Annotated in this window: 50 protein-coding genes and 1 pseudogene (1 of these 51 cut by a window edge); 23 read left to right on the top strand and 28 right to left on the bottom strand. The window is 60.6% G+C overall.

Going from position 1 to position 52,367, the window contains the following annotated elements:
* Positions 1-86 precede the first annotated feature (86 nt).
* Together KJF94_RS30005 and aptA are read right to left on the bottom strand one after the other, a co-directional pair.
* Positions 87-1,580 (bottom strand): CoA-acylating methylmalonate-semialdehyde dehydrogenase, encoded by a 1,494-nt coding sequence (locus KJF94_RS30005; protein WP_214380523.1) that lies wholly within the window; start codon positions 1,578-1,580, stop codon positions 87-89.
* Positions 1,581-1,644: 64 nt separating this feature from the next.
* Positions 1,645-2,994 (bottom strand): omega-aminotransferase AptA, encoded by a 1,350-nt coding sequence (gene aptA, locus KJF94_RS30000; protein ID WP_214380522.1) that lies wholly within the window; start codon positions 2,992-2,994, stop codon positions 1,645-1,647.
* Between the two features lie 139 nt (positions 2,995-3,133).
* Here aptA and KJF94_RS29995 point away from each other — a divergent pair, with 139 nt between their 5' ends.
* From KJF94_RS29995 to KJF94_RS29985, 3 genes are all read left to right on the top strand, one after another.
* The gene (locus tag KJF94_RS29995; RefSeq protein ID WP_214380521.1) at positions 3,134-4,054 is read left to right on the top strand and encodes a LysR family transcriptional regulator; all 921 of its coding nucleotides are present in this window, start codon (positions 3,134-3,136) and stop codon (positions 4,052-4,054) included.
* A gap of 207 nt (positions 4,055-4,261) precedes the next feature.
* Positions 4,262-4,912 carry a TetR/AcrR family transcriptional regulator gene (locus KJF94_RS29990; protein ID WP_214380520.1) on the top strand — a complete coding sequence of 217 codons (651 nt, stop codon included), beginning with the start codon at positions 4,262-4,264 and terminating at the stop codon, positions 4,910-4,912.
* Positions 4,913-4,919: 7 nt separating this feature from the next.
* Complete coding sequence (locus tag KJF94_RS29985) at positions 4,920-5,501, top strand: IMPACT family protein (protein WP_214380519.1); 582 nt, start codon at positions 4,920-4,922, stop codon at positions 5,499-5,501.
* A 459-nt stretch (positions 5,502-5,960) separates the two neighbouring features.
* On the opposite strand, the gene KJF94_RS29980 is transcribed toward KJF94_RS29985, so the two are convergent.
* Positions 5,961-6,386 (bottom strand): hypothetical protein, encoded by a 426-nt coding sequence (locus KJF94_RS29980; RefSeq protein ID WP_214380518.1) that lies wholly within the window; start codon positions 6,384-6,386, stop codon positions 5,961-5,963.
* A gap of 83 nt (positions 6,387-6,469) precedes the next feature.
* On the opposite strand from KJF94_RS29980, the gene KJF94_RS29975 reads away from it, so the two are divergent.
* The 3 genes from KJF94_RS29975 to KJF94_RS29965 all read left to right on the top strand — a co-directional run bounded on the left by KJF94_RS29975 (position 6,470) and on the right by KJF94_RS29965 (position 9,158).
* Complete coding sequence (locus tag KJF94_RS29975; RefSeq protein WP_214380517.1) at positions 6,470-6,820, top strand: MerR family transcriptional regulator; 351 nt, start codon at positions 6,470-6,472, stop codon at positions 6,818-6,820.
* A 25-nt stretch (positions 6,821-6,845) separates the two neighbouring features.
* Entirely contained in the window at positions 6,846-7,532 is a 687-nt protein-coding gene (locus KJF94_RS29970) for an SDR family oxidoreductase (RefSeq protein WP_214380516.1), read from the top strand.
* Positions 7,533-7,799: 267 nt separating this feature from the next.
* The gene (locus tag KJF94_RS29965; protein ID WP_214380515.1) at positions 7,800-9,158 is read left to right on the top strand and encodes an 8-oxoguanine deaminase; all 1,359 of its coding nucleotides are present in this window, start codon (positions 7,800-7,802) and stop codon (positions 9,156-9,158) included.
* Between the two features lie 79 nt (positions 9,159-9,237).
* Here the strand turns inward: KJF94_RS29965 and KJF94_RS29960 are convergent, their stop codons facing one another.
* Positions 9,238-10,326: a calcium:cation antiporter gene (locus KJF94_RS29960; protein ID WP_214380514.1), complete on the bottom strand. Its 1,089-nt coding sequence runs from the start codon at positions 10,324-10,326 to the stop codon at positions 9,238-9,240.
* 191 nt (positions 10,327-10,517) lie between these two features.
* Between KJF94_RS29960 and KJF94_RS29955 the strand changes: the two genes are divergently transcribed.
* Positions 10,518-11,471 carry an adenosine deaminase gene (locus KJF94_RS29955; protein WP_214380513.1) on the top strand — a complete coding sequence of 318 codons (954 nt, stop codon included), beginning with the start codon at positions 10,518-10,520 and terminating at the stop codon, positions 11,469-11,471.
* 110 nt (positions 11,472-11,581) lie between these two features.
* On the opposite strand, the gene KJF94_RS29950 is transcribed toward KJF94_RS29955, so the two are convergent.
* The 3 genes from KJF94_RS29950 to KJF94_RS29940 form a co-directional block, all read right to left on the bottom strand.
* Complete coding sequence (locus KJF94_RS29950) at positions 11,582-12,958, bottom strand: MFS transporter (RefSeq protein ID WP_214380512.1); 1,377 nt, start codon at positions 12,956-12,958, stop codon at positions 11,582-11,584.
* Between the two features lie 125 nt (positions 12,959-13,083).
* The gene (locus tag KJF94_RS29945; RefSeq protein ID WP_214380511.1) at positions 13,084-13,818 is read right to left on the bottom strand and encodes an ArsR/SmtB family transcription factor; all 735 of its coding nucleotides are present in this window, start codon (positions 13,816-13,818) and stop codon (positions 13,084-13,086) included.
* Between the two features lie 315 nt (positions 13,819-14,133).
* On the bottom strand, positions 14,134-15,063 hold the full coding sequence (locus KJF94_RS29940; RefSeq protein ID WP_214380510.1) for a LysR family transcriptional regulator: 930 nt from the start codon (positions 15,061-15,063) through the stop codon (positions 14,134-14,136).
* Positions 15,064-15,182: 119 nt separating this feature from the next.
* Here KJF94_RS29940 and KJF94_RS29935 point away from each other — a divergent pair, with 119 nt between their 5' ends.
* The 3 genes from KJF94_RS29935 to KJF94_RS29925 all read left to right on the top strand — a co-directional run bounded on the left by KJF94_RS29935 (position 15,183) and on the right by KJF94_RS29925 (position 16,827).
* Complete coding sequence (locus KJF94_RS29935) at positions 15,183-15,476, top strand: putative quinol monooxygenase (protein ID WP_214380509.1); 294 nt, start codon at positions 15,183-15,185, stop codon at positions 15,474-15,476.
* Positions 15,477-15,508: 32 nt separating this feature from the next.
* Positions 15,509-16,522, top strand: a complete 1,014-nt coding sequence (locus KJF94_RS29930) for a zinc-binding alcohol dehydrogenase family protein (RefSeq protein ID WP_214380508.1) — start codon at positions 15,509-15,511, stop codon at positions 16,520-16,522.
* 134 nt (positions 16,523-16,656) lie between these two features.
* Positions 16,657-16,827 (top strand): hypothetical protein, encoded by a 171-nt coding sequence (locus tag KJF94_RS29925; RefSeq protein WP_214380507.1) that lies wholly within the window; start codon positions 16,657-16,659, stop codon positions 16,825-16,827.
* 8 nt (positions 16,828-16,835) lie between these two features.
* On the opposite strand, the gene KJF94_RS29920 is transcribed toward KJF94_RS29925, so the two are convergent.
* Positions 16,836-18,032 (bottom strand): multidrug effflux MFS transporter, encoded by a 1,197-nt coding sequence (locus KJF94_RS29920; RefSeq protein ID WP_214380506.1) that lies wholly within the window; start codon positions 18,030-18,032, stop codon positions 16,836-16,838.
* Positions 18,033-18,247: 215 nt separating this feature from the next.
* Positions 18,248-18,445: a heavy-metal-associated domain-containing protein gene (locus tag KJF94_RS29915; RefSeq protein ID WP_214380505.1), complete on the bottom strand. Its 198-nt coding sequence runs from the start codon at positions 18,443-18,445 to the stop codon at positions 18,248-18,250.
* 147 nt (positions 18,446-18,592) lie between these two features.
* On the opposite strand from KJF94_RS29915, the gene KJF94_RS29910 reads away from it, so the two are divergent.
* The 3 genes from KJF94_RS29910 (at position 18,593) to cueR (ending at position 21,979) form a co-directional block, all read left to right on the top strand.
* Positions 18,593-18,976, top strand: coding sequence for a hypothetical protein (locus tag KJF94_RS29910; protein WP_214380504.1), 384 nt, complete (start codon positions 18,593-18,595; stop codon positions 18,974-18,976).
* Positions 18,977-19,175: 199 nt separating this feature from the next.
* A complete protein-coding gene (locus tag KJF94_RS29905) occupies positions 19,176-21,569 on the top strand; it encodes a heavy metal translocating P-type ATPase (RefSeq protein WP_214380503.1) in 2,394 nt (797 codons plus the stop codon).
* Positions 21,566-21,979, top strand: a complete 414-nt coding sequence (gene cueR, locus KJF94_RS29900) for a Cu(I)-responsive transcriptional regulator (protein WP_214380502.1) — start codon at positions 21,566-21,568, stop codon at positions 21,977-21,979. Before KJF94_RS29905 ends, cueR begins: the two co-directional genes overlap by 4 nt.
* On the opposite strand, the gene KJF94_RS29895 is transcribed toward cueR, so the two are convergent.
* Both KJF94_RS29895 and KJF94_RS29890 read right to left on the bottom strand, forming a co-directional pair.
* Positions 21,933-23,150, bottom strand: a complete 1,218-nt coding sequence (locus KJF94_RS29895; protein WP_214380501.1) for an MFS transporter — start codon at positions 23,148-23,150, stop codon at positions 21,933-21,935. The two genes, cueR and KJF94_RS29895, sit on opposite strands and share 47 nt — an antisense overlap.
* Before the next feature lie 219 nt (positions 23,151-23,369).
* On the bottom strand, positions 23,370-24,263 hold the full coding sequence (locus KJF94_RS29890) for a PA4780 family RIO1-like protein kinase (protein WP_084319144.1): 894 nt from the start codon (positions 24,261-24,263) through the stop codon (positions 23,370-23,372).
* Positions 24,264-24,708: 445 nt separating this feature from the next.
* Between KJF94_RS29890 and KJF94_RS30755 the strand changes: the two are divergent.
* Positions 24,709-25,797, top strand: a pseudogene (locus KJF94_RS30755) (cache domain-containing protein); the annotation flags it as partial.
* A 90-nt stretch (positions 25,798-25,887) separates the two neighbouring features.
* A complete protein-coding gene (locus KJF94_RS30750) occupies positions 25,888-26,655 on the top strand; it encodes a methyl-accepting chemotaxis protein (RefSeq protein WP_390959830.1) in 768 nt (255 codons plus the stop codon).
* Between the two features lie 149 nt (positions 26,656-26,804).
* Here the strand turns inward: KJF94_RS30750 and KJF94_RS29880 are convergent, their stop codons facing one another.
* Complete coding sequence (locus tag KJF94_RS29880; RefSeq protein WP_214380499.1) at positions 26,805-27,596, bottom strand: AraC family transcriptional regulator; 792 nt, start codon at positions 27,594-27,596, stop codon at positions 26,805-26,807.
* Between the two features lie 194 nt (positions 27,597-27,790).
* Entirely contained in the window at positions 27,791-29,068 is a 1,278-nt protein-coding gene (locus KJF94_RS29875; protein ID WP_214380498.1) for an acetyl-CoA C-acetyltransferase, read from the bottom strand.
* 251 nt (positions 29,069-29,319) lie between these two features.
* On the opposite strand from KJF94_RS29875, the gene KJF94_RS29870 reads away from it, so the two are divergent.
* The 4 genes from KJF94_RS29870 (at position 29,320) to KJF94_RS29855 (ending at position 34,179) form a co-directional block, all read left to right on the top strand.
* The gene (locus KJF94_RS29870) at positions 29,320-30,672 is read left to right on the top strand and encodes a 3-oxoacyl-ACP reductase (RefSeq protein WP_214380497.1); all 1,353 of its coding nucleotides are present in this window, start codon (positions 29,320-29,322) and stop codon (positions 30,670-30,672) included.
* A 2-nt stretch (positions 30,673-30,674) separates the two neighbouring features.
* Positions 30,675-31,529, top strand: coding sequence for a MaoC family dehydratase (locus KJF94_RS29865; RefSeq protein WP_214380496.1), 855 nt, complete (start codon positions 30,675-30,677; stop codon positions 31,527-31,529).
* A gap of 146 nt (positions 31,530-31,675) precedes the next feature.
* The gene (locus KJF94_RS30745) at positions 31,676-31,813 is read left to right on the top strand and encodes a hypothetical protein (protein WP_214384985.1); all 138 of its coding nucleotides are present in this window, start codon (positions 31,676-31,678) and stop codon (positions 31,811-31,813) included.
* The gene (locus tag KJF94_RS29855; RefSeq protein ID WP_214380495.1) at positions 31,810-34,179 is read left to right on the top strand and encodes a PAS domain-containing sensor histidine kinase; all 2,370 of its coding nucleotides are present in this window, start codon (positions 31,810-31,812) and stop codon (positions 34,177-34,179) included. Before KJF94_RS30745 ends, KJF94_RS29855 begins: the two co-directional genes overlap by 4 nt.
* A gap of 196 nt (positions 34,180-34,375) precedes the next feature.
* On the opposite strand, the gene KJF94_RS29850 is transcribed toward KJF94_RS29855, so the two are convergent.
* The 4 genes from KJF94_RS29850 to KJF94_RS29835 are packed head-to-tail and all read right to left on the bottom strand — an operon-like array spanning position 34,376 to position 36,666.
* On the bottom strand, positions 34,376-34,933 hold the full coding sequence (locus KJF94_RS29850) for a DUF4136 domain-containing protein (RefSeq protein WP_214380494.1): 558 nt from the start codon (positions 34,931-34,933) through the stop codon (positions 34,376-34,378).
* 54 nt (positions 34,934-34,987) lie between these two features.
* Positions 34,988-35,602 carry a DUF4136 domain-containing protein gene (locus KJF94_RS29845; protein WP_214380493.1) on the bottom strand — a complete coding sequence of 205 codons (615 nt, stop codon included), beginning with the start codon at positions 35,600-35,602 and terminating at the stop codon, positions 34,988-34,990.
* 12 nt (positions 35,603-35,614) lie between these two features.
* Complete coding sequence (locus tag KJF94_RS29840; RefSeq protein ID WP_214380492.1) at positions 35,615-36,364, bottom strand: methyltransferase domain-containing protein; 750 nt, start codon at positions 36,362-36,364, stop codon at positions 35,615-35,617.
* Positions 36,364-36,666 carry a MazG-like family protein gene (locus KJF94_RS29835; protein ID WP_017336358.1) on the bottom strand — a complete coding sequence of 101 codons (303 nt, stop codon included), beginning with the start codon at positions 36,664-36,666 and terminating at the stop codon, positions 36,364-36,366. The genes KJF94_RS29840 and KJF94_RS29835 overlap by 1 nt, the downstream gene beginning before the upstream one ends.
* Positions 36,667-36,936: 270 nt before the next feature.
* Between KJF94_RS29835 and KJF94_RS29830 the strand changes: the two genes are divergently transcribed.
* Positions 36,937-37,230, top strand: a complete 294-nt coding sequence (locus tag KJF94_RS29830; protein WP_214380491.1) for a hypothetical protein — start codon at positions 36,937-36,939, stop codon at positions 37,228-37,230.
* Positions 37,231-37,436: 206 nt separating this feature from the next.
* Positions 37,437-38,786: an MATE family efflux transporter gene (locus KJF94_RS29825; RefSeq protein ID WP_214380490.1), complete on the top strand. Its 1,350-nt coding sequence runs from the start codon at positions 37,437-37,439 to the stop codon at positions 38,784-38,786.
* Here KJF94_RS29825 and KJF94_RS29820 read toward each other — a convergent pair.
* The 11 genes from KJF94_RS29820 to KJF94_RS29770 all read right to left on the bottom strand — a co-directional run bounded on the left by KJF94_RS29820 (position 38,780) and on the right by KJF94_RS29770 (position 49,391).
* Positions 38,780-39,655 (bottom strand): alpha/beta hydrolase, encoded by an 876-nt coding sequence (locus KJF94_RS29820; RefSeq protein WP_214380489.1) that lies wholly within the window; start codon positions 39,653-39,655, stop codon positions 38,780-38,782. The genes KJF94_RS29825 and KJF94_RS29820 overlap by 7 nt on opposite strands.
* 17 nt (positions 39,656-39,672) lie before the next feature.
* Positions 39,673-40,455: a DUF4123 domain-containing protein gene (locus KJF94_RS29815; protein WP_214380488.1), complete on the bottom strand. Its 783-nt coding sequence runs from the start codon at positions 40,453-40,455 to the stop codon at positions 39,673-39,675.
* Positions 40,452-41,768, bottom strand: coding sequence for a type VI secretion system Vgr family protein (locus KJF94_RS29810; RefSeq protein WP_214380487.1), 1,317 nt, complete (start codon positions 41,766-41,768; stop codon positions 40,452-40,454). The genes KJF94_RS29815 and KJF94_RS29810 overlap by 4 nt, the downstream gene beginning before the upstream one ends.
* A 233-nt stretch (positions 41,769-42,001) precedes the next feature.
* On the bottom strand, positions 42,002-43,915 hold the full coding sequence (gene speA, locus KJF94_RS29805; RefSeq protein ID WP_214380486.1) for an arginine decarboxylase: 1,914 nt from the start codon (positions 43,913-43,915) through the stop codon (positions 42,002-42,004).
* 218 nt (positions 43,916-44,133) lie between these two features.
* Entirely contained in the window at positions 44,134-44,505 is a 372-nt protein-coding gene (locus KJF94_RS29800) for a translation initiation factor Sui1 (protein WP_008031278.1), read from the bottom strand.
* A 276-nt stretch (positions 44,506-44,781) separates the two neighbouring features.
* Positions 44,782-45,339, bottom strand: a complete 558-nt coding sequence (locus tag KJF94_RS29795) for an NUDIX hydrolase (RefSeq protein WP_214380485.1) — start codon at positions 45,337-45,339, stop codon at positions 44,782-44,784.
* Between the two features lie 3 nt (positions 45,340-45,342).
* Complete coding sequence (locus KJF94_RS29790; RefSeq protein WP_214380484.1) at positions 45,343-46,410, bottom strand: DUF2333 family protein; 1,068 nt, start codon at positions 46,408-46,410, stop codon at positions 45,343-45,345.
* Positions 46,411-46,564: 154 nt separating this feature from the next.
* Positions 46,565-47,041 (bottom strand): hypothetical protein, encoded by a 477-nt coding sequence (locus KJF94_RS29785; protein WP_214380483.1) that lies wholly within the window; start codon positions 47,039-47,041, stop codon positions 46,565-46,567.
* Positions 47,038-47,544, bottom strand: coding sequence for an Hcp family type VI secretion system effector (locus KJF94_RS29780; protein WP_214380482.1), 507 nt, complete (start codon positions 47,542-47,544; stop codon positions 47,038-47,040). The genes KJF94_RS29785 and KJF94_RS29780 overlap by 4 nt, the downstream gene beginning before the upstream one ends.
* A gap of 15 nt (positions 47,545-47,559) precedes the next feature.
* Positions 47,560-48,243: a hypothetical protein gene (locus KJF94_RS29775; RefSeq protein WP_214380481.1), complete on the bottom strand. Its 684-nt coding sequence runs from the start codon at positions 48,241-48,243 to the stop codon at positions 47,560-47,562.
* The gene (locus KJF94_RS29770) at positions 48,240-49,391 is read right to left on the bottom strand and encodes a DUF2515 family protein (protein WP_214380480.1); all 1,152 of its coding nucleotides are present in this window, start codon (positions 49,389-49,391) and stop codon (positions 48,240-48,242) included. The genes KJF94_RS29775 and KJF94_RS29770 overlap by 4 nt, the downstream gene beginning before the upstream one ends.
* Before the next feature lie 326 nt (positions 49,392-49,717).
* Between KJF94_RS29770 and gcbA the strand changes: the two genes are divergently transcribed.
* On the top strand, positions 49,718-51,388 hold the full coding sequence (gene gcbA, locus KJF94_RS29765; RefSeq protein ID WP_214380479.1) for a diguanylate cyclase GcbA: 1,671 nt from the start codon (positions 49,718-49,720) through the stop codon (positions 51,386-51,388).
* Positions 51,389-51,440: 52 nt separating this feature from the next.
* A protein-coding gene (locus tag KJF94_RS29760) for a methyl-accepting chemotaxis protein (protein WP_214380478.1) crosses the window boundary here: on the top strand, positions 51,441-52,367 show its 5' end (the start). 1,020 nt of this gene lie beyond the right edge of the window; the window shows 927 of its 1,947 coding nt (coding positions 1-927); the start codon lies at positions 51,441-51,443; its stop codon lies beyond the right edge, outside the window.

Here is a 52,367-nt window from a genome sequence, read left to right as displayed (position 1 = left end):
TTAATTTCACATTTCTGTCATATAGGTCAAAAAGCCCAGAAACACGAAGGCCGCGCCCCAAGGGGCTCGGCCTTCTTCCCTTCTACTTACAAGCTAGGGAACGCAAATTGCGACGCTTCATGGCTCGCACGCTGCGGCCAGCGCTGCGTAATAGCTTTGCGACGGGTGTAGAAGCGCACGCCATCCGGGCCATACGCATGCAGATCACCGAACAGCGAACGCTTCCAGCCGCCAAAGCTGTGATAAGCCACCGGCACCGGCAACGGCACGTTGACGCCGACCATGCCGACTTCGATCTCATCGCAGAACAACCGCGCCGCTTCCCCATCACGGGTAAAGATGCAGGTACCGTTGCCATACTCGTGATCGTTGATCAGTTGCATCGCTTCTTCCAGGCTGTTCACCCGGACGACACAAAGCACAGGACCAAAGATCTCTTCTTTATAGATACGCATCTCTGGCGTGACGTTATCGAACAGGCAACCGCCCAGGAAGAACCCTTCCTCATGACCGACCACGCTCAGACCACGACCATCAACCACCAAAGAAGCACCGGCAGAGACGCCGTCTTCTATATAGCCACTGACTTTGTCGCGAGCCTGACCGGAAACCAGCGGCCCCATGTCCAGACCACAAGAAGTACCCGCACCGATTTTCAGCGCCTTGATCTGCGGAGTCAGTTTGGCCACCAGCGCATCTGCCACTTGATCACCGACGCACACGGCCACCGAGATCGCCATGCAACGCTCACCGCAAGAACCGTAAGCCGCGCCCATCAGTGCGCTGACGGCGTTATCCAGATCTGCATCCGGCATCAGCACCGCGTGGTTCTTCGCGCCGCCCAGTGCCTGAACGCGTTTGCCGCGCTTGGTGCCTTCGGCGTAGATGTATTCGGCAATCGGCGTCGAGCCAACGAAACTCAACGCTTTGACTTCCGGCGCTTCGATCAGCGCGTCCACTGCAGCCTTGTCACCATGAACAACGCTCAGCACGCCTTTCGGCAGACCGGCTTCCAGCAACAATTGAGCGATCAGCAGCGTCGAGCTTGGATCACGCTCGGACGGTTTGAGGATGAAGCAGTTGCCGCAGACGATCGCCAGCGGATACATCCACAGCGGCACCATCGCCGGGAAGTTGAACGGAGTGATCCCGGCAACCACGCCCAACGGCTGGAAGTCCGACCAGGCATCAATATTCGGGCCGACGTTACGGCTGTATTCACCCTTGAGGATTTCCGGCGCTGCGCACGCGAACTCGACGTTCTCGATACCGCGCTTCAGCTCACCGGCAGCGTCTTCCAGGGTCTTGCCGTGCTCTTCGCTGATCAATTGCGCGATACGCGCTTCGTTCTGCTCCAGCAATTGCTTGAAGCGGAACATCACCTGCGCACGTTTGGCCGGTGGCGTGTTGCGCCAGGCCGGGAACGCAGCCTTGGCCGAATCGATGGCTTTTTGAATGGTTTCGCGGCTGGCCAATGGCAGCTTGTGGATCGCCTGGCCAGTGGACGGGTTGAACACGTCGGCCGTGCGACCGTCTTCGGTCACCAGTTCGCCGTTGATCAAATGCGGGATAAGGCTCATGCGGGGCTCCTGAAAAGTTGTCCACAGGCGCCCTGCAAAGGGCACCTGTATATAGAAGGGAAAATCAGTCGATTTTGTTCAGCACTTCGCCGACCGCGTCGAACAGACGATCAAGGTCTTGCGGCTTGCTGTTGAAGGTTGGGCCGAACTGCAGGGTGTCGCCGCCGAAGCGGACGTAGAACCCGGCTTTCCACAGCGCCATGCCCGCTTCGAACGGACGCACAATGGCGTCGCCATCACGCGGGGCAATCTGGATCGCACCGGCCAGACCGTAGTTACGAATGTCGATAATGTTTTTCGAGCCCTTCAGGCCGTGCAGCGCATTTTCGAAATGCGGCGCGACTTCGGCCACGCTCTGCACCAGGTTTTCCTTTTGCAGCAGGTCGAGGGCTGCCAGGCCAGCGGCGCAAGCCACCGGGTGCGCGGAGTAGGTGTAACCGTGCGGGAATTCCACCGCGTACTCAGGCGTCGCCTGGTTCATGAAGGTCTGGTAGATCTCGGAGCTGGCAATCACTGCGCCCATCGGGATCGCGCCGTTGGTGACTTGCTTGGCGATGCACATCAGGTCCGGGGTCACGCCGAAGCTGTCAGCGCCAAACATCGAGCCGGTACGGCCGAAACCGGTGATCACTTCGTCGAACACCAGCAGGATGTTGTGCTGATCGCAGATCTCGCGCAGACGCTTGAGGTAGCCCTCAGGCGGAACCAGAACGCCAGCGGAACCGGCCATTGGCTCGACGAATACAGCGGCGATGTTCGAAGCGTCATGCAGTTCGATCAACTTGAGCAGCTCGTCCGCCAGGGCGATACCGCCCTCTTTCGGCATGCCACGGGAATAGGCATTGCTCGCCAGCAAGGTGTGCGGCAGATGATCGACGTCCATCATCGCCTGACCGAAGATCTTGCGGTTGCCGTTCACGCCGCCGAGGCTGGTGCCGGCAATGTTCACACCGTGGTAGCCACGGGCACGGCCGATCATTTTGGTCTTGGTTGCCTGGCCTTTCAGGCGCCAGTAAGCGCGAACCATCTTCACCGCGGTATCCGCACACTCGGAACCCGAGTCGGTGAAAAACACGTGATTCAGGTTGCCCGGCGTCAGGTCAGTGATTTTCTCGGCCAGCTGGAACGACAACGGGTGACCGTACTGGAAGCCCGGCGAGTAATCGAGGGTGCCCAACTGCTTGGCAACCGCTTCCTGGATTTCCTTGCGCGTGTGCCCGGCGCCGCAGGTCCACAGACCGGACAGCGAATCGTAGACCTTGCGGCCCTTGTCGTCCGTCAGCCAACTCCCTTCAGCCGCCACGATCAGTCGCGGATCGCGCTGGAAATTCCGGTTGGCGGTGTAGGGCATCCAGTGAGCATCGAGCTTCAACTGGCTGGCCAGAGGAGACTGGGCATTTTCGGGCAAGTTCATGGGCAAAACCTCGCAGGGCAATAAGCGGCGTGGAGATGAAAAGCGTTCTTGCAGCTAAATTGCCACGGGGATAAAGTCGGTGAAATCCAACTTTTGTAACGTTCAGTCAGGCCGTTACTAAACTTTGAGTAATTAATGCATGAGCAGCCGTCGCCCCGATCCGCTGGCACAAGTCAGCGACTTTGATATCCGCCTGCTACGTATTTTTCGCAGCGTGGTGGAATGCGGCGGTTTCTCCGCAGCCGAATCGGTGCTCGGCATCGGTCGCTCGGCGATCAGCCAGCAGATGAGCGACCTGGAACAGCGTCTCGGTCTGCGCCTGTGTCAACGCGGTCGCGCCGGTTTTTCCCTGACGGAGGAAGGTCGCGAGGTTTACCAGTCGGCATTACAACTTTTGAGTGCACTGGAAAGCTTCCGCACCGAAGTCAACGGTCTGCACCAACATCTGCGCGGCGAACTGACCATCGGCCTGACCGACAACCTCGTCACCCTGCCCCACATGCGCATCACCCACGCCCTGGCGCAATTGAAGGAACGCGGACCGGACGTGCAGATTCAGATCCGCATGATCGCGCCCAACGAAGTCGAACAAGGTGTGCTCGACGGTCGTTTGCATGTCGGTGTGGTTCCCCAGGCGAGCGTGCTGTCGGGGTTGGAATACCAGCCGCTCTACAGCGAACGTTCGCTGCTGTATTGCGCGGTCGGTCATCCTTTGTTCTACGTCGACGACAAACAACTGGACGATGAACGCCTCAACAGCCAGGACGCCATCGCCCCGACCTTCCGCTTGCCCGCCGAAATCCAGGCGCATTACCAGGCCCTCAACTGCACCGCCAGTGCCTCGGACCGCGAAGGCATGGCATTCCTGATTCTCACTGGACGCTATATCGGCTACCTGCCCGATCACTACGCCAGCCTCTGGGTTCAACAAGGTCGGTTGCGCGCACTGAAACCTAAAGCGCGCTTCTATGACCTGAGCCTCGCATCGGTTACACGCAAGGGCCGTCGCCCGCATTTGGTGCTTGAAAGCTTCCTCGAAAGCCTGGCCGCGACACGCTGAAAGCGATGGAAACCTGTAGGAGCCGAGCTTGCTCGCGAACGCGGTGTGTCAGTCGACATTAATACTGCTGACACACCGCCTTCGCGAGCAAGCTCGGCTCCTACAGGGGTTGTGGCGTTCAGGTTTTATTGCGTCAGGACTTGTCGGATCCCCATGGGTGCGCTATCAACGCACTGGTTGCACCCACCCACCTGTCCGGAAGTGCTTATGACCTTTGAAGTCCCCGCTCACGGCGGCAAACCCGCCAGCCGCATTCGTCAGAAGAACGAAGAGACCATCATCAAAGCCGCTGAAGACGAGTTCGCCCGACACGGGTTCAAAGGCACCAGCATGAACACCATCGCCCTGAATGCCGGGTTGCCCAAAGCGAACCTGCATTACTACTTCACCAACAAACTGGGGTTGTACGTGGCGGTGCTGAGCAACATCCTTCAGTTGTGGGACAGCACCTTCAATACCCTGACCGCCGAGGATGATCCGGCCGAAGCGCTGACGCGCTACATCCGCGCCAAGATGGAATTCTCCCGCCGCCAACCGCAAGCCTCGCGGATCTTCGCGATGGAAGTGATCAGCGGCGGCGAATGCCTGACCGAGTATTTCAACCAGGACTACCGCGTCTGGTTCCAGGGCCGGGCGGCGGTATTCCAGGCGTGGATCGACGCCGGCAAAATGGACCCTGTCGACCCGGTCAACCTGATCTTCCTGTTGTGGGGCAGCACCCAGCATTACGCCGATTTCGCCACGCAAATTTGCCGGGTCAGCGGCCGTACCAAGTTGACCAAGCAAGACATGGAGGACGCCGGCAACAACCTGATCCGCATCATTCTCAAGGGCTGCGGCCTGACTCCAGCTAATTAAGACTCTTATGCCTTTTACCCTCAGCGGCTTTTGCGAATACCGCGAAGAGATTCGCAAAAGCCGTTTCATCACCTTCGCCGCGCCGATCAGCAGCCCTGCTGAAGCCCAGGCGTTTATCGAACAGCACAGTGATTTGAATGCCACGCACAACTGCTGGGCATGGAAGCTCGGCGCTCAATACCGCAGCACCGATGATGGCGAGCCGGGCGGTACGGCTGGCCGACCGATTCTGGCGGCGATCGATGCTCAGGATTGCGATCAGGTCGCCGTGCTGGTGATCCGTTGGTATGGCGGCATTCAACTCGGCACCGGTGGGCTCGCCCGGGCATATGGCGGCGGCGCCAACAAGTGCCTGCAAGCCGCGCCGAAAATAGAGCTGATCAGCCGAGTGCCGGTGAGTTGCGCCTGCGGGTTTGCTGAACTGACGCTGGTGAAACTTCGGGTGGCGGAACTTGGCGGGCTGGTTGTAGAAGAAACGTTCACGGCCAACGGTGTAGAGCTGCAATTGGCGATGGGCGAAGCGCAGATCGAAACCCTGCAAACCCAGCTTGCGGATTTGAGTCGCGGGCGCATTCTGTTGCAGCGCTGATCGCACCAACAACGTACACAGCCCTTTCGTCTAACTGTCGCAGTTGCCCACATCTACTGTGCACCCGGCTGTGGATAACCTGAGCACATACCGCTGTAACCCTTCTGTCATGCGGCTTTGCGGGCATTGCTCATTTTTCGCTCAATTTGCCATCACCATGACTAAATCCACGTAAAAACAATAAGTTAGAGTGGGTTATCACCTTTAGAAGAAAGCCGCTCAGTGCTTATGCCCGAGCTTTGAGCTTGCGCACAAATACTGTGGAGCAATCTGTGGATAACCCGTTCATGGCTGTCGCGGCCCCATGTCCGGCATGGCTTGCAATGGGTTGCTCGTTTTTTGACCAAACCTTGATGAGCAAAAGCGGAGCCTGATCAACGGCTTCGCCCTCAAGTGGTGCCTGATGGAAATCGAAAGGTGGCGAGGCGGCGTCCCAAACGCCTTGGTCGCCACGGATTTTCAGATTTCCTGTCTCAATGGCCAGCTACTTGTTTTATCCACAGGCAACACCTGAACCACGCCCCACGCCAATTCAAAAAACAAAAAAATCACCAACAGCGAACTGGCGCCATGCAACAAGGCATAGAGCTGCCAAGCCGAGAACAGAAATCGGCCCACGGCGTCATACCGACCAAACACCTGCTGCGGATCACGAATTCGCAGCACGGCCCAAATGCACACAATCGATCCCAACAGGTTCGCCATCAGCATGTGCATTGGCTCAAACGCCGGCAGTTCTCCGGACAAGTCGAACGCCCGGCTCACACTTGTCAAAACGCCGTGCAACGCCGCAAATGTCCACGGCGTGACAAACGCCGCCGTCACGATCAAGTCATACCAGGCGCTGCCACGCACCAACCGGCGATATTGCGTTGAAGTCCACATCGGCATTGCTCCATAAATTCAGGGAGCAACAAGGCTAAAGCCTGGAGTATGCTCCAGGGTCAAGCCCCTCTCGAGACGTCAGGATGCGTATCGGTGAATTAGCCCAGGCCAGCGCCGTCAGCCGTGACACGCTGCGCTTCTACGAACAACGCGGATTGATCGCCGCGCAACGCAGCGCCAACGGTTATCGCGACTATCCGCCGGACGTGGTGCAGCTGGTGCTGTACATCAAGACCGCTCAACGGCTGGGTTTTACCCTGGGCGAAATCGGCAGCAGCGTCGCCGCGTTGTGGCAGTCGCCTGACCCGGACAGCGCCGTCACGCAATTGCTGCAAGACAAACTCAAACTGATCGAAACCCGAATGGATGAACTGGGCGCGCTGCGACACGAGTTGCAACAACGGCTCGGGCAACGTTGTCCGTTAACTCCGTGACCCTCATTTTTCAAGGAAGCCACTCATGTCCAAGGCAAAAACCGCACTCATCATCGGCGCCTCCCGGGGCCTGGGCCTCGGTCTGGTGAAGACCCTGCTGGCCGACGGCTGGCAAGTCACCGCCACCGTGCGCAACCCGCAGAATGCCGACGCCTTGCAGGCATTGGGCAAGGTGCGGATCGAAAAACTCGACATGGATGACCAGCAGGCAGTCATCGCGCTGAGTCAGCAACTCAAGGGCGAAGTGTTTGATCTGTTGTTCGTGAATGCCGGGGTCAAGGGGCCGGAAGTACAGACACCGGGCGGCGCGACGCTGGCTGAAGTGGGCCAGTTGTTTTTCACCAATGCAGTGGCACCGATCAATCTGGCACAACGTTTTGTCGGGCAAATTCGCCCGGAAAGCGGCGTACTGGCGTTCATGAGTTCGGTGCTCGGCAGCGTGACCATGCCGGACGCACCGGAGCTGGCGTTGTACAAGGCGAGCAAGGCGGCATTGAACTCCATGACCAATAGCTTTGTGACGCAATTGGGCGAGCAGAAACTGACCGTGCTGTCGCTGCATCCGGGCTGGGTGAAAACCGACATGGGCGGCGAAGGCGCTGATATCGATGTGGAAACCAGTACACGGGGGTTGGTGGATCAGGTGAATGCGTATGTCGGCAAGGGTGGGCATCACTTTGTGAATTACAAGGGTGAGACCATTCCCTGGTAACCAACACAAATCCAATGTGGGAGCGAGCCTGCTCGCGATGGAGTGTCAGTCGACATCAATGCGGCTGACCCACCATCGCGAGCAGGCTCGCTCCCACAAGGGTTTCATTCCACGCTGGGATTAGCGTCGTCCTGTCGGGCCGGGCTTGCCCGTAAACTCTTTTTGTTTGAAACTCCGCACCTCGTCCCCCGCGGCGACCCTGGATCAGCAGACAGGGTAATCACTGAGCTGGCTAACCTGAACCCACTTTCAGAGGAGCCGGCCAACATGCCTGCGACCCGTACCTGGTTAAAAAATCCCCTTGCGATCTTCACTGCCAATGGCCTCGATGCCCGTGGCGGCCTGGTTGTGCAAGACGGTCTGATCGTCGAAGTGCTTGCCGCCGGCCAGCAACCTTCTTCGCCTTGCGGGCAAGTGTTCGATGCCCGCGAGCATGTGATCCTGCCGGGGCTGATCAACACCCATCACCACTTCTATCAAACCCTGACCCGCGCCTGGGCGCCGGTGGTCAATCAGCCGTTGTTCCCGTGGTTGAAAACCCTGTACCCGGTCTGGGCGCGACTCACCCCTGAAAAGCTCGCCCTCGCCACGAAAGTCGCGCTGGCGGAGTTGCTGTTGTCTGGCTGCACCACAGCGGCCGATCACCATTACCTGTTCCCGCAAGGCCTGGAAAATGCGATCGACGTGCAAGTCGAGAGCGTCCGCGAACTCGGCATGCGCGCCATGCTCACGCGCGGTTCCATGAGCCTCGGCGAAAAGGACGGCGGCCTGCCACCGCAGCAAACCGTGCAGGAGGGCGAAGTGATTCTCGACGACAGTCAGCGCCTGATCGCCGAATACCACGAACGCGGCGATGGCGCGCAAATCCAGATCGCCCTGGCGCCGTGCTCTCCATTCTCGGTGACCCCGGAAATCATGTCGGCCAGCGCCGAACTGGCGAACAAACTCGATGTGCGCCTGCACACCCATCTGGCGGAAACCCTCGATGAAGAAGACTTCTGCCTGCAGCGCTTCGGCCTGCGTACCGTGGATTACCTGGACAGCGTCGGCTGGCTCGGCCCGCGCACCTGGCTCGCGCATGGCATCCACTTCAACCCTGACGAAATCGCCCGCCTCGGCGCGGCCGGCACTGGCATTTGCCATTGCCCGAGCTCGAACATGCGCCTGGCCTCCGGCATTTGCCCGACACTGGACCTGACCGCCGCCGGCGCATTGCTGGGGCTGGGTGTGGACGGTTCGGCGTCCAACGATGCGTCGAACATGATGCTCGAAACCCGTCAGGCGCTTTACATTCAGCGGCTGCGTTATGGCGCCGAGAGAATCACCCCGGAACTGGTGCTGGGTTGGGCGACCAAAGGCTCGGCGAGTTTGCTCGGGCGTACCGATATTGGTGAGCTGGCGGTGGGCAAGCAGGCGGATCTGGCGTTGTTCAAGCTGGATGAGCTGCGCTTCTCGGGCAGTCATGATCCGGTGTCGGCGTTGCTGTTGTGCGGCGCGGACCGGGCGGATCGGGTGATGGTGGGTGGCAAGTGGCGAGTGATTGACGGGCAGGTTGAGGGGCTGGATCTGAAGGGGTTGATTGCGGATCACAGCCAGGCGGCTCGGCAGTTGATCGCGGGCGTCTGATCGGACGCCTTCGCGGGCAAGCCTAGCTCCTACTGGTCACGCGTCGGACCTGTAGGAGCAAGGCTTGCCCGCGAAGCTTTTAAAGACCGAGCAGCGACAACATGATGAACGTCGCAAACAGTACAAAGTGGGTCATGCCTTCGATGGCATTGGTTTCGCCATCGTTGAGGTTGATCGCGCTAACGATCAGGGTAAGGAAGATCATCACCGTCTGCACCGGCGTCATCGCCATCTGAAACGGTTGGCCGGTGTAGAGCGCCATAGCTTCCATCACCGGCACCGTCAGGATCACCGTCGACAGCGATGCACCCATGGCGATGTTGACCACCGACTGCATGCGGTTGGCCAGCGCCGCGCGCAACGCCGTCAGAATCTCTGGCGCCGCGGAAATCGCCGCCACCAGAATCGCCGTGATCACTGGCGGTGCGCCCGTCCCTTCCAGTCCCAGGTCGAGGGTCTTGGACATCACCTCGGCCAATGCGCCGATCACCACCACACCAAACACCAACGTCCCGATACTCAACACAAGATTGACCGGTTCAGGTTCTTCTTCCGGGACTTTCTTGCGGCGTTTTTCCGGGTAGCTGTAGCTGAAAAAATAACTGTGCGGCCCGACCTGCATGCGCAGGAACAGGGTGTAAAGCACGACCATCGCACCGATGGTGAACGCGGAATACAGCTTCCAGTTCGCCTCGGGAATGAACTCCGGCACCACCATGGAAACGCCCATGGCGGTGAGGATCATCACGCTGTAGCTGCGCGCCGAGTCATCGTTGTAGGACTGTTCGCCATGCTTGATCCCGCCCATCAACGCCGCGAGGCCGAGGATGCCGTTGATATCGAGCATGACCGCCGAGTAAATCGTGTCGCGCACCAGCGTCGGTGAGGCTTCGTTGCTCATCATGATCGCCAGGATCACCACTTCCACCAGTACCGCTGCCAGGGTCAGGATCATTGTGCCGTAGGGGTCGCCGACTTTTTCCGCCAGCAGCTCGGCGTGATGGGCGACGCGCATGGACGCAGCGACGATGAAGGCGATCAGCACGAGGCCGGCGGACAGGGCGATGGGCTGGCCGCTGTGCAGCATCCAGTGTTCCATCGGGTAAGCGATGAAGGCGGCAATCAGGGCCAGCAGCAGAAACTTTTCTTGCTTGAGGAGTGTGAGCATTGCAGGCCTTTTTGCCGAATGGAGCGGAATCAGCGTGATGAGCTACTGACTGCGGAGCGGCGCTAACGTTTCGTTACACCTTAGCGCACCCGTGGATGGCTGCAGGTTGATGGACCTCTTGGTCAGGTTTTAACAATTGTTGCAGCGAGCATCTGTAGAATGCCGTCATTGCACCTGATGAGATTTCAACAATGTACGATTGGCTGAACGCCCTGCCCAAGGCAGAACTGCACCTGCACCTCGAGGGTTCGCTCGAGCCCGAACTGCTGTTCGCCCTGGCCGAACGCAACCGGATCGCCCTGCCGTGGAGCGACGTCGAAACCCTGCGCAAGGCGTACGCCTTCAACAACCTGCAAGAGTTTCTCGACCTGTATTACCAGGGCGCCGATGTGCTGCGTACCTCCCAGGATTTCTACGACCTGACTTGGGCGTACCTGTTGCGCTGCAAGGCGCAGAACGTGATCCACACCGAACCGTTCTTCGACCCGCAGACCCACACCGACCGTGGCATCCCGTTCGAAGTGGTGCTCAACGGCATCGCCGCCGCGCTGAAGGACGGCGAGCAGCAACTGGGCATCACCAGCGGTCTGATCCTGAGCTTCCTGCGTCACTTGAGCGAAGACGAAGCGCAGAAGACCCTCGACCAGGCGCTGCCGTTCCGCGAAGCGTTTGTGGCCGTCGGCCTGGACAGTTCGGAAATGGGTCACCCGCCAAGCAAGTTCCAGCGAGTGTTTGATCGTGCCCGTCACGAAGGTTTCCTGACCGTCGCTCACGCCGGTGAAGAAGGCCCGCCGGAATACATCTGGGAAGCCCTCGACCTGCTGAAAATCCAGCGTATCGACCATGGCGTGCGTGCCATCGAAGACGAGCGTTTGATGCAGCGGATCATTGACGAGCAGATTCCGTTGACGGTGTGCCCGTTGTCCAACACCAAGCTTTGCGTGTTCGATCACATGTCACAGCACAACATTCTCGACATGCTTGAGCGCGGCGTGAAAGTCACCGTGAACTCGGATGACCCGGCGTACTTCGGCGGGTATGTGACCGAGAACTTCCATGCGCTGTATACCGATCTGGGCATGACCCAGGATCAGGCCAAGCGGTTGGCGCAAAACAGCCTGGATGCACGGTTGGTAAAACCATAAAGCCGCCTTCGCGGGCAAGCCTCGCTCCTACAGGTTTCGCATGGACCTTGTAGGAGCGAGCGGTGCGACGATTCGACTTGCCCGTGAAGAACGATAACGCGGTCTCCAATCTAACCCACGGCCTCGCTCAACTCCTCCAGCGTCTTGCCCCGCGTCTCCATCCCGAACACCCACACCACCCCCGCCGCAATCGCAAAGCACATCGCCCCCAGCGCGAACACGCCACCCTGCCCGGTCATCGGGAACACCAGCCCGGTCACCAACGGCCCGAGCAACGAACCCACGCGGCCAATCGCCGACGCAAAACCGGAACCCGTGGCCCGCGCCGACGTCGGGTACAACTCCGGCGTGTAGGTGTAGAGCACCGCCCACATGCCGAACAGGAAAAACTGCATCAACAGCCCCGACGTAATCAGCAAGCCGACATTGCCGCCAAACACCGCGCTCTGACCGTAAAGAAACGCCATCACCCCGCCGCCGAGCAACGTCACCACGCACACCGGTTTACGTCCCCAGCGTTCCACCAGCCAAGCGGCCATGAGGAAACCGGGAATCCCGCCGAGGGAAATCAGCACGGTGTAATACACCGACTGGGTCACGGCAAAACCTGACTGCTGCAGCAGCGCGCTGAGCCACGACGTCAACCCGTAGAAACCCAGCAAGGCAAAGAACCAGACGCTCCAGATCATCATCGTGCGTTGGCGATACAGCGGCGACCAGATCTGCTGCAAAGCCGAAAAGAAGTTGCCCGGCGTACTTGCCACACGCGGCAAGCGGATCGGCTCAGGCAAATCCGCACGACCCAGGGATGTCCGGACCCGCGCTTCGATACCCAGCAAGACCTTGTCCGCCGCCTCATCACGCCCGGCCTGTTCCAGCCAGCGCGGTGACTCGGGAATGAAAAAACGAATCGCCAGGACAAACACCGCCGGCACCGCCAACACCAGAAAAATGTCCCGCCAGCCAATCACCGGTAACAGGAAATACGACAGCACCCCGGCCGCGACAAACCCCAGTGGCCAGAAACCGTCCATCAACGCGATGTAGCGCCCACGCCTCTTCGCCGGAATCAATTCCGAAAGCATCGACTGGGCGATGGGGAACTCCATGCCCATGCCGATTCCCAGGAGGATACGGAAGAGCGTCAGCGTCTCGACATTCTGCGCCGTAGAGCACAGATAACTGGCGATACCCCACAACACAATGCTCCACTGGAACACCGGTTTGCGGCCGAAACGGTCCGCCAGCATGCCGGACAGTGATGCGCCCACGACCATGCCGAAGAAACTCGAACTGGCGAGCAACCCGGCCTGCGCCGTGCTGAGGCCGAACTCGGTTTTGATCGAACCGAGCAGGAAAGTCATCATCGCCAGGTCCATGGAGTCAAAGAAAAACGCCAGGGCAATGATGATGAAAATGATCCGGTGATAACCGCTGATGGGCAGCCGTTCCAATCGTTCTGCCGCGCTGAAGCCTCGTGTTTCCATGCCACATCCCCCGTTCGAAAGTCCCGAATCGAGTGTGCGCGATGGCCGCCGGGGGTTATTGCTGGATGCGACCTGGCCACAGCTCTGAACGACGCCCGAAACCCCGGACGTCGATCCCGATGCGTCTACAACGCCATTTCCAGCTCGGTCTCCTTGGCAAAACGGTGGATTTCACGCTGCCCCGTCGCGGTGACATGCAAGGCGCGCGAATCGTTCGGCAAGCTCAGCCAGCCGGACTGCATGAACAACTGCAGCAACGCCGCGCCCAGTGAACCGCCCATGTGCGGACGTCTTTCGCTCCAGTCAGGACAGGCACAGGCGGCTCGGCCGGTGCTCTGCGCCAGCGCCTGGACGAAAACGCCACGTGTCGCCAGTTGCGTGGCGCCCTTGTGCGTGATCGACACCCGATGATCGAACTGTTCGATCCAGCCCGCATCCAGCAAGCGCTGGTACAGATCGGCGGCCAGCGTGCCGCCTAAATGATCGTCGCAGAGCCGGGCGCGCAACAAGGATGAGGGCGCGGCCTGACGTTTGGGGATGGTGGGGGTGCGGCTGAAAATATCGGGAATGTCCCGAGGTGTGCTGGCGATCGTCGCACTGGCGAGCGCTTCTATCGCGGCTCCGACTTCGGGGGCGGCCAGCCGGAAGAATCGCTTGCGGCCGCGGGTTTCGACTTTCAACAGACCTCCGGCGGACAAACGCCCCAGGTGTGCACTGGCCGAAGACGGCGACAGGCGGGCCAGCAATGCCAGCTCTTCAGTCTGCCGCGCAGCGCCATCCATCAAGGCCCACATCATTGCGCTGCGCTTTGGGTCAGCCAGCAACGTGGCTATCTGGCTGATGCAAGGTGCATGTTCCATGTATTCACTCCCTGTTGAATCGTTTCGTCTACTGCTCGGAGACATCTTGACCAGTAATGTGTCGTCGGCCAAGACGTGGTAACCGCCATAAACCGGGCAAAGCCCCCACTCACACAAGCCATTGCTTCGAGGACCTTGCAACGGCCGGCGATTGACGGTGGAGCCTGACCGACTCGAACGCGGACTCGCCATGGCGAGGTCGACGGTGCGTACATGAGGCGAGCGCTAGTATAAGCGCGTTACCCGTCGGTTCCTGCCCCCCGGAAACCATTGGTGGTGATTGATCCTGAGGGAAATTTCGCTATTTGCCTGCGACTAATGATCGACACCCGCCAAGACGGGAAATTGACCGCCTATATGAGTACATCGGCTGGCAAGCATTTCCCGCAAAAGGTTCACCGGCTTACTCAATTGTGCGCGATGGGCGCACAGCAGATTCAGCGGTGCGCGCTCACAGAGCAGCTCCGGCATCAGTACTTTCAGGCGACCGGCCAACACATCGGCGGCGACATCGAGCCAGGATTTGTAGGCGATCCCGGCACCCGCCACAGCCCACAAACGCACCACATCGGCATCGTCACTGAAACGATCACCGCTGACGGTCAGGCTGACTTCGCGTTTGCCGTCGTGAAAACTCCAGTGGTCGTGCACCCGGCTTCCGAGCATGAACAGCAAGCAATTATGCTGCGCCAGTTGTTCCAGTTGCCGCGGCTCGCCATGCCGGGCCAGGTAGCTCGGGGCGGCACACAGCACGCGGCGGTTGTGCGGGGCGATGGGCAGCGCCACCAGGCTCGAGTCCTCCGGCTCACCGTAGCGCAGGGCAATGTCCACCGGTTGGCGGAACAGGTCGGCGATGCGGTCGCCCAGCAACAAACGCACCGTGAGTTTCGGGTGTTCACGCTGGAACTCGTCCAGCCAGGGCAGCAGCAGGTTGCGACCGAAATCCGAAGGTGCCGACAGCTGCAACACCCCGCTGACCTGGTCCTGACCACTGGCCAATAGACGGCGACCTTCATCGAGATTGCTCAGCGCGGCCCGGGCGTACTCGAGAAATCCTTCGCCCTCGGCGGTCAGGCGCAGGCTGCGCGTGGAACGGGCGAGCAACCGGGCGCCGAGTTGCTGTTCGATGCGCTTCAACGCCGCACTCGCCACCGCCGCCGACATGTCCATTCCCCGCGCCGCCGCTGACAGGCTGCCCAGGTCCGCTGCCCGGACGAACAACTGCAAGTCATCGAAACGCAGCATTTTCAGCCTCGATTATCAAAAAAATATTGAAAGAGACTGCTCTTTTAGCGGGTTTTATCTTGTAGAGAAATAGCCAATCATCTGTCGCATCGAAAATCACACCACTCCCGGAGTCGACCATGTCCCAGCCTTTTACCGCCATTGCCACCCTGATCGCCAAAGCCGGCCAACAGGACGCGCTCGAACAACACTTGCGTGCACTGCTGGAGCCGACCCGCGCCGAGGTCGGTTGCGGTCAATACGACCTGCATCAGGATCTGGCCAATCCGCTGGCCTTCTACATGATTGAACAGTGGAGCAGCGACGAAGCGCTACAAGCCCATGACGCCAGCGCGCACATCCAGAACTTTCGCGCCCGGGCCGGCGACCTGATCGAACACTTCGATCTCAAGCGCCTGCGCTCCGTTGCTTGATCCCTTCCTCTATTACTGTTCGGAAATCCCTCATGAAAGCCATTGCCTACTACGCCTCGTTGCCGATCAGCGACGAAAAATCCCTGCAAGACATCGAACTGCCGGAACCGGTCGCCGGCCCGCGTGATCTGCTGGTGGAAGTCAAAGCCATCTCGGTCAACCCGGTAGACACCAAGGTCCGCCAGAACGTCCAGCCCGAAGGCGGCGCGGCAAAAGTGCTGGGCTGGGACGTGGCCGGCGTGGTCAAGGCAGTCGGCAGCGAAGTGACGTTGTTCAAGACCGGCGACAAGGTGTTCTATGCCGGCTCGATTGCCCGCGCCGGCGGCAACAGCGAACTGCACGTGGTGGACGAGCGGATCGTCGGCCATATGCCGAAAACCCTCGGTTACGCCGAAGCGGCCGCACTGCCGCTGACCGCTATCACCGCGTGGGAATTGCTTTTCGAACGCCTGCAAGTGCGCGAAGGCAACACTGATGAAGGCCAGAATTTGCTGATCGTCGGAGCGGCCGGCGGTGTCGGTTCAATCCTGACGCAACTGGCCAGTCAACTCACCGGTTTGAAAGTCATCGGCACCGCTTCCCGTGCGCAAACCCAGAGCTGGGTGCGTGAGTTGGGCGCCGACCTGGTGATCGATCACAGCCAGCCGCTCGGCGAAGAACTGAAACGCGCAGGCGTTGCGCAGGTGACCCACGTCGCCAGCCTGACCCAGACCGATCAGCATCTCGATCAATTGGTCGAGGCCCTGGCACCACAAGGCAAACTCGCGCTGATCGATGATCCGAAAGCGCTGGACGTGACCAAGCTCAAACGCAAGAGCCTGTCCCTGCACTGGGAGTTTATGTACACCCGCTCGCTGTTCGAAACGGCGGACATGATCGAGCAGCACAAACTGCTCAACCGCGTGGCCGGGCTGATCGATGCCGGGACACTGAAAACCACGGTGGGCGAGCACTTCGGGACTATCAACGCGGCAAATCTGCGGCGTGCGCATGAGCTGCTGGAGAGCGGCAAGTCCAAGGGCAAGATTGTGCTGGAAGGCTTCTGAAACAGATTGATACAAGTGTCGTCCGAATGGACGACACCGTCAGTCCGAAGGTTGACCGTTGTCATAATTGCGATCGTATTCGGGTCTACAATCGTGAACTCTGCGATGCAATCTTTTAACCGAGGAGGTCAGCAATGAAGATCCTGATAAAAGAATTGGCAAAATCCCAGTGGCAGGTCCGCCTGGACCAACACGCGGTAACGTTCCGTAGCGAAGCAGAAGCTCGCGCCTTCACCCGAACCCTCGAAGCACGATTGCTTGCCCCTCATCAGATTCCCGCCCAACAGCAGCGCGCTGTCGGCTGAGACCTGCCTCACACCTGGGCTTGCACCAACGCCCGGGCATTTTGCAAACGTCGGGTGAGCATCGCCACGCTCACCACCAGAATTCCGCACAGGCTGATGACCATCGCCATCGGCACGGCGCTGCCGTCGTACAAAATACCCACCAGCGACGCAGCCCCGGCGGCGACGCTGAACTGCAGGCACCCGAGCATCGCCGACGCACTCCCGGCGCGGGCGCCCTGCCCGTTCATGGCACAGGCCGAAGCATTGGGGAGAATGCAGCCGAGGCTGGCGATGCAGATAAAAAGTGGAATCAACAGTGGCCATAACTGCTCGGTGTGCAGTGAACTGACGGCCAGCAGCGCCAGGCCGGCCGCCAGGTAAATCCACACGGTACGCGCCAGCAAAAACGCGGGGCCACGCTTGGCCAGCAGCCGCGCGTTGATCTGCGCAACCAGAATGAACCCCGCCGCATTGGTGCCGAACAACCAGCCGAAATGCTCGGCCGGTACGCCGTAGAGTTTGATGAAGACGAACGGCGAACCGGCGATGTAGGCAAACATCCCGGCGATGGCGATGCCACCGGTCAGGGCGTGGCCGAGGTACACCGGGTCTGCCAACAGGCGACCGTACTGACGCAACGCGCCCGACAGAGGTTGACGTGGCACATGCGCGGGCATGCTTTCCGGCAAACCGAGCGCTACGGCCAGCGCCGCCAAGGCACTGAAACCGCTCAGCGCCAGGAAAATGGACTGCCAGCCCGTGGTGTTGACCAGCAATCCGCCGAGCATCGGCGCGAGAATCGGCGCCAGCCCCATGACCAGCATCAGCTGGGAAAAGACTTTGGCCGACCCCACCGCATCGCATTTGTCACTGACAATCGCCCGGGAAATCACCATCCCCGCGCAACCGCCCAGCGCCTGGACAAAACGCGCGCCGAGCAACCATTCAAGATTCGGCGCATACGCGCACGCCAAGGAAGCGGCGGTGAACAGACCCACGCCCGTCAGCAACGGAATGCGCCGGCCAAACCGATCCGCCACGGGGCCGTACATCAGCTGACCAATGGACAAACCCAGAAAATACGCCGCCAGCGTCAGTTGGACGTGTTGTTCATCGGTGCCGAACGCCAGCGCCATGGCCGGGAACGCCGGCAGATAGAAGTCGATTGCAAGCGGCCCAAAAGCGGTCAGGGCGCCAAGTATCAAAATGGTACGGAAGTTCATCAGGCATCCAGGGCTGAGGTCGGCAGCTCCACAGTCTAGCTGCGTGGGGGCGCGTTGAACATTCCGATAGCTCGCTAACTATTAAACCCTCATGCTGAACGCCTTCCTTGTAGGAGCAAAGCTTGCTCGCGAAGGCGGAGTGTCAGCCACATCAATGCCGTCTGACCCACCGCCTTCGCGAGCAAGCTCTGCTCCTACAGGATTTGCGTGTGGCCTTAAGCGACTTTCACTTCGTAGCCTTCCTCGCTGATCGCAGCGATCACTTCATCCGCGGTCAACGCACTCTCGACGCCGACTTCCTTTGCCGCCAGATCCACCCGCACGCTGGCCGCGGGATCCCTCGCTTGCAGCGCTTGAGTGATGGCTTTGACGCAGTGACCGCAGGACATGCCTTGAACGTTGAACACTTGCATGGAATGACTCCTTTTGTGAGATTGCGAGCAGTCTCGAGCTTGCCACCATGGCAAGGTCAAGTTCTGAAGTGATCTGCCGGGCTGGCAATCGGCGTCGCGCTCCGCCAAGCTGCGTGCATCAATGACTCGATCTCAGGAGATTCAGCCATGCGCTGGTCAGCTCTCAGCCTGTTTGGCTTCCTCAGCCTTTTCGCCGCCGTGCCCTCGGTCAATGCTGCCGGGGAGGATTACGGCGTGCTGATCATTTCCCGCGAGCGCCTGGAAGTGTCGACCAACTGCGAAATCGGCGTGTACCTCCAGGATCAACTGTCGGCGCGGCTGTTTCAGGAGCAAAGCACCTCATTCAATCTGCCGCCGGGCAATGTTTCCCTGCGTCTGAAACTGCTGCCGGGCCAGGCGCCGGGTTGCAATCCGGGGATGTTGGCGCCGGGGTCGCAGAACATCACGCTCAAGGCCGGGGATGTGTTGAAGTTCCGGATTGCGATGACGCAGGAAGGGATGTATCTGAAGCCAGCTTCCCTCGATTACTGATCCAGAACTAATGTGGGAGCGAGACCGGCTTGCCGGCGATAGCGGTGTGTCAGTTGCGTAGATGTCGGCTGATACACAGCTATCGCCGGCAAGCCGGTCTCGCTCCCACAGGGATCTGCGGCGACAGATGTAATGGCGCTTGACCTTACCAGCATGGCAAGGTTGATCCTGTAGGCATCTTCTACAGGGAGCGCGACCGATGTCCGAATCCACCACTTTCGATCTGCCGATTGCCGGCATGACCTGCGCCAGTTGCGCCGGGCGCGTCGAGCGTGCCTTGAGCAAAGTCATCGGCGCCTCAGCCGTCAGCGTCAACCTGGCCACCGAGCAGGCTCGCGTTCAAGCACCCAGCGACAGCCTGCCGGCGTTGATGGACGCGGTGCATCAGGCCGGTTACAGCGTGCCGCAGCAGAGTCTGGAATTGAGCATCGACGGCATGACCTGCGCGTCGTGCGTCGGCCGGGTCGAACGGGCGCTGGCCAAGGTGCCGGGGGTCAAAAGTGTCAGCGTCAACCTGGCCAACGAACGCGCCCACCTCGAACTGCTCGGCCAGGTCGATCCGCAAACCTTGATCGCCGCCGTGACCAAAGCCGGTTACAACGCCAGCGTCTGGGAAGTCGAACACCCGACTACCGACACTCAACAACAGCGCCTGCACCGCGAACGCTGGGTCTTGATCATGGCGATCGCCCTCGCCTTGCCGCTGGTGTTGCCGATGCTGCTGCAACCGTTCGGCGTGCACTGGATGCTCCCGGCGTGGGTGCAATTCGCGCTGGCCACGCCAGTGCAATTCATCTTCGGCGCCCGCTTTTATGTGGCGGCATGGAAAGCAGTGCGCGCCGGCGCCGGCAACATGGACCTGCTGGTCGCCCTCGGCACCAGCGCCGGTTATGGCTTGAGCCTCTACGAATGGGCCACCGCCGCCGGGCGCATGCCGCATCTGTATTTCGAAGCCTCGGCAGTCGTGATCGCCTTGGTCTTGCTGGGCAAATACCTCGAAAGCCGCGCCAAACGCCAAACCGCCAGCGCCATCCGTGCCCTCGAGGCGTTGCGCCCGGAGCGAGCGATTCAAGTGATCGATGGCCGCGAACAGGACGTCGCCATCAGCGCCTTGCGCCTCAACGATCTGGTGCTGGTCAAACCCGGCGAACGCTTTCCGGTGGACGGCGAAGTGGTGGAAGGCCAGAGCCACGCCGACGAAGCGCTGATCAGCGGCGAGAGCCTGCCCGTGCCTAAACAGCCCGGCGACAAGGTCACCGGCGGCGCCATCAATGGTGAAGGCCGGTTACTGGTTCGCACTCAGGCACTAGGGGCGGAAACGGTGTTGGCGCGGATCATCCGTCTGGTGGAAGACGCGCAAGCCGCAAAAGCGCCGATCCAGAAACTGGTGGATAAAGTCAGCCAGGTATTTGTGCCGACGGTCCTGTTGATTGCACTGGCGACCCTGATCGGTTGGTGGCTGCACGGTGCGCCGATGGAAACTGCACTGATCAACGCCGTCGCGGTGCTGGTGATCGCTTGCCCTTGCGCCCTCGGCCTTGCAACGCCAACCGCGATCATGGCCGGCACCGGTGTGGCGGCGCGCTACGGCATCCTGATCAAGGACGCCGAAGCACTGGAGCGTGCCCATGAAGTCAGCGCCGTGGTGTTCGACAAGACCGGCACGCTGACTTCGGGTGCGCCACGTATCGCTCATTTGAGTGCTATCGACGGTGATGAAGCCGCACTGCTGAAATTGGCCGGCGCCCTGCAACGCGGCAGTGAACACCCACTGGCCAAGGCGGTGCTTGATGCGTGCGTCGAACGCGGTTTGACCGTGGCGGATGTCAGCGGCAGTCAATCGCTGACGGGCCGTGGCATCGCGGGCACGCTCGAGGGTCGGCGGCTGGCGTTGGGTAATCGGCGTTTGTTGGAAGAGAGCGGATTGAGCGCCGGTCCTTTGGCTGACTCTGCAACCGCGTGGGAAACCGAAGGCCGGACCCTGTCCTGGTTGATCGAGCAAAGTCCGCAACAGACCGTTCTGGGCCTGTTCGCCTTCGGTGACACCCTCAAACCCGGCGCGCTGCAAGCGGTGCAACAACTCAGCGACCGCAGCATCAGTAGCCATCTGCTGACCGGTGACAATCGCGGCAGCGCCAAAGTGGTCGCCGAAGCGCTCGGCATCCAGGATGTCCACGCCGAAGTGCTGCCGGCCGACAAAGCCGCCACCGTCGCCGAACTGAAGAAAACCGGCGTGGTGGCGATGGTCGGCGATGGCATCAACGACGCCCCGGCCCTGGCCGCCGCGGACATCGGCATCGCCATGGGCGGCGGCACCGACGTCGCCATGCACGCGGCCGGCATCACCCTGATGCGCGGCGACCCGCGACTGGTGCCGGCCGCGCTGGAAATCAGCCGCAAGACTTACGCAAAGATTCGTCAGAATCTGTTCTGGGCCTTCGTCTATAACCTGATCGGCATCCCGTTGGCTGCCTTCGGTTTCCTCAACCCGGTGCTGGCGGGCGCGGCGATGGCGTTGTCGAGCGTCAGCGTGGTGAGCAATGCGCTACTGTTGAAAACCTGGAAACCCAAGGATCTGGAGGACAACCGATGAACATCGGCCAAGCAGCCCGCCACAGTGGCCTGAGCGCGAAGATGATCCGTTATTACGAATCCATCGGTCTGCTCAAGGCCGCCCATCGCACCGACAGCGGTTACCGGGTGTACGGCGATGACGATTTGCACACGCTGGCGTTTATCAAGCGCTCGCGGGACCTGGGGTTTTCACTGGAAGAGGTCGGCAAACTGCTGACCCTATGGCAGGACCGGCAGCGCGCCAGTGCCGACGTGAAGGCCCTGGCTCGTCAGCACATCGACGAGCTCAACCAGAAAATCCTCGAGCTCGGCCAATTGCGCGACACCTTGCAGGACCTGGTCGAGCACTGCCACGGCGATCACCGTCCGGACTGCCCGATCCTCAAAAATCTTGAGTCGGGTTGCTGCGCCGTACCCGCTCGCCCCTGATCGCGAGTCCCTTCACCACCAGCAATGTGGTGAGGGGAATGCCGTGGAACAACAGCACCACCGCACCGGGCGCCCACCACGTGTAGAACGGCGCAGCGATCAGCATACCGACACCGAACCCGGTCATCTGCAACAACGTCAGGAAACTGAAAATCGGCAGGCGCAGGCTGTCCGGCTCCCGTTGCAGACGCGACATCAGGCCGACTTCAGAGAAGCCGTCGCCCAGCCCTGCCGGCAGTGAGAACAACAGCAACCCGTAGAGAGTCTGTTGCTGGAACATCAGGATGAAGCCGCAGGACATCAGCAGCACACCGAAGAAAAACCGCCGCTCCAGGTTCACGTTGTCCGAGCCTTTGAGGCGGCTGGCGATCCGCGCGCCGATGAGTTTTCCGCAGGCCCATACCGCCAGCATCAGGCCCAGTGTGGTGCTGGCCGATTCCGGTGTCAGCCATTTTGAAATGATCGGCAAACCCACGTTATGTGCGGCGCTGCCCAAGGTATCGGCCATCGCGACCGCGAGCATCGCCGCCACCACCGGCGTAGTACGCAGCCCCTGGCGCAGGGCTGACCATTCGCCTCGTTCGTGATCGACCTCGGCACTGGGAGACGGTCGGGCAAACCGCAGCGGCAGGATGAACAACGCGGCCAGCAGGTAAGTGGCCACGTTCAGCGCGAAGACCACTTCAAAGCCAAACGCTGCCACCAACAACCCGGCCACCAGACTTCCGCCGACCATGGCTGCTGACGACGCCGAGGTGATCCAGGCGTTGGTCTTGAGCAGTTGATCGCCTTCAATCAAATGCGGCAACTGACTGTTGAGGCCGATGGCGAACATGGAGTTGCCGAAGCCAAGGCCGAAGGCAATGACCGGCAACAGCAGCGCTTGTTGGGTCACCGGCAAAACCAGCAGCAGGCCCAGCAATCCAGCGCGCAGCAAGTCGAAAGCAATCAGCGGCAGACGCCCGGCCCAGCGACGATAGAACCGGGTGCCGATGAGGCTGGCAAAAATCCCTCCGCCCACGCGGCTGGCGAGAAAGATGCCGACGCTCATGGCGCTGTTGCTGAGCAGGTAGACGTAGGTGGCCAGGGCGACCATGTTGAGGAACGCGCCGAAGTCCGAGATCAGACGGGCGGCGATGATCAGCTTGGCGTTGCGGGTGGAGGTGTTCACATTCAATCCTTGAGTGTGGGGTGTATGGCCGTTGTGGATTTTCTGGCCTGACGCTATCGCGGGCAAGCCACGCTCCCACAGGGTTTGTGCCAGCTCCGGATTTCAGGACCGACACAAAACCCTGTGGGAGCGCGGCTTGCCCGCGATGCAGACGACTCGATATCAACTTGATCCTCATCTACAAAAAACCCGGCCGAAGCCGGGTTTTTCGTCAACCGATCACTGCATCCAGGGCGGAGGCGGTTCTTCGGACTTGTTCGGTGGCGCGTCATCTGCCGCGCGGACCGCTTGCTTGCGCTCTTCATCCAGGCGGGCGGCCTCGATTTCGCGCATGATCCCGCCGACGTCGGCCAACTCTTCCGGTTCGTCGAACTCGCCGGTCAAGACGCTGGCCGGGTGCAAGGTGCCGGCTTCGTACAACGCCCACATTTCCTTGGCGTACCTGGTCTTTTTCAGCTCCGGGGCAAACCGTCCGAAGTAGGACGCCATGTTGCCCACGTCGCGCTCCAGCATGCTGAACGCGTGATTGTTGCCCGCCGCGTCGACCGCTTGCGGCAAGTCGATGATGACCGGGCCGGTCGGGGTCAACAGTACGTTGAACTCGGACAGGTCACCGTGCACCAGGCCGGTACACAACATCAGCACGATCTGCGAAATCAGGAACGCGTGATATTCGCGCGCCTGGTCCGGCTCCAGTACCACGTCGTTCAGACGCGGCGCGGCATCGCCGTACTCGTCGGCCACCAGCTCCATCAACAGCACGCCTTCAAGGAAGTCGTAAGGCTGAGGGACCCGGACACCGGCGCCGGCCAGACGAAACAACGCCGCCACTTCGGCGTTCTGCCAGGCGTCTTCGGTTTCTTTCTTGCCGAACTTGGAGCCCTTGGCCATCGCACGAGCCTGACGGCTGTTGCGCACCTTGCGGCCTTCCTGGTACTCGGCCGCCTGACGGAAACTGCGTTTATTCGCCTCCTTGTAGACCTTCGCGCAACGTAACTGGTTGCCGCAGCGCACCACATAAACAGCTGCTTCTTTACCACTCATGAGTGGGCGCAGCACCTCGTCGACCAGACCGTCCTCGATCAGGGGTTCAATGCGTTTTGGAGTCTTCATCAGCTTTTATTGTGGGTCCTTTATTACCAAACACGCGAAAGTCATTCGTTATACGGCAATCCACTCGTTCGGGGGAGGGGTTGCCGACCTATGAACGTTGTGGATGCACACAATGTGCCGAAAAAAACCGGCAAACCCGCCGATGCTCATCGGCCGCCAAGGATCATAGCCGAGCCGGCAGCACTTGTTGGAGAAGGGATACGAGGGGATTTGCGACAGAATCCGACATACCGATCCCTTAGCGTCGCAGGATTTTTTCCAACAGCCCTAAATTTCCTCCTCCAGCAGCCGAAGTCATCTGTAACAAAGTGAATTGTCCGACGATCGTCCCGACAAAAGACGAGGGCGCGCCCAAGGGATCGGGTTCAACCAATACGTTTACAGCTGCCAATAATTCCGCGAGTCATCTGCACTGCGTGGGCCTACAAGAAAATCTGGAGCGCGGATGAACATCAAACAGAAGTTGACGTGGGCGTTTGCAATCATCGCCTGCCTGCCCGTGGTGCTGGTCGCCACCCTCGTTGTGCTGAACTTGCGCAGTGATGCCAAGGACGAATTCGTCGACAACAGCGGTCGCGAAATCCGTCAGGTCAGCAATGCCATGCAACTGTTCTTCGACGGCATCAGCCAGAACGTCGAATACCTGGCCAGGCAACCGCTGATCACCAACTCCGACGACAGCCTCAAGACCTACATGAATGCCAACGCCGCCAGCATTCCCCAGGGTGAGATGGACAAAAAAGTCTTCGGCTTCCTGCAGGACCTGGGCAACGCCCATCCGTCCTACGCCTACGCCATCCTCGGCACTGCGGCCGGCGGTTACGTGTCGTGGCCGGACGATGCCAAGCTGGCCAACTACGACCCGCGCCAGCGTCCGTGGTACAAGGCGGCCCAGGCCAAACCGGGCAAGCCGTTCCGTACCGAGGCCTATTACTGGGCCGAAAATGATACGTCCTACGTCAGCACCGTACGCACCATCGACAACAAGCTGGGTACCAACGGCGGCGTGGTCAGCATCGACGTGTCGCTCAAACAGCTGACCGAACTGGTCAAACAGATCAAGCTCGGTGAAACCGGCTACCTGATGTTGCTGGAAAACTCCGGCACCGTACTGGTCGATCCGAAACAACCGGAGCACAACTTCAAGGCCCTGGGCAGCCTCGGCGAGGGTTATGCGCAACTGGCCAAGGCCGGCAAAGGCCTGGTCGAAGTCGAACTCAATGGCGAGCGCTACATGGCCAACGTCTGGCCGTCCGAGCAACTGGGCTGGACCTTCATCGGCCTGATCAAGCAAAGCGATGTGATGAGCACCGCGACCCAACTGACCTGGTTGATCGCAATCATCGCCGCCGTGCTGGCCGTGGTCTTCGCCATCGTCGGCGCCAGTTTCGCCAGCGTCATCGTGCGTCCGATCCGCAGCGTGGCCGAAGGCCTGGAAGGCATTGCCCAAGGCGAAGGCGACCTGACCAAAAACCTGCAAATCCGTGGCAGCGATGAAACCGCGCAACTGGCCAACTGGTTCAACCAGTTCCTGGCGGCGATTCGCAACCTGATTCAAAGCATCGGCGGCGCAGCGACCAAAATCCTCGCCACCTCCAAGAGCTCGACCCAGGTTTCCAGCGACATGGCTGAAGCCGCCGGGCGTCAGCGTGAAGCCGTGGACATGGTCTCCACCGCGTTCCACGAAATGGTCGCCACCGCGAACGAAGTCGCGCGTTCCTGCAGTCAGGCCGCCGAATCGGCCGACAGTGGTCAGCGTCAGGCGCGTGAAGGTCAGCAGCAGATTGACGCGGCGGTGACCAGTGTCGATCGCCTGAGCCAGGAAATCGAACAGTCGGCCCAGTCGATGCAACAGCTGGAACGCGACAGCAATGACATTCAGTCGATTCTCGGGACTATCCGTTCAATCGCCGAACAGACCAACCTGCTGGCGCTGAACGCGGCCATCGAGGCTGCACGGGCCGGTGAACAAGGTCGCGGTTTTGCGGTGGTGGCGGACGAAGTGCGGGCGCTGGCCAAACGCACGGCCGATTCCACGGCGGAAATCGACGGGCTGCTTGGCAACCTCGCCAAGCGCACCAGCCAGGTGACTCAGCAGATGCACGCGAGCCTGGAAGTGTCCCAGCAGTCGGTGACCCGCATCGGTGAGGCGCGCAGCAGCTTTGGGCAGATTCGTGAATCGGTGGACGTGATCCGCGACATGAACACCCAGATCGCCACGGCGGCGGAACAACAGCACCAGGTGGCGGAAGACATCAATCGGCACATCAGCCAGATCCATGGCGATGCGCAGTTGGTGGCGGAACTGGCGAACTCGGCGCGGCTGGATTCCCAGAGCCTGGCCGGGTTGTCGAATGAGCTGGATGGGTTGGTTCGTCGTTTCAGAACCTGATCAAAAGCGCTTATATCTGTGGCGAGGGAGCTTGCTCCCGTTCGGCTGCGAAGCAGTCGTAAACTGGAAAATGCGGACTGTCTGATACCCCGCATGGACTGATTTGGGACCGCTTCGCGCTCCAGCGGGAGCAAGCTCCCTCGCCACAATTAGTGCCGAAACAATTCTCCCGGCGTAAACCCGAACAACCCTTTGAACGCCGCAATAAACGCCGACGTCGAGTCATATCCACAAGACAAAGCGGCATTCGTCACGCTGTCCCCCTCCTCCAGTAAATTCAACGACGACAGCAGTCGCATCCGCTGACGCCAGCCGCGAAAACTCAACCCGGTTTCACGCTGGAACAAGCGCATAAGCGTCTTCTCCGACGTGCCCAATCGCTGCGCCCATTCCTGCAAGGTCACGTTGCGCTCCGGACTTTCGATCAGCTCGTTGCACAGACCCAGCAAGCGCTCATGGCGCGGCAACGGCAGCGAGAAACCGACTTCGGGCAGATTCGCCAACTGGTCCAGCAACACACTCACCAGCCGTGCTTCCGGGCTGTCGCCCTGTGGATATTCCACGGGCAGCAGGCAAAAACTCTTGATCAACTCCCGAGCCAGCGGCGTCACCTCCAGCACCCGACACCTGTCGTCCGCCCATGGGCAGTCCTCACGGCGCACATAGAGACTGCGCATCTCTGCACGCATCGAGGTCACGACCTGATGTTCGAAATCCGCAGGAATCCAGATCCCCCACTGTGGCGGCGCAAAGAAACTGCCTTCGGCGGTGTGCACGCCGAGAACGCCGCTGATCGCGTAGGAAAATTGCACCCAGTCATGTCGGTGAGACGGCGTCCACGAACCGGCGTTCAAGCTTTCCGCCCGCGCATACAGTGGGCGCGGCAGCACGGTCAGGGTCGGAATCGTCCTTTCGAGGGAATGTTGTCCGTTAGTCGACATTGATGAGCCTTGTGTCGCAAGTTGGCTTGTGGGGCGACGTTAGGGCATGTCACAGATCTATTCAATATCGCAAATCCCTGTGGGAGCGGGCTTGCCCGCGATGAGGCCAGCACATCCAACATCAATGTTGGCAGACACACCGCTATCGCGGGCAAGCCCGCTCCCACAGGTTCCCGGTTCCACCCAAGGAAATATCAGCGTTCGATAATCGCCGTCACACCCTGCCCACCCGCCGCACAAATCGAGATCAGCCCCCGCCCCTTGCCGGCCGCGTCGAGCAGCTTGGCCAGGCTCGCCACAATACGCCCCCCGGTAGCCGCAAACGGATGCCCCGCCGCCAGTGAGCTGCCTTTGACATTGAGCCGGCTGCGGTCGATGGAGCCCAGTGGCGCGTCGAGGCCGAGGCGGTTTTTGCAGTACTCCGGGTCTTCCCAGGCCTTCAAGGTGCAGAGCACTTGCGCGGCGAACGCTTCGTGGATTTCGTAGTAATCGAAGTCCTGCAAGGTCAGGCCATTGCGCGCCAACAGACGTGGCACCGCGTAGACCGGCGCCATCAACAACCCTTCGGCACCGTTGACGAAATCCACCGCCGCCGCCTCGCCATCCCGCAAATACGCAAGGATCGGCAAGCCGCGTTCCTTTGCCCATTCTTCACTGCCCAACAGCACCAGCGACGCACCGTCGGTGAGCGGCGTCGAGTTGCCGGCGGTCAGCGTGCCTTTGGCGCTTTTCTCGAAGGCAGGTTTGAGCGAGGCGAGTTTTTCCAGGCTCAGGTCCGGGCGCAGGTTGTTGTCGCGAGTGAGACCGAGGAACGGTGTCATCAGGTCGTTGTGCCAGCCTTCGGTGTACGACGCGGCCATTTTCTGATGACTCTCCAGCGCCAATTGATCCTGCTCCGTGCGCGGAATGTTCCAGGTCTGCGCCATCAACTCGCAATGTTCGCCCATCGACAGACCGGTGCGCGGCTCACCGTTGCGGGGAAATTCCGGAATGAGATGTCCCGGTCGCAGTTGCAAAAACGTTTTCAGTTTGTCGGCGGTGGTCTTGGCGCGGTTGGCTTGCAGGAGAATTCTGCGCAGACCTTCGTTAATGCCGATCGGCGCGTCGGACGTGGTGTCGACGCCGCCGGCAATGCCGCACTCGATCTGGCCCAGGGCGATTTTATTGGCCACCAGCAACGCGGCTTCCAGACCGGTGCCGCAGGCCTGCTGAATGTCATACGCCGGGGTGGTCGGCGACAGCCGCGAGCCGAGCACGCATTCGCGGGTCAGGTTGAAGTCCCGGGAATGCTTGAGCACCGCGCCCGCCGCCACTTCGCCCATGCGCAAACCGTGCAGGTTGAAACGCTCGATCAGGCCTTCGAGCGCTGCGGTGAGCATCGCCTGGTTACTCGCGGTGGCGTACGGCCCGTTGGAGCGGGCGAAGGGAATCCGGTTACCGCCGATAATCGCGACGCGGCGCAGCTGAGTCATGAAAAGCTCCTGATGAACAATTTAAAGAACAATGCGATTCCCTGTGGGAGCGGGCTTGCCCGCGAAGAGGCCGGCAAATCCAACATCAATGTTGACTGTGCCGACGCTTTCGCGGGCAAGCCCGCTCCCACAGGGTCTGCGTGTTCCTGAAAACCTCCGCAATGTCCAAGCGTAGGCCTTATCTCGCGAATCGAACGACTGATTGCCATTCGTGGTCCACACTTTGAACCCCAGCTGCTGGAGCGCGTTCCATGTCTGACCGCTATATCGACTTCGCCAATTCATCCATCGGCCATCGTCTGGTCGGGGCCCTGGGTCTGCCGTTGCCGGTGCGGCTGGAGCGCTGGCAAGCGGGCCGGCTGCGCCCGGTCGAAGGCGCGCTGCTGATCGGCGGCGGGCCGCTGGCGGAAAAAGTCAGCGCCTTCGCCAATCGCCTGACCGATGCGATCTACAGCTACGGCAGCGAACCTTCGATCGCCACGGCATGGATTCCCGGCCACGGTCCCAAACTCAAAGCCGTGGTGTTCGACGCCAGCGACCTGGTGCAAACCGATCAGCTCAAACAACTGCGCGAATTCTTCCAGCCGCTGATAAAAAACCTCGATCACTGTGCGCACCTGGTGATTCTCGGGCGCGCGCCGCAGACCTTGAGCGACCCGTTCGCCGCGAGCGCTCAACGCGCCATCGAAGGTTTCAGTCGGTCGCTGGCCAAGGAGCTGCGCAGCGGCGGCACCTTGCAGTTGATCCATGTCGGCGAGGGCGCCGAGGATCAACTGGAAGGCCCGCTGAGGTTTTTTCTTTCGCCAAAAAGTGCATTCGTGTCCGGGCAAGTGATCAGCCTGGACGCCTGTGACACGCCAGTGACGGATTGGACTCGCCCGCTGGCGGGTCGCAAGGCGCTGGTCACCGGCGCGGCACGCGGCATCGGTGCATCGATCGCCGAAACCCTGGCCCGGGACGGTGCCGAGGTGATTCTGCTCGATGTACCACCGGCCAAAACCGATCTTGAAGCCCTTGCCGCACGGCTTGGCGGGCGCAGCATTACCCTGGATATCTGCGCGGAAGACGCCGCCACGCAGCTGGTCGAACAGTTGCCTGACGGGATCGACATCGTGGTGCACAACGCCGGCATCACGCGGGATAAAACCCTGGCCAACATGACCCCGGAATTCTGGGACGCAGTCCTTGCGGTCAACCTCAATGCCCCGCAAGTGCTGACCAAGGCGCTGCTCGACAGCGGCACCTTGCGGGATAACGGCCGGGTGATTCTGCTGGCGTCCATCAGCGGCATCGCCGGCAATCGCGGGCAAACCAATTACGCGGCGAGCAAGGCCGGATTGATCGGCCTCGCCCAGGCCTGGGCACCCCTGCTCAATGAGCGCGGCATCAGCATCAACGCGGTGGCGCCGGGGTTCATCGAGACTCAAATGACGGCGCACCTTCCGTTCGGCCTGCGTGAAGCGGGCCGGCGCATGAGCTCGCTGGGCCAGGGCGGCTTGCCACAGGACGTCGCCGAAGCGGTGGCCTGGCTGGCACAACCGGGCACCGGCGCGTTCACCGGGCAAGCGCTGCGGGTCTGTGGACAAAGTGTTTTGGGGGCTTAGTGATGATCACCGATTGGCACACACTCAACCGCGAACCGAGCCTGCCAGGGCTGTATGTGCAGGCTGCGACGCGCCGCAAGATCACCGGCACCACGTTGCCCGATTCGGGTTTGCGTTGCTGGGTCGATGTCGATCCAAAACGCCTGGCGGCCTACCGCGATGTCTGCGGGTTTGCCGACAACGGTTTGTTGCCGCCGACTTATCCACACATCCTGGCGTTTGCGCTGCAGATGCAGTTGCTCACGGCCAAGGATTTTCCGTTTCCGTTGCTGGGGCTGATTCATCTGAGCAACCGCGTTCGCGTCTTCAGGCCCATGGGCGGCGTGAATCGCGTGCGGGTCGGCGTGCAGGTGCAGAACCTGCAGCCCCACGCCAAGGGTGCGACATTTGATCTGGTGACGACGCTCGACGATCAGTTGGGGGCCTTGTGGGAAGCTGAAAGCCGGATGCTCTGTCGCGGAGTCAAACTCGAAGGCGAACCGGTCGAGGACGTGTTGACCTTGACGTTACCGCTGACTGAAGTTACCCGCTGGAAAGCGCCGGCGGACATTGGCCGGCAATACGCCAAAGTATCCGGCGATTACAACCCGATCCACCTCAGTGCCGCGAGCGCAAAACTGTTCGGCTTCCCGACCGCCATTGCCCATGGGTTGTGGAACAAGGCGCGGACACTCGCGGCGCTAAGCGATCATTTACCGACTGCCAACGTCGAGATTGCCGTGCAGTTTCGCAAGCCTGTGCGGCTGCCCGGTGAGGTGACGTTGCTCGCCAGTGCGGCGGGGTCCAGTGGAGATTTTCAGCTGGTGGGTGCCGGGGATCTGGAACATATGGTCGGGCATTGGCGACCGGTTGCCTGATCACTCGGCAGAAGATCGAGTCAGGTGGTGCCGGTCCGCCTCAGCCAGATCTGTAGGACAAAGCTCTGCATCCGGTAAAAAACGCCCGTTTTGGCTGAATGATTCTATGCTGACTTTACATAGTGATAGTCAGGGTAGACGCACTCATGAAGACAAACCTCCTGCGCAAGCAAAAAAGTGCCGTAGCCACCACGGATCGGAGCCGGCAACTGGCCTGGATTCCCGCCGCACTGAATTTCAATGTCGCCACCGACGACACCGCCCGTTCGAGCGTGAAATTTTGAGTTCCGGTGACAAGCTGTTCGGGCGCCTGCTCAACCGCCATCCGCCACCAACACCGGAAACCTCGAGCTCCCGGGCCATGCCAGGTGTCGGCTTGCAGTTGCGCCTGGACGCCGAAGGCCGGGTGATTCATCTGGCCGGCCCACTGCGCCATGGTCTGGCCCAGCAGCGCCCCGCCGCGCAAGCGCCACTTCTAGTCGATTTCCTCATGCCGCAAAGCTGCCTCGCCGTCGCAGGCACACCGGCTGACTGGCAAGGACAAAGTCTGGATCTGGATTTTTACAGCCTCAGCGGACAACCCCTGCACCTGCGCGGCTGGGTGCAGCCATCGACCGATACCTGGCTGTTGCAGTTGCTGGACATCGGCGACTTGTTGCACGAACGCCGGCAAGCGCGTAAACGCGAACACTGCCAGTTGCTCGCAACGCAGATTGGCGACCAGTTGCGCCTGTGCAGCCTGTCGCGCCTGCCCGACGTACTGGTGGAGCAACTGCAACAGTTGGCGCGGCATTTTCAGATCCCGTGTCTGGCCGTGGCGCTGCTGGATGATCAGGAAGAAGGCTGGCAGATCCACCAACATTACGCGGCCTTCGACGCCCCCCAACTGTGGCAAAACGGCCAGCGCCTGGGCACCGGGCTCGACAGTTTGAACGGCTCCGCCCCTCAGCATTTGACCCATGGCGAGCATCCGCGCCTGCACAGCATCTTCGGCAGTACCGAAGGGTTTGCGGTGCCCTATCACGATGCGCAAGGCGTGGTCGCGTGGTTGCTCTGTGGTTTTTACCCAGTGCAGCAACGTGCACCCGACGTCGGCGAGCGCGATTGGTTGCAGCTCGCCGCCGCGCTCGCCGGACCGTTGCTGGAGCGCTTGCGCGAGCATCAGCACCATCTGCAACTCGAGCGACTGGAGTCGTTGCAAGCCCTGCTCGGCACCGGTTGGCTGGAAATTTTCAGCGACAGTGCCGAGGTGCAGTTGGCGTCGTCGCTGGCCAGCGCCCTGAACCTGATCGGCACACGTATGCCTCTGCATGACTGGCTTGAGCACATCCACTCCGCCGACCGCGAAGCGCTGCGCAGTCGCCTGCAAGACTTGCAGGATGACGGCACACCTTTATTGCTCTGCGTGCGCCTGCACCACCCCGAGACACCGACCTGGTATCGCCTGCAAGGCCAGGCCATGGGCGTCGGCAAAGACCGGCGGCTGGTGGTTTTCATGCTCGACATCAGCGACATCAAAAACCAGCAACAGGACGCCGTGGCGGCCCATGCGCGACTGAACAACCTGATCGCCAATTCACCGGTGGTGATCTACGTGCAGCGCTATGTCGAAGGCGCGCTGCTGCCAACTTTCTTCAGCGACAGCCTGTTGCCGCTGCTGGGCTGGTCCCTCGCCGATTGCACCGTTGGGGCGCTGGCGGAGCGCGTTCACCCCGAGGACCGCGACCGCTATTTCGAGCGCCCCCGGCAATTGCTCCGCGAAGGATCGGTGCGTGCGCGCTACCGACTGCGCGACAGTCGCGGCGATTACCACTGGCTGCTTGACGAGGCCAGGCTTCTGCGCGACGACCTTGGCCTGCCGGTCGAAGCCGTGGGTCTGTGGCTGGACGTGACCGAAGCGACGCTGGCGGCGGAAATGCAACTGGCCCAGAGCGCGAAAATGGCCACCCTAGGCGAAATGGCCACGGGCCTGGCCCATGAAATCACCCAGCGGCTGAACGTGATGCGCATGGCCATCGTCAGTGTACTCAAGCGCTTGAACAACGGTGATGTGCAGGTCGACTACCTTACCGACACCCTCAACCGCATTGATGCCCAGGTCCAGCGTGCGGCGCGGGTGGTAGATCACATGCGGGTGTTCGGCCGCCGCTCGGAAGTCGAGCAACATCCGTTCAATCCGTTTGACGCCATCGAGGGCACCCTGTCGCTGCTGGCCGAAGGCTTGCTGGGCAAAGGCGTCGAGCTCAGGGTCAGCGAAACCGTTTTCGAGGTTCAGGTGCGTGGTCATGTCGATCAGCTGGAACAGGTGCTGATCAACCTGATGGTCAACGCCCGGGACGCACTCCTGAGCAAACGCGAAGCGGATCGGAATTTCAAACCGTGGATCTCGGTGTGCGCCGAGCGTGACGAGCATTCAGTGCGGCTGTGGGTCGAGGACAACGGCGGCGGTATCGATCCGCGGTTGCTGGAGCGGATCTTCGAACCGTTTTTCACCACCAAACCGGTGGGCGTGGGCACCGGGCTGGGGTTGTCGGTGAGCCATGGCATCATCGAAAACATGGGTGGAACACTGCGCGTGAACAACTCGGCCGAGGGCGCACGGTTCTGTATCGAGTTGCCGATTGCCGTGGAAGCCCAGAGCAGCCGATAGGTTTGGCCTTTCGGTCCGCCTACTCGCCAGCCCAGACAACAAAACCCTGTGGGAACGCGTCTGTGGCGAGGGAGCTTGCTCCCGCTGGGCTGCGTAGCGGCCCCAAAAATCTGACAATCATTGCCGATTTTTGTGAGTGCTACGCACTCAAGCGGGAGCAAGCTCCCTCGCCACAAATGGGCTCCCACAAGGGGGGTTATTTGGGTGGGTAATTGGCGAGGATGCGCCCGACCGTTTCGCGTATCGCCGTGCTGCGATCCGAGGGGTTCGGTGAGCGGCTGAGGATTTGCTCGTCACTGCCCCGCCACACCAGTTTGCCGTCCTTGCCGTCGAGCAGGTCGATCTGGATGATCGCCACTTTGTAGCTGATGTTGCGGGTTTCGTTGTACATCGGCCCGCCCCAGTAGCCATTCCACGGGTTACCCCAAGCGCCGCCGTAGTTGGTGGTCACTTGTTGCTGACGGTCTTCGACGATCAGGTAGGTTTGTACACTCACATCGCCCTTTTTGCCCGCAGCGGCCGGGCGCAAGCCTCGCTGATCCAGCTGATCGGCCACGGATTGGCGGATGCGCTGCTCGGTCAGGTCGCTCTTGATCCGTGGGTCATCGGGGCGATATTGCAGGGCGGGGTCTTTCCAGCTCCAGCTGCGATAGGCGGCGAAGTCGCGGCTGGCGTCGAAGTCATGATTGACCTGGTTGGCGGCGCAGGCGGTCAGGAGCGCGGCCACTGCCAGAAAAGCGAGACGGCGGAACATGATGATTCTCCGGTTGAAGACATGATCCTGCGGAACGCTTCTTGATTGCAGAAGCTAACTGGGAGGATACGCCGACATGGCCTTTTCCACAGCCTCCCGAATCGCATCGGCGCGCGCACTTTGGCTGCCCTTGTTGCTGGTTTCGGCGCTCGAACTCCAGACGGGTTGACCGGTTTGAGCATCGAACATATCCACCCGCACCACGACCACCTGTTCCGAATACGTCCGAACGATCGGCACCGTGTTGTACATGCCATAACCGCTGCCGTAACGGTTGTATCCGCCATAACCGCCGCCGTAATAACCATAGTCATCCTGGACCTGACGCAAGCGGGTTTCCAGATGCAGATTGGCGCTGACGAACAGGTCCGCCGGGCGATTGTCATGCAGCGGCCGCAAACCGCGCTGATCGAGGGCATTGCTCACGGCCTCGGCGACTTGCGCCGAATCCGCCCAGGCCGAACCCGCAGGCAAGCTCCCGTTGAGCCAAGCCCAGCTGCGGTAGCGACCGTAGTCACGCGGCGCAGCCGGGTAGGCGCTGCGATCGAAGGTATTGGCCGCCTCGGGCGGCGCCGGCGGCAAGGGTTTGGAACTTGCCACGTACGGATTGCTGCTCTGGCAGGCCGCCAACCCCAGACAGATCACCAGTAACCCCGAACGACTTTTCATTTCGCGCTCCGATCAGACCGGCCGACAGATCCAGTGCAAGTAGCGCCCAAGCCCGGCAAAGCTTGGGTGACGCCGGTGGGCCAGCTCCATTTCCAGCAAGTCCACCAGTTCGGCGCGGGCCTGGAATTCCACCGGCATGTAGTCGTGAAAAACACGCACCCCGCTCTGGCTTTCGACCTGCCACAGGCCCTCAAGTTGCGCTGCCAGCTCACGCGGATCAAGCGGCTGTTGCGGGGTCAGGCTCTGCTTTTCGCCGGCCATGTCGTTCTTGCGCATTTTGCGGAAGTGGCCCTTGAGCAGGTTGCGGTAGATCAGCGCATCGCGGTTGTAGAAGGCCAGGGACAACCAGCCGTCCTGTTTGGTCAACTGATGCAGCACCGGCAGGATCGCATGGGGTTCCGCCAGCCATTCCAGCACCGCGTGGCACAGCACCAGATCGTAGGGCTCGGTGAGCTGGCCGAGCAAATCCTGCCACGGTGCCTGAATGAAAGTGGCCGTCTGGCCGGCATCGGCAAAACGCTGGCGGGCGCCTTCGAGCATCGGCGCGGCGGGTTCGGCCAGCGTCACGTCATGACCACGTTGGGCCAGCCACAACGACATGTGGCCCAGGCCGGCGCCGATGTCGAGCACACGCAGCGGGCGGTCCGGCAGGGTTTCGGCGAGGTCGGCCTGCAACACCGCCAGGCGGATCGCGCCTTTGGCGCCGCCGTAGATCTTTTCGGCGAAACGGGTCGCCAGTTGATCGAAATGACGGTCGCTCATCAGCTGAACCTCCGTTCACTGTCCGCGAGTTTGCTGCGTACCACTTCATTCATGTCCAGCCCCAACTCGCTGCACAGCAGCAGTAGATACAGCACGATGTCGCCGACTTCCTGCCCGGCATGGGCCAGTTTGTCCGCCGGCAACTGGCGTGACTGGTCTTCGCTCAGCCACTGGAAGATTTCCACCAGTTCGGACATTTCCACGCTCGCGGCCATGGCCAGGTTTTTCGGGCTGTGAAATTGCCGCCAGTCATTGCGGTCACGGATGGCGTGCAGGCGTTCGGTCAGTTCAACAAGGTTCATCGGGCTCTCCTGAAGGCGTATAGCTTCGGGGGGATGGCCGGGGATGGCAAGGGGCGTTAGCCCCTGTAGGAGCCGGCTTGCTCGCGATGGCGGTGTAAATGGCAAGATTTATGTTGGATGTGCCACCGCTTTCGCGAGCAAGCTCGGCTCCTACAAGGTTCATCAGCGGAACAGAATCTTGCGTCATACTCAAACGATCCCCGTATCGGGGAACTCGGCGCTGCGATCACTGGCCCAAGGCTCAACCACTTACATCAGGACGTTAACGACATGCAGGTAGAAAGTTTTTTCGAATGGCTCGGCCAGGCGCTCGGTTCGGTCATCCGCTTTATCGTTGACGCCCTCAGCGGCCTGTTCAATCTGTTGAGCCATGCCGGCAGCAATTTTGTCGAAGGGTTGTCCCGCGCGCTGGGCATGGACACGTCGATCATCAGCATCATTGCGTTGATCCTGGGGCTGATGCTGTTGTGGTCGGCGATCCGGGCGTTCATGAATGCGTCGATCATCATGGGGATCATCTGGTTGCTGCTGGGGTTGTGGTTGTTGAGCTGGATAATTCACTAGCCCTTGCACAAAACATTGTGGCGAGGGAGCTTGCTCCCGCTCGACTGCGAAGCAGTCGTAAATCAGCCGGCGCGGTATGTCTGCATACATTCAAAGGCGGGGTTTGGGGCCGCTTCGCGACCCAGCGGGAGCAAGCTCCCTCGCCACAATGGATCACTGCAACTCCCCAATGAATCGCTACAATGCCGGCTCTCCAAGGAGCCTGCATGTCCAACCTGATTGCCGACTGGCGCGACCGCCCGACCCATCGCCGGGTCTGGGCGCTCGCCGCGCCCATGATCCTCTCGAACATTTCCGTGCCGCTGGTGGCGCTGGTCGACAGCACGGTCATCGGCCACTTGCCTCACGCCCATCAACTGGGTGCCGTCGCGGTCGGGGCCAGCCTGTATACCTTTCTCGCCTGGGCCATGGGCTTTCTGCGCATGGGTTCCACCGGTTTTGCCGCCCAGGCCGCCGGACGCGGCGATGGCGCGGCGTTGCGGCAGATTCTGTTGCAGGGACTGTTGCTGGCCATGGGGCTGGCCATTGCATTGGGCGCGCTGGGCATCCCGTTGAGCGGAGTCGCGTTGCACTTCATGCAACCCTCGGCAGAGCTGGAGCAACTGACCCGCGAATTCTTTCACACGCGCCTGTTCGGCCTGCCGGCCGCGCTGGCCAGCTATGCGCTGGTTGGCTGGTTTCTCGGCACTCAAAACGCCCGGGCGCCACTGGCGATTTTGCTGAGCACCAATCTGGTCAACATTGCGCTGAACCTGTGGTTTGTCCTTGGTCTGGAATGGGGCGTGGTCGGCGCGGCCCGGGCCTCGGTGATCGCCGAATGGACCGGCGCGCTGATCGGCCTGTTGATGACCCGCAAAGCCCTGCGCGCCTACCCCGGCCACATTGCCTGGGCCGCGTTGGCGCTATGGCAGAGTTGGCGACCGCTGTTGGCAGTCAACCGCGACATCTTCATCCGCAGCCTGTTGCTGCAATCGGTATTTTTCCTGATCACCGTACAGGGCGCACGTCTTGGCGACGCCACCGTCGCTGCCAACGCCTTGTTGCTCAACGGGCTGCTGCTGACCGCTCATGCGCTCGATGGCCTGGCCCACGCGGTGGAAGCATTGTGCGGGCATGCGATTGGCGCTCGCGACCGTGATGCCCTGCGCCGCTCACTGGTCGTTGCCTGTGGCTGGTCGTTGCTGGCGAGCCTGGGGTTTGCCGTACTGTTTCTGTTCGCCGGACACCTGTTCATCGAGATGCAGACCGACATTCAGAGCGTGCGCGATACAGCGTTCATCTACCTGCCCTACCTCGCCGCCCTGCCCTTGATCGCGGTCTGGAGCTACTTGCTCGACGGGCTGTTCATCGGCGCCACCCGCGCCCGTGAAATGCGCAACGGCATGCTGTTGACCGTGATTCTGCTGCTGCCGTTTGGCTGGGCGTTGCAAGGTCTGGGCAACCACGGACTGTGGATAACCTTCCTGTTGTTCATGGTGCTGCGCAGCCTGACTCTTGGTGTGATTGCCTGGTTTCTGCGCAACAACGATGGCTGGTTCAGCGGTCGGGCTCACTGACCCGGCGTCGCCTTCACGAACGCCGCGATCTGCTCCAGCACCGGCGCCAGACTGCGCATCGGGCGTGACAGCGTCGCCACCAGCGTGGCGTGACCGGGACGCGAAAAGTACAGGTCCTGCACCGGCACGCCCGCCTCGCGCAGCTTGCGTGCCAGCCCGCCGGTGTTGCGCGTCGGGTTGACCAGATCATCGTCCGTCGCCGCCATCAACAAAGCCGGCGGCGCGCCGCGACTGACGTGATTGATCGGCTGCGACTGCGGCGGTGAATCCGGCCAGAAAAACACCGGGCGGACGTCCGGATTTTCGATCGGCAAAAAATCATACGGCCCGGCCAGACCGATCCAGCCGCTGAGGTTGTGCGGCGACAGACCCACCGCACCGAGCAAACCGGGGTCCAGCGCCAGCATCGCCGCGTTGTACGCCCCGGAACTGTGGCCCATCAGGTACAACCGTTGCGGGCTCCCGGAAAACTGCCGAATGTGTTCGTGTGTCCAGGCGACTGCTTGTGCGCCATCCTCCAGGAACAGCGGATAACGCACTTGCGGATACAACCGATAGTCCGCCAGCACCGCGACAATCCCCCGAGACGCCAGGGCCTCACCGACAAACCCGTAATCGCTGCGCGAACCGCTGTTCCAGCTGCCACCATAGAAAAACACCACCACGGGGGCGTTTGCCATGGGATGACGCGGCACATACACATCGAGTTTTTGCCGCGGATCAGCACCGTAGGCGATGCCCTCGGTCTTGTCGAAACTCCCGTCGGGGGTCAGGGCATTCAGTAATTTCAGCGGCGAGCACGCCGACATCGCAAACAGCAAACACCCGCCGATTGCCAGGCTGAACAGTCGCCGCAGAGTGCTCGCCATCAATGCAGACCTCGTGTTCAGGGTTGATCGTTTTGCCACTGATTGCGCAGGCTATCGAGGCGCTCCTGCTGGGTCAGCCCGGACAACGGCTGCACCAGCGAAGCGCGGGGGTACTGCAAGCGTAGCCACAACCAGCCATCGAGCACCGGCCGCTCGCTGAAACCCAGTGCCAGACCTTCCTGCACATGAGCCCACAAGCGTTGGTAATCGGTTCCGGTGGATTGGCTCCAGTGCCAGGCATGCTGCTCCAGCAGGCAGGTCTGCAGCTTTTCCCGCTGACGAGCGCTGAGGCATTCTTCGACCGCCAGCGGGCTGACGGCGAGCTCCGGATTGAGCAATTGCTGCCAGCCCTCGCTGCCAATTGCGCGGTCGGCCCAGGTCCCGCCGAACCAGTGCAACTGACTGATGGGGCCCAGCCAGCGACTCAACTCCCGGGCATCGCAGGCATCGAAAAAGTAACTGGCCGTGTTGGGGTTGTAATAACTCAACAAGGCCCGGTGATGCAGTCCGAAGGTGACGGTGAGCATGCGCCGCAAATGCTCCAGCAACAGCGACGAAGACGCCTCGCTGACCACCAGCAAACCACGCCAGACCTGTGTTTGGCTGTAGCACGATTCCGCCAGCGCCGGGCAGGTCCGAAGGTCGATCAGGATCGGGCCGTCTTTGCGCAACGCATGCCATTCCGTGTCCTCGAACAACCAGAACCATCGGGCCTGCGTGAATGCCTGTTGCAGCAATGCCCTCGACTGAGGCGCACTCGGTGCATCCAGCAACAGCCATTGCGGGGTCGCGCCGATCATGCCGCACCGCTCTGGCCAAACCCCGTCACCGCCCGACAGGTGCACAGCGCCTGCGCGCAATGGCTGAAACTGCCACCGCCGGGCAACAGACACAACAGCACCAAGGGCTCACCCGAGCGCAGGAGTTCCAGCAACCCGTCCTCGGGCGAGCTGTTTTCTGTCGGGCGCGGAACCTCGGCCTCTTCAACCGTCGACGGTGCGGGCAGAAACCCGCAAATCAACGGCTGATCCGGATCGCCCTCGATGAAGCTCACCACCACCTCGGTGCCCTCGCTCAGCGGCGAGACGCTCGGATCTTCCAGCTCAGCGGCCAGCGGTAGCCAACAATGGCTGGGGGTCGCGCCTTCGCCCTGATAGAGCCAGTCAAACTGAACAGCCACCGGTCGGGAGGGGTCCGGCCGAGGTTCATCGACATCGACCACCCAGGCTCGTTGCAGGCTGTGCATCCGCGGTTTTACCGCGCAAGGGGGCGGGACGAAGGAGGCCTCCCCATGAATCGCACGGATCTGATTGCTGTAGGGGCCCAGTGGATCCTGGCTGCCCTGATGTTCGACATAGGTCAGCAGCCACAGATGATTCCAGTCGGTGACCGGGTGGCCGGACAACGGCATCAACTGACCACTGCGCAACGTCGGCAAGTCGGTACGACCTTCGGCACTTGGCGCGGTACGCTGAGCCGCCTGAAGCTGAAACTGCCGCACCGCCGGTTGCTGACCATCGACCTGGAACTGCGCGCTCGCGCCGAGACGGAAATGGTCGCGACCATCACCAAACACCACGCAGTGCCCGCGCGCGTGATGCTCGAAGTGATAATGCAGGCGTTCCTGGGCGCACAGGCGCTGGAGAAACTGCAAATCCGATTCTCGATACTGCGTGCAGAAATCACGGGGCGGGTAATCGCCACTCAGTTCGAAGCGTCGATCCTTGCCCGTGATGCCGTGCTCCTTGAGCACCTGGCTGAGAATCTCGGGCACCGAGATGTTGCTGAAAATGCGCCGACTGAAACGCTGGGAAAGACAAGCGAGCCTGGGCCCCAGACGCACATGGCAAAGTTTGAGGGTCGGGCCATGGTCACGCTGGACGAGTTCATGCAACAGACCCTGCACCGTGCTGCCCTCGGGTCCGAAATGTAAAACGGCCGGGCGGTACAGCAAGCTCGCAAGGTCGAGCGTCGGGTCATCGATCAGCAGGTCCACGTCGAATACAAAGGGTTCGCTGATCGCTTCTCTACCGGTAAAGGCCAGGACTTCGAATGGGTCGGGCAGACCGGCTACGTCCAGACGAAATGAAGGCTCGTTGACTGGATCGAACATCGGCGATTCTCTACAGGAGGGGCGGCCGGGGATTCTCGCCGAGAGACATGGCTGAGTAGAGTGCCGAAGTACAACTTAGGAAATGGCCTACGAGAAAAGAGGACCATATGGCTTTGAAAGCCGGGAGTGTGGGCAATTTCGAAAGGAAATAGAGAACCGCCGCACCAGGTCATCTGAAATTTCCGCAGCGCGCGGAACATTTTCAGACAACCTGATGAGCGCGGTGACTTACCTCAAGAAGACAGGTAAGACGAACGGGTCAGGCCCAGGCGCAGGGCGTCGAGGAACTGGGTGCGTTCGGCGGCGGTGATGCGCGCACTGGCGCACTTGTCGCGGTAGTGAGTCATCAGCTCTTCCGGCGACAAATGCACGTAACGCAGCATGTCTTCGATGGTGTCGTGGGTTTCGATACCCGCGTGGTACACACTGCCGTCGGCATTCTGGTAGATGTTCACCGAGTCGGTGTCACCGAACAGGTTGTGCATGTCGCCAAGAATTTCCTGATAGGCACCGACCAGGAAGATGCCCAGCAAGTAGTCTTCACCTTCGTTCAGTGCGTGCACCGGCAGGCTGGTTTCGATGCTCTGCTCGTCGACGTATTGCTTGATCTTGCCGTCGGAGTCGCAGGTCAGATCCTGCAATACGGCGCGACGCAGCGGTTCTTCGTCGAGACGGTGCAGCGGCAGGATCGGCAGGACCTGGCCGATGGCCCAGGTGTCCGGCAGGCTCTGAAACACCGAGAAGTTGCAGATGTACTTGTCGGCCAGCTTGTCGTTGAGTTCGTCGAGCACCTGACGGTGGGAACGCTGACGCGCCTTCAACGAGTTGTGCAGGCGACGGCAGACCGCGAAGTAGCATTGCTCGGCCAGGGCTTTTTCAGCCAGGGTCAGCTTGCCATCGGCGTACTGGGTGGCCACGTCGCTCATGTAGTGCGTGGCGCGCCAGTAGGTTTCGGTGACCATTTCGATGTCGGTCGGGCCGAGCAGGTCAACCAGCCACTGCACGGTTTCCGGCAGCGCTTCCTTGTTTTCGATCTGCGGCACGTCGTCGTTGTGTTTCTCGACGTCGGTGACCTGCACCACCAGCATGGCGTGGTGAGCGGTCAGGGAACGGCCGCTTTCGGAGAAGATGTTCGGGTGCGGCAGGCTCTGCGCGTCGCAGAATTCCTTGAGCATCCCGACCACGACACCGGCGTAATCGTCCATGTCGTAGTTGATCGAGCTGGCGTTACGCGAGTGCGTGCCGTCGTAGTCGACGCCCAGACCGCCACCGACGTCGATGTGATCCACCGGCAGGCCGAGGTTACGCAATTCGCCGTAGTAACGAATCGCTTCCTTGAAGCCGTGCTGGTAGTCCGCCAGGTTGGCGATCTGCGAACCCATGTGGAAGTGCAGCAGGCGAATGCCCTGGTCCAGACCCGCCGCGCGGAAACGCTCGACCACCGACAGCAGTTGCGCCGCCGACAGGCCGAACTTGGATTTCTCGCCACCGGTGTCCGCCCATTTGCTCGAGGCCAGGGACGACAGACGTACGCGCAGGCCGACCTGCGGCTTGACCTTCAGCGAGGCGGCTTCTTCGATCACCAGCTCTACTTCGGATTCTTTCTCGATCACGATGAACACGTTGTGGCCCAGCTTCTGGCCCATCAGCGCCAGTCGGATGAACTCACGGTCCTTGTAACCGTTGCAGACGATGGTGCCGCCCTTCGGCGCCAGTGCCAGCACCGCCAGCAGCTCAGGCTTGGAACCGGCTTCCAGACCAATCGACACGTTCTGGGTGGCGATGATGTTTTCGATCACCGCTTCTTGCTGGTTGACCTTGATCGGGTACAGCGCGGTGTATTTGCTCTGGTATTCCAGGCGTTCGATGTTGGCGTCGAACGCGCCGGTCAGCTGACGCACGCGGTCTTGCAGAATGTCCGGGAAACGCACCAGCAATGGCAAGGACAGGCCGCTTTTGCGCAGCTGGTCGACTTGTTCGAACAGGTCGATAGGCGAACTGGCCGGACCGTTCGGACGAACTTCGACGCGACCGGCGTCATTGATCGCGAAATACCCGGCCCCCCAATGGCGAATCCCGTAAACACTGCGGCTGTCCGCAACTGTCCATTGGCTGCCATCGTCTTTGCGTGTGCGTCGTACGGACATTGAAGTCCCCTATAAAGAAGTCATAGAGCGTCGCCTGGGTTCAGGCCGGCGCAGTCTAAAGGATGAAAATGACGGTTCGTCAACGAGGGGATAGACCTCGCTGACCGCAGTGAGTTTAGAAACCGGTCAGAACAGGCTCTGTGAAAACCATGTAGGCGACGGCGGACCCGGGTTGAATCAGGCCCGGATCAAGCCGGGGGTGGTTTTCACAGAGGCTGCTAGCCGCCGGACTTCTTTGCCTTGAAACCGAGTTTGATCAGCTCGCCCAACAGCAGCTCGACATGATCGCCCTGGATTTCAATGATTCCGTCTTTCAACGCTCCACCGGTGCCACAACGTTTCTTCAACGTGGTGGCCAGGTCCTTGAGCGCGTCTTCGGCCAACGGCACCCCGGTGATGGTGGTCACCGTCTTGCCGCCACGGCCCTTGCTTTCGCGACGCACGCGAGCGATGCCGTCGCCGGCCGGGATAACGGTCTGTTTGCAGATGCAGGCGTCGACCGGTTTACTGCAATCCGGGCAATGACGACCTGCGTCGGTGGAAAATACCAGGCCACCAAGGGCGGCGAAGGATGCGGCTTTTTTGGCCACCGGCAATCCTCTTGGGAGGACAAAGACTGGTCGCGGCACTTGGGCAAGTGCCATCGACCGCGAAGCCCCACTCAGGCAGGGGCAGCGCTACTGAAACGGTAAAACATTCATTTCACTGTAGGAGCGAAGCTTGCTCGCGATGGACGTCAACGATAACGCGCGGCGTCAGGCAGCACGCGTCGTCCATGCGTTCTTCGCGAGCAAGCTTCGCTCCTACAAAAGGTCGCGCAGTGTAACGGCAAAACCGCCGATTGCTAAGAGCCAATCGGCGCCAATTTATGCCTCTTTTGCGACGTCATTCGCCCGAGAACCAAGATACCGCTTCAAGGCGGCCAAAGAGTCCGGGCAATAAGGCTTCTGCTGGATTTCCAGCATGACCTGATCGACAGGGATAAAGCGCGCTTCGAGCACTTCCTCCGGTTGCAGGATCAATGGGCCGTCCCACACCGCCGAAAACGCCGAACACCAGAGCCGATTGCCAGTGTCTTCGAAGAAAAAATGGTCATGGGCGGTCAGTTCCACACCACTCACACCGAGCTCTTCCTCCAGCTCACGGGCGGCCGATTCGGCGTAGGTTTCGGTGGCCAGCACCATGCCCCCTGCCGCCACGTCCCAATAACCGGGATAAATCGCCTTGCTCAAGGTGCGCCGATGCACGCAGAGCTCACCGGCGGAATTGAACAGCATGATGTACGTGCCGCGGCCGATCAGCCCGCGCTCGCGCAGGTCGGAGCGGACCAGAGCGCCGAGCAGGTTGTCCTGCTCGTCGACCCAGGCAATCTGTTCGGCATCCGAGGCCGCGCGATGGGCGGCCTCTTTGGCGCTATCGACCATGACTCAGCCTTGATTGAGCAGTTGACGGAGATCGATCACCGCCGCGTTGGCGCGGGAGATGTAGTTGGCCATGACCAGCGAGTGGTTGGCCAGCACGCCGAAGCCGCTGCCGTTGAGGATCATCGGGCTCCAGACCGGCTCTTGCGAGGCTTCCAGCTCACGAATGATCTGGCGCACGCTGACCGTCGCGTTCTTCTTCGCCAGCACATCGGCGAAGTCGACCTCGATGGCGCGCAGCAGGTGGGACAGCGCCCAAGCCTGACCGCGAGCCTCGTAGAACACGTTGTCGATCTGCATCCACGGGGTTTCGACGATTTCTTCGTCAACCTGTGGCACCTGACCCGGCGCGACCACTTCGGTTTTCAGCGCAGTGTTCAGTTTGACCCGGCCAACGCTGGCCGACAGGCGTTGCGACAGCGATCCCAAACGGGTGCCCACATCGCCCAGCCAGTTGTTCAGGTTGTCGGCGCGGGCATAAAACAGTGCATTTTTCTGCGAAGGGTCGGACAGGCGCGCCTGATAGCGGCTCAGGGAATTGAGGCCTTCCTGATACTCGGACTCACTGGACGGCAGCACCCAGCTTTTGTTGTCGAAGTTGAAACGCGGTTCGGCCTTGGCCAGATCGGAGTCTTCGGCCGATTGCGACTGCGAGCGGGCAAAGTCTTTGCGCAGCGCACGCGTCAAGTCGCGGACCTGGACCAGCACACCGTATTCCCAACTCGGCGTGTTATCCATCCACAGGCCCGGCGGGAAACGATCGTTGGAAATATAGCCGCCCGGCTTGGTCAGCAAGGTGTTGGCAACGGTCTTGAGGGTTTCCACCGTGGTGTAGCCGATGACCATCTGCTTGCCTTCTTTCTCGGCCGCCACCTGGGCATTCTGTTGAACCGGGAACAGCGCCGGCTCCTGGCTCCAGTACCAGCCAAACGCAATGGCCACAATCAGGTAGAGGCCGATCAACGTGGCCAGCGCCCGGCTGAACAACAGGCCGCCGATGTAACTGCGGGTGGCCGATTTCGGTTCAGCGGCACGTTCAGGCGCGCTGTCCGCGCGGTTCTTCCAGTCCAGCATGGCGATATCCTTTCAATCACTTGAGTTCATCGGTTCGACCACAACCATACAACAACGTGCCTTTGCCCGGCACCCGTCGTGGGGTTATCCGGACAAATTACCGTCGGGATGGTGACAACCGAATGGTCCATGAACCCAAGCCGCCCTGCCCGCGTTAAACGCCAATGACCTTCATTGAGATGTGCTGAACCTCAGCCGACATAAAAAGATGCGCGATTCCCTCTCCGTCGGTTCTGCGCGAAGCGGGGTCACCCTCCACCGTCGCGATATAGTGACACTGCGCCAGTGGCTCACCCGTTACGCTATCTACGAGGCGAAAGACTTTTGGCGATCTTGTGGGCTGGACGGGCGGATTGTGCATCAGCTCCATTACCCTTGGATCAAAGGTGCGATCCGGCATTGTCCAGTCAGCGTAGTCGGCTTCAGGCCTGACCAACCGCCATTCTCCCCGCTCGATCTGGTCAAGCACCTCGCTGTCGATATCGATCAGCAGCCCCATACGCAACTCGTTCAATCCATCGATAGGCTGCCGATCCAACAGCGCCTGGCGCACAAGCTCCAGCGCTTGCTCACTGGAACAGGCATGTTGGCGTTCCCATTCTGACAGGTGAATGACATTGACCAACCTCATCCCTGCACCTCGGTGCTCCACTCATCGGAACCCATGGTTCGGCTGATTTCATGCCGCCAACAAATTCGCCTGTAAGTGAAATGTACCTTCTCCAGTTGAGTGAGGTAAGCGGTGCCGGGATCCTGGCAGTGGGGCATCAGCACTTCTGCACCGATGATGACCGCGTCTTCCAGCTCCATCGTGTAGAAATGCTCCTGGGTTCCCTGAGCCGAGGTGCGATACCACTCGATACGGCACTCTTTGAGTAACTCTCCCGAACATAAAGCGTTGTTGATCAGTGGTGTCGCTTTGTCGATGGTCTTGGTGATTATCAAGGGCTTGTGCATCCGACGACCTGCACCCGACCCTTTCGGTACGAAAATGCCGTGGCTCAGGGCTTGGATCATGATTTGGTCCTCACGTCCCTTTTGAAAAGTGTTACCCACCGACGCCTCGGTGAATGCACCTTCGCTGATCAGGCCTTGGCGTTCGCCGCGCAGGGTCATGAAGGCGGGGGTTGGCATGGTGGGGCTCCTTTTTTATTTGGGTTGCGGGGCGGGGAAGTGACTGGGCTCGTCGTACATTTCTTCAATTTCTTCGAAGGGCGTCCAGGGTTTGGCGAGTGCGAGGGTGATGAGGTAGCGCTCTTCTGTAGGATTTCGGTAATCCTCGAAACGTCCCAATATCAGCATGGCCTGATACTTATCGCCTGCTTGCCAATAGGATCGTCCGGAAAGAATTCCTTGGCGTAGCCATTCTCGCCATTCAGGGGTATCGGCAATCGTAGGATCATCTCGTACACCCTTGGCCACCCATCCTTTGGCGCGCCATTGGTCTTGCAGATCGAGAACTACCTTGAGGGCATCATCGATCAGTAGTGGCTCTATCTGCGGGGACATGCGGATGCTGTAAATGACGTTGTCGTCAAATCCGACACTGAAGAAGCGCGCGGCGGGAGTGGTGAACCCAAATTGCGGGTCGACGAATCGCAATCTCGCATCGGTCATGGGGATACCGGACCAGATATGTCCGCGTATCTGCGGACTAAAGGGGGCGGAAGAATTTCTGTGCAGATATTCATACGTCCCGCCCATTTCAAGGACGATTTCAGGTTCATCCCAGAGAGGCTGTGTCAGCTGGTGAATGGCGACCCACGTCAGCACAGCCAGGACGAGAAGATAGGCGCCGCAGCGCCAGCCGAATAAACGTGGTCGCAGAGTCATAGGCTGCTACCGCTCGATGCGATCTCACTGATCGACTGTTCTAATGCATTACGGTTGTGGTCACCGAGCATCTGATCAAACCGCGCTGCGGCCTGAAGCACGAATGCCATTCGCTGCTTGATGTCGGACAAGTCCGCCAGCGGGTTGTCGCCAAAATCGATGGTGCGCCCATCCTCGACGCGTTGACATTGGTTGGTAAGCGTCAACTCAATCGCCTGGGCAACGCCTGAAGGAAACCCCGTGACGTAGGATGCGTGGTTGGCACGCAGCAAAGCCACCAACTGACGGTCCTGGTAAATCGTCGGCTGGAGGATATTGATCTGCTCATGCCGCGCCAAATGCTCAACACTTCCTGCGATGTCTCCGTCCTCTATCGCCTCAAAACCCAGCAAAATCTCGGTGTAATCCAGCCCGAATTCGAGCTTTTCCTTCCCCACCGGCCACAGCACCGGAAACTTCGGACGCCCATGAATCCGCGCCCGCGCTCTCAAGCAAGTCTTCAACTCCCTCAAACCCCGCTTCGCATAAAACTCATGCAACGGAAAAACATCCAGAAACAGCGTGGTATTCCCCAACGCCATCATGTCGTGCACATGCCGGAACTGCTGCTGCACCAGCGACAAGTCCTCACCCGTTGAACGAAAATCCACAGAGGGCACAGGATTACGCGCATCCGCTTCCTTATAGTCACGCAACTCTTGCGCCTGTTCGGACATCCTGTCCGACGTCAGCAGCCCGAACTCGCGGCGGCTATCGCGCAAACGCTGCCGCGCCTCATATTCATCACGGATATGTTCGATACTGTCCGCCGCATGCAGCAATCCGCAGCCGACCTGCTTGGAGGCAAACGCCGCCAGCCCGGCCCACTGAAACCTTGAATCGTGCAGCCACAGGCGAGCGTAGGCAGCGTTGATCACGCGGTTGCGCTCTACCGGGTCGGCAATCAGCACACCACCGGGTGCGACAATCTCTTCCGCCTCGCGCTGGTAGTGTCGCCACAGGCAGGCGCAAGTAAGAATTGGCACGTCGGTAATGAGTGTTTTGCTGCCATAAAGCAGCTCCTCTTTGCATTCACAGTCAGCAACGGGTGTGCTGTTGTGGTTGAGGCGCTGCTGATCGCTGGGTTGGTCTTTGAAACACTGGGTCATGATTCGTGGATGGCATCTAAGGGTTTCCCTGACACCCTACACGCCGAAAATCCGGCTCGAATCCAGCAAGCTGAAAACCAGAACTCCCTGACAAATAACACTCGCCGAGCTTACGGACGCTTCGCACAAAAACACGAAAAGCGCCCTCAGACGCCCAACCCACGGGCCTTTCTGAATAACCTACAGGCATTTTCAGACCAGCCAGTCAGAAACTGAATGACGTCGCTTTGCAGATTATTGACGTACGACACTCATGCAAACGAAAAGAGGTGCTAGCATAGAGCCACCAGTCGATCTCAGCATGCACCCTAACTAGTAGTCAGGATATGACCGAGCCAGAAGACCCCAGCCGTGAGCGCCTCAAGCACCACTTTGCCCAGCGGGTAATTCATCAGGCACGTCAAATTCTTGAGATCTGGCAGCGCCTGCAACGCAGTGAGTGGTCCACCACCGATTTATCGGAACTGAGCGAGGCCAACCTGCGCCTGCTGCGTTTCGCCGAGCGTTTCGAACAACCGGAACACATCCAGCTGGCGCGTCACATCGGCCAGTCGCTGGAAGCTGTCGACGCCAATCGCGGACGCCTGAGCAGCGGCCTGATCACCGACCTCAATCGCCTGATGCAGCGCTTATCGCGCACCGGCCTGCGGCATGGCGATCAACTCGAACAAACCTTCCTGCCGCCGCTGCGCAAGCCGATCTATGTGATGCTGCAGGATCACGACCGTGCCGAGCGCCTGGCCAAGCAGCTGGAATTCTTTGGGCTCAGCGCCCAATCCCTCGACAGCGTGACGGCATTTCGCTCATCGATGGTCGAACGCTTGCCCGCGGCGATCGTCATGGACGTCGACTTCAGCGGTCCCGGCATCGGCCTGAAACTGGCCGCCGAAGCCCAGGTCGGCCTGGATGAACCGTTGCCGCTGCTGTTTTTCAGCCTGCTCGAAACCGACACCCCGACCCGCCTCGCGGCGGTGCGTGCCGGCGGTCAGGAATTTCTTACCGGCACCCTCGAAGCTTCGAGCCTGCTGGAGAAGATCGAAGTCCTGACCTGCGTCGCGCAGTATGAACCCTATAAAGTGCTGATCATTGACGACTCCCGCGCCCAGGCCTTGCACACCGAGCGCCTGCTCAACAGCGCCGGGATCGTCACGCGGACCCTGATCGAGCCGATCCAGGCCATGGCCGAACTGGCGGACTTCCAGCCCGACCTGATCATCCTCGACATGTACATGCCGACCTGCACCGGCACTGAACTGGCCAAGGTGATTCGCCACAACGACCGCTACGTCAGCGTGCCGATCATTTACCTGTCCGCCGAGGATGATCTGGACAAGCAGCTCGACGCCATGAGCGAGGGCGGCGACGACTTCCTGACCAAACCGATCAAGCCGCGCCACCTGATCACCACTGTGCGCAACCGCGCGGCGCGTGCACGCAATCTCAAAGCGCGGATGGTCCGCGACAGCCTCACCGGGCTGTACAACCACACGCACATTCTGCAATTGCTCGAAGACTGCTCGTTTCGCGCCCGCCGCGAGAGCAAGCCATTGAGCTTTGCGATGCTCGACATCGACCATTTCAAACGGGTCAACGACGGTCACGGCCACCCCATGGGCGATCGCGTGATCAAGAGCCTGGCGCTGTTTCTCAAGCAACGCCTGCGCAAGACTGACTTCATCGGCCGTTACGGCGGCGAAGAGTTCGCCATCGTCATGCCCGACACTGATATCGAAGCGGCCTACAACGTCCTCGATGAAATCCGTCAGCGCTTTGCGGAAATTCATTACCCCGCTCAACCGCAGGATCTCTGGTGCACCTTCAGCGCCGGGGTGGTCGAGCTGTGCGCAGACTCCGACGGCCTGATGATGGCCAGCCAGGCGGACGAGGCGCTGTACCGTGCCAAGCATGCCGGACGCAACCGCGTGCAGGCGGCGCGGGCATCACAGCAAAGTGCCACCTTTTCATCGGAATCCACCCAGTCAGTCATAACCCTGTAACAGAAACGCAATAACTTCAGGCACTTACCATTCTGCCGTTGGTAGTCCCGCGATGCGCCTGAAGCTGCTGACCAATCTCAACACCCTCCTTTTAGTCGCTGTGTGCGTGGCCCTCGGCGCCACGCTCTGGTGGTCGCAAAAAGCCCTGGAACGCCCGTATCTGTTGATGGAGCGCTACCTGGGGTTGTCCCAGCAATTTCAAAATGAAGTGGCGCGCAACGTTGAGGATTACCTCGCCAGCGGTGATGCCTTGCGCCTGAGCAGCGCCAGCCAGGCCATCGACGCATTGCAAAAAGAGCTCGGGGAGTTGCCGCCAGCGTTGGCCGACACCTTGCGCCCCAGCCTGACGAATCTTGATGAGTTCAGCAAAACCGACCTGCTGGCCGCCGGCAAACTCGCGGGCGACCCGCAAGCACTGTTGTTGCAAGCTGAACGCGAGCTCGGTGCCAGCCTCGATCAGCTCAGCCAGTACGCCAGCGGCAATGCGACGTATCTGGCGCCTCTACTCACCGCCTCCCAACACCTGGGCAAACTGTCGCTGGCCCGGGACAAACTGGTCAGCAGCGGTCGCAGCGAACTGGCGGCGGATGTTGAGCGCGAAGTCACCAACATCCGCGCTCAAGCAGAACTTCTGAATGCCCTGCCGCTACTCGGCGTTGCCAGTAAAAGTGAATCGGGCACCGACGATTTCGCCGCGATGATGGGCCTGGAGAACACCGAAAAAGCCGTGGCCGAAGATGCTGGCGTCGGGCTCAAACGCGAACTCAACAGCCTGCTGACCCGCTATCCCGCGGAGCTTGCACGCACCCGTGAGCAGATCCAGAAACGTGCCGACCTCAGCGCCGCGACTCACTTGAAGATCGCTGCGGTGCAACAGGCCATCGCCGGGCTGGAACCGGTGGTCCGCGCCCAGCACGGGCAGATCCAGAGCGAAGTACGGCTGATGCAAGGCGTGATGATCGGCCTGATCCTGCTGATC

It is taken from the genome of Pseudomonas hormoni (assembly GCF_018502625.1).
GTDB classification, from domain to species: domain Bacteria; phylum Pseudomonadota; class Gammaproteobacteria; order Pseudomonadales; family Pseudomonadaceae; genus Aquipseudomonas; species Aquipseudomonas hormoni.
The sequence above is the reverse complement of the archived record's forward strand: the minus strand, read 5'-3'. Positions and strand labels throughout refer to the sequence as shown.

What these genes read in the sequence shown, in the direction of transcription:
- KJF94_RS29770 (WP_214380480.1), bottom strand. Translation starts at nt 49,391, where the DNA reads ATGACCCAGTGTTTCAAAGACCAACCCAGCGATCAGCAGCGCCTCAAC.
- KJF94_RS29995 (WP_214380521.1), top strand. Translation starts at nt 3,134, where the DNA reads ATGAGCAGCCGTCGCCCCGATCCGCTGGCACAAGTCAGCGACTTTGAT.
- KJF94_RS29980 (WP_214380518.1), bottom strand. Translation starts at nt 6,386, where the DNA reads ATGTGGACTTCAACGCAATATCGCCGGTTGGTGCGTGGCAGCGCCTGG.
- KJF94_RS29840 (WP_214380492.1), bottom strand. Translation starts at nt 36,364, where the DNA reads ATGAGCGACCGTCATTTCGATCAACTGGCGACCCGTTTCGCCGAAAAG.
- KJF94_RS29975 (WP_214380517.1), top strand. Translation starts at nt 6,470, where the DNA reads ATGCGTATCGGTGAATTAGCCCAGGCCAGCGCCGTCAGCCGTGACACG.
- KJF94_RS29790 (WP_214380484.1), bottom strand. Translation starts at nt 46,410, where the DNA reads ATGCTGGACTGGAAGAACCGCGCGGACAGCGCGCCTGAACGTGCCGCT.
- KJF94_RS29845 (WP_214380493.1), bottom strand. Translation starts at nt 35,602, where the DNA reads ATGAAAAGTCGTTCGGGGTTACTGGTGATCTGTCTGGGGTTGGCGGCC.
- KJF94_RS29820 (WP_214380489.1), bottom strand. Translation starts at nt 39,655, where the DNA reads ATGGCGAGCACTCTGCGGCGACTGTTCAGCCTGGCAATCGGCGGGTGT.
- KJF94_RS29985 (WP_214380519.1), top strand. Translation starts at nt 4,920, where the DNA reads ATGCCTTTTACCCTCAGCGGCTTTTGCGAATACCGCGAAGAGATTCGC.
- KJF94_RS30745 (WP_214384985.1), top strand. Translation starts at nt 31,676, where the DNA reads ATGAAGACAAACCTCCTGCGCAAGCAAAAAAGTGCCGTAGCCACCACG.
- KJF94_RS29880 (WP_214380499.1), bottom strand. Translation starts at nt 27,596, where the DNA reads ATGTCGACTAACGGACAACATTCCCTCGAAAGGACGATTCCGACCCTG.
- KJF94_RS29950 (WP_214380512.1), bottom strand. Translation starts at nt 12,958, where the DNA reads ATGGAAACACGAGGCTTCAGCGCGGCAGAACGATTGGAACGGCTGCCC.
- KJF94_RS29785 (WP_214380483.1), bottom strand. Translation starts at nt 47,041, where the DNA reads ATGAGGTTGGTCAATGTCATTCACCTGTCAGAATGGGAACGCCAACAT.
- KJF94_RS29780 (WP_214380482.1), bottom strand. Translation starts at nt 47,544, where the DNA reads ATGCCAACCCCCGCCTTCATGACCCTGCGCGGCGAACGCCAAGGCCTG.
- KJF94_RS29835 (WP_017336358.1), bottom strand. Translation starts at nt 36,666, where the DNA reads ATGAACCTTGTTGAACTGACCGAACGCCTGCACGCCATCCGTGACCGC.
- KJF94_RS29850 (WP_214380494.1), bottom strand. Translation starts at nt 34,933, where the DNA reads ATGTTCCGCCGTCTCGCTTTTCTGGCAGTGGCCGCGCTCCTGACCGCC.
- KJF94_RS29945 (WP_214380511.1), bottom strand. Translation starts at nt 13,818, where the DNA reads ATGGAACATGCACCTTGCATCAGCCAGATAGCCACGTTGCTGGCTGAC.
- KJF94_RS29990 (WP_214380520.1), top strand. Translation starts at nt 4,262, where the DNA reads ATGACCTTTGAAGTCCCCGCTCACGGCGGCAAACCCGCCAGCCGCATT.
- cueR (WP_214380502.1), top strand. Translation starts at nt 21,566, where the DNA reads ATGAACATCGGCCAAGCAGCCCGCCACAGTGGCCTGAGCGCGAAGATG.
- KJF94_RS29925 (WP_214380507.1), top strand. Translation starts at nt 16,657, where the DNA reads ATGAAGATCCTGATAAAAGAATTGGCAAAATCCCAGTGGCAGGTCCGC.
- KJF94_RS29940 (WP_214380510.1), bottom strand. Translation starts at nt 15,063, where the DNA reads ATGCTGCGTTTCGATGACTTGCAGTTGTTCGTCCGGGCAGCGGACCTG.
- KJF94_RS29970 (WP_214380516.1), top strand. Translation starts at nt 6,846, where the DNA reads ATGTCCAAGGCAAAAACCGCACTCATCATCGGCGCCTCCCGGGGCCTG.
- KJF94_RS29815 (WP_214380488.1), bottom strand. Translation starts at nt 40,455, where the DNA reads ATGATCGGCGCGACCCCGCAATGGCTGTTGCTGGATGCACCGAGTGCG.
- KJF94_RS29795 (WP_214380485.1), bottom strand. Translation starts at nt 45,339, where the DNA reads ATGGTCGATAGCGCCAAAGAGGCCGCCCATCGCGCGGCCTCGGATGCC.
- KJF94_RS29915 (WP_214380505.1), bottom strand. Translation starts at nt 18,445, where the DNA reads ATGCAAGTGTTCAACGTTCAAGGCATGTCCTGCGGTCACTGCGTCAAA.
- KJF94_RS29935 (WP_214380509.1), top strand. Translation starts at nt 15,183, where the DNA reads ATGTCCCAGCCTTTTACCGCCATTGCCACCCTGATCGCCAAAGCCGGC.
- speA (WP_214380486.1), bottom strand. Translation starts at nt 43,915, where the DNA reads ATGTCCGTACGACGCACACGCAAAGACGATGGCAGCCAATGGACAGTT.
- KJF94_RS30750 (WP_390959830.1), top strand. Translation starts at nt 25,888, where the DNA reads ATGGCTGAAGCCGCCGGGCGTCAGCGTGAAGCCGTGGACATGGTCTCC.
- KJF94_RS29960 (WP_214380514.1), bottom strand. Translation starts at nt 10,326, where the DNA reads ATGCTCACACTCCTCAAGCAAGAAAAGTTTCTGCTGCTGGCCCTGATT.
- KJF94_RS29920 (WP_214380506.1), bottom strand. Translation starts at nt 18,032, where the DNA reads ATGAACTTCCGTACCATTTTGATACTTGGCGCCCTGACCGCTTTTGGG.
- KJF94_RS29870 (WP_214380497.1), top strand. Translation starts at nt 29,320, where the DNA reads ATGTCTGACCGCTATATCGACTTCGCCAATTCATCCATCGGCCATCGT.
- KJF94_RS29890 (WP_084319144.1), bottom strand. Translation starts at nt 24,263, where the DNA reads ATGAAGACTCCAAAACGCATTGAACCCCTGATCGAGGACGGTCTGGTC.
- KJF94_RS29965 (WP_214380515.1), top strand. Translation starts at nt 7,800, where the DNA reads ATGCCTGCGACCCGTACCTGGTTAAAAAATCCCCTTGCGATCTTCACT.
- KJF94_RS29875 (WP_214380498.1), bottom strand. Translation starts at nt 29,068, where the DNA reads ATGACTCAGCTGCGCCGCGTCGCGATTATCGGCGGTAACCGGATTCCC.
- KJF94_RS29905 (WP_214380503.1), top strand. Translation starts at nt 19,176, where the DNA reads ATGTCCGAATCCACCACTTTCGATCTGCCGATTGCCGGCATGACCTGC.
- KJF94_RS29775 (WP_214380481.1), bottom strand. Translation starts at nt 48,243, where the DNA reads ATGACTCTGCGACCACGTTTATTCGGCTGGCGCTGCGGCGCCTATCTT.
- gcbA (WP_214380479.1), top strand. Translation starts at nt 49,718, where the DNA reads ATGACCGAGCCAGAAGACCCCAGCCGTGAGCGCCTCAAGCACCACTTT.
- KJF94_RS29865 (WP_214380496.1), top strand. Translation starts at nt 30,675, where the DNA reads ATGATCACCGATTGGCACACACTCAACCGCGAACCGAGCCTGCCAGGG.
- KJF94_RS29910 (WP_214380504.1), top strand. Translation starts at nt 18,593, where the DNA reads ATGCGCTGGTCAGCTCTCAGCCTGTTTGGCTTCCTCAGCCTTTTCGCC.
- aptA (WP_214380522.1), bottom strand. Translation starts at nt 2,994, where the DNA reads ATGAACTTGCCCGAAAATGCCCAGTCTCCTCTGGCCAGCCAGTTGAAG.
- KJF94_RS29825 (WP_214380490.1), top strand. Translation starts at nt 37,437, where the DNA reads ATGTCCAACCTGATTGCCGACTGGCGCGACCGCCCGACCCATCGCCGG.
- KJF94_RS29810 (WP_214380487.1), bottom strand. Translation starts at nt 41,768, where the DNA reads ATGTTCGATCCAGTCAACGAGCCTTCATTTCGTCTGGACGTAGCCGGT.
- KJF94_RS29830 (WP_214380491.1), top strand. Translation starts at nt 36,937, where the DNA reads ATGCAGGTAGAAAGTTTTTTCGAATGGCTCGGCCAGGCGCTCGGTTCG.
- KJF94_RS30005 (WP_214380523.1), bottom strand. Translation starts at nt 1,580, where the DNA reads ATGAGCCTTATCCCGCATTTGATCAACGGCGAACTGGTGACCGAAGAC.
- KJF94_RS29930 (WP_214380508.1), top strand. Translation starts at nt 15,509, where the DNA reads ATGAAAGCCATTGCCTACTACGCCTCGTTGCCGATCAGCGACGAAAAA.
- KJF94_RS29955 (WP_214380513.1), top strand. Translation starts at nt 10,518, where the DNA reads ATGTACGATTGGCTGAACGCCCTGCCCAAGGCAGAACTGCACCTGCAC.